The following is a 53,879-nucleotide window of genomic DNA, read 5'->3' on the forward strand; positions in this document are numbered from 1 at the left end:
TTGCGGCTGATGGCGGGGGGCAGGTTGAGGTACTGCACGGTCTGGTTCAGGCCCGTGACGGGAATGCTGCCGCGCAGGGCCTTGCCGTCCAGCGCGACCTCGTAGGTCACCGGGGTGGTCTTGCCCAGCACCACCCGCCCCGGCACCACGTACTCGCCCGCCGCGCCGACCGGCGTGAGGCGCTCGGCGGGCAGCCGCACGTTCTCGCCCACCTCGCTGGGAAAGCGCACCGTGACCTCGCCTGCCCGCGCCCCGCTGAGCCGCAGCACGAAGGCGTCGCCCATCCGCACGCTGGCCGGGGCCGTCACCGAGACACCTTCCAACCGGGTCACGCGGGTCAGGGGGGGCGTGGCCGGGGCCGGGGGCGTGGCGACGGGAGGCGTGGCGGGCACCTGGGGCGGCAGCGGCGGCTCACCGGGCAGGCGCAGCGTCTGGCCGATCTCGATGGTGGTGTCCGCCAGCGCGTTGAGGCGCTGCAATTCCGCCACGGTCGTGCCGTACTTGCGGGCGATGGAGTACAGCGTGTCACCCTTCACGACGGTGTGCGCCGCGCCCGCCGTCCCCAGCAGGAGCGCGGCGGCACAGAGGAGCGGCCAGGCCGGACGAACTGCAACGCTGCGGGGGTTCATGCCCGGCAGGATAGCCGCCGGGCGCGGGGGGCCGGATGAACCGTCAAGGCTGGGCGGTGTCCAGCACCAGCGTGACCGGGCCGTCGTTGGTCAGGTCGAGGCTCATGTGTGCCCCGAAGACCCCCTCCCCCACCGGCAGGCCACAGGCCCGCAGCGCCGCATTGAACTCGGCGTACAGGGCGCGGGCCTGTTCGGGCGGCGCGGCGCTGGAGAACCCCGGCCGGTTGCCCCGCCGCGTGTCCGCGAACAGGGTGAACTGACTGACGCTCAGGACCCCGCCGCCGATGTCCTGCACACTGAGGTTCATCTTCCCCGCCCCGTCCGCGAACAGACGCAGCCGGGCGATCTTGGCGGCGAGGACCTGCGCGGTCTCGGGGGTGTCTTCCGGCGCGACGCCCAGCAGCACGAGGAGGCCCGGCCCCGTCTCGCCCGTGACTCGCCCCTCCACCGTACAGGTCGCGCGGGTCACGCGCTGCAACACGGCCCGCACGCTAGTTGCCCCCTACCCTAGTTACCCAGCCGCGCCCGCAGGCTGCCGATGGCGTCCGTGAGCAGCTCGGCCTCCGTGAAGTCGAGGTTGCCGCGCGTCTTCTCGGCCAGCATGGTGAGCAGCCGCAGGGAACGCTCGGCGGTCTGGCGAGCACGGTCCTCGGTCAAGAGGCCGTCGCGGGCGGCGCTGGCGGTCGCGGCGTTCAGGTCGCCGAGCGCGGCTTCAGCGGTCGCCTGAAGGGTGCTCACGAGTCCGACGAATTCGGGGTTGGGCATGGGGGGCAGTCTACAAAGAGGGCTGCCCGGCGGGAGGGGTCAGCCCTGCGCCGGAGTACCCGCCGGGGCCGCGCCCAACTTGGGGCGGTGGCTGCGGGCCTCGCGCCGGGTCTTGGGGTCTAGCCCGACGAGCAGGAAGAAGTTCTCCAGCGCATTCTCGCGGCCCTTGATCTCGGCGTGCTCCTGCTCGGGCGTGCCCGTCACGAAGGGCAGAGCGCGGTAGAGGGAGAGCGCGTAGTCGATGACCTCGTCGCTGGCGTGCCCCTCGGCGTACTGCCCGAGTTCAACGTACACCGCCCGGCGGCTCTCGGCGTGCTGCAAAAAGGCGTCCGGATGCGGGGTTTCCGGCGCCCGCAGCATGTCCTGCCGGGCGATGCGGCGGTAGTGCTTGAGCCCCTGCAAGAGCTGTTCGGTCGTCATGGGTTCCTTCATCGGTCCTCCAGCCGGAGCGGCCCCCGGCCCACTGTGGGCTGAAGTATAGGCTTCCCCGGCCACCGGAACTGCCTCCATGAGGACCCAGCTTCACCCCAGGTAGGCCAACCGCATGGGTGAGAAACATGAGATTTGTACTTCGACCAAGACAGGAGGAAAACCTCGTTCCTACCGCAATAACTTCGGCGTTTAAAGAAATGAGTCAGAATCTGAGAAGCTTGAATCTGATCGGTGTTTTTTCCTCATTCCATCGGGATCGTGACCGTATAGAGGCCGCATAGGCGCATAAAAAACCCGGTTTCGCCCGAGGATTAAGGAAAAAAGAATAAAGGGCCGCTAAACTCACCAGGTCGATGAAAGCGCTCCGAACCCTCCTGATCGCCGCTGCCCTGGGCAGTGCGCCCGCCCTCGCCGCCACCTACACTGTCAAGGCCGGGGACACGCTCTCCAAGATCGCCAGCGTGTACCGGATGGAACCCGCGCAGATCATGCGGCTCAACGGCCTGCGGTCCACGACCATCGAGATCGGGCAGAAGCTGAACCTCGGCAATGTGGCCGCGCCCGCGACCACCGCCCGCACGGCGGCTCCGGCGGCGCCCCGTGGCGGCGCGTACGTGCGCTCCACGGCCTCGCGCTTCCTGGGCATCCGCTACGCGCTGGGCGGCACGGGGGGCCGGGGCATCGACTGCTCGGGCTACACCTCGCTGGTGTTCAAGCAGCTCGGCATCACCCTGCCGCGCACGGCGGCGGCGCAGTGGCGCACCGGCTACGCGGTGAGCAGCCGCAACCTGATGCCCGGCGACCTCGTGTTTTTCAACACCACTGGCCGCGTCGCCAGCCACGTGGGGATCTACGTCGGGGACGGCCTGATGGCGAACGCCAACAGCTACCAGGGCCGCACCGTGATCGAGCCCCTCTTCGGCAACCCCTACTGGGCGCAGCGCTACATCGGCGCCCGCCGCGTCCTGAGCTGACCCTCCCCGCCCCTTTCATCGACCGAGTGCCCCCGCCCGCGTGGTGGGGGCGCTGCGTTTTGGGGGCCGTTCGCGCTCAGCAGGCCGCAAAAAGGCCCCAGCAGGAGCTGGAGCCTGAAGGAGGTGCGGAGGCCCTTGCTTACTGCCGGATCACCTGCGCGTTCTTGGGCAGGGTCTTGAGGCCCGCCACGGTCAGGCCGCTGTTGACACGGTAGTTGGAAACGTTCAGGTCGGCCAAGACGCGGTTGCCACTGCCCAGGAACTGGATGCGGGTGGGGCGCCAGCCCGCTTCGGTAATCCAGACGCGGGCCTTGTCGCCGCTGTTCTTGGGAGTGGCTTCAAGCTGATACACCTTGTTGCCGCCGGAGGTCGCGGTGCCCACCAGGCGCACGGCGTAGTCGTCCAGCAGGTCCGAGACGTTGCTCAGCCGGGTGAAATCCAGCCCGCCGAGGCCCGCCTGAGCGGTGGCCTTCTTGATGGGCGTGACGGTGATCTGGTTGGTCAGGAAGAGGTACTGGCGCACTTCATTGCGGTCGGCCACCACGATGTTGTCGGCCAGCGCGTCGGGGGCGTTGAACTGGATGCGGGCCACGCCCTGCGCGGGGATGGAGCGCACGGTCAGGTCGATCTTCTGGGCCTGGGACTCCAGCGAGGCGCTCCCGGTCAGGCGGAAGGACACGTCCTTGGCCGACTTCTGGGCGCTGTCCACCCGCTTGAGGATGTCCTGCGCGGTCTGGGCGCCCGCCGTGGACACCAGGGCGGCGAGGGTCAGGAGGGGGAAGAAGTGCTTCACGTGCAGAGTCTTTCATCCCCACCCATGAGAAGGCGGGGCACAGCCTGACCGGGCATTCACGCCGCCCAGAGACGGTGGGAACGGCTACTCGCCGCTGTCCTCGTCGCCTCCCAACGGGAAGCGGTAGGTTGCCCGGACACCGAAACCCCCGCTGCCGCCCCGCACGTCGGTGGTCAGGGTGCCGGGACCGAGGGGCACTTCCACTTCCGCCCCAGCCCGCAGCCCGGCGGCGGCGCGGCGCCACGGTTCATAGGCGAGGTAGAGGCGGGTGGCACTCTCCTCCCCCAGCAGGCCGGGCACCTCCAAGCTCCCCACCGCTCCCCAGCTCCCCGGCCCGGCGAGGGCGTCCAGCGAGGCGGTGAGGCCCGACTCGGCCGTGTAGGTCGCCCCGCCCGTGACCCCAAGCACGTCCGCGCCCGCCCGTGCGCCCAACCGCAGGGTGACGCTGCCCGTGCGCTCGGTGAGGGGTTCGGCGTCGGGGTCGTCGCCCTCCTCCGGCGGGAGGGTGCGGGTGAGGTCGCGCCGCCACTCGGCCCCCAGCAGGGCGTGGGGCTGCACCCCGAACTCGCCCCCGGCGACGGCGACGAGGGTGCGGCTGACCCGGTAGCGGGCCGTCACGTCGGCCGCCCAGCCCCGCGTCCGCAGGTCGGTGGGCGTCAGAGCCCACGCGGCGAGAGGGTCGATGTCGGTCGCGGCGGCGGTGAAAAAGCTCCCGCCCACGTTCAGGGCCACCGGCCCCAGCGTGCCGCTCGCGCGGGTGTCCAGCCGCACGCCGCCCCGGTAGGTCACGGCAGCGCCGCCCGTCAGCGAGACGGCCCCGGCGGGGGGCAGGCTCAGCCCGCCCGACACCCGCGCCTCCAGCGCCCGCGTGCTCGCCGCCGCGTCCAGCCGCACCCGGCCGAGGTCCACGTCCGTGATGCCCACGCGGGGCAGCAGACCCCCCGGCGCCGCGTAAGACACACCGAATTCCAGTTCCGCCGCGTCCGCCACGCCCCCCAGCAGGGCACCGACCATCAGCGCCCGCCGCACCGCCTCCCAGCCCTGGCCTGTCATGGGGGCAGGGTACTCCGGTCAGGCAAGGCGCAGGCGGTCGGGATAGCGTGGGGGGCGTGAAGCGGCTCTCTTCCCTCCTCGCCGCGCCCCTGCTGGCGCTGTCCGTGTCCGGCTGTGCGCCGCTGGCCTCGCTGCCGTCGGTGGTGCAGGTGCCCACCTTCGAGCTTCAGAGCGTGCGCCTCACCGGGCTGAGCCTGCCGGGGGGCGGCAATCCGGCGGTCGCCTCGGTCACGGTGGGGTTGCGAGTGGGCAATCCTAATCCGCTGCCGGTGCGCCTCGCGCGGGTGGACGCCCGGCTCGTCATTGACGGGGAGGACGTGGGGGCCGTCACCCTGCCCGGCGTGAACCTCCCGGCGCGGGGCGAGGGGCCGCTGGTGGCCGAGGTGCGGCTGCCCGTCACCCTGACGACCGCCGGGGCCTTCCTGCGGGTGGCGCGGGGGCAGGAGGTGGCCTTCCGGGTGGACGGCAGCTTTACCGCCGACTTCGGGCGGCTGGGGCAGCCCACCTTCGGGCCATTCACGCTGGCGCAGGGGGTGTGGCAGCAACCGGCGATTCTGCCGTTTTGAGGGCTGCTACCTTGCCACTGTGACCGTGCCCTCCGACCCCTCCCCCACTCCCGACCCCCAGCGGGTTTGGGCCTACCGCCCGGCCTCTCCCTTGCTCGGCAACCCGGACGGGCCGCTGGCGGGGCTGACCTTCAGCGTTAAGGACCTGTTTGGTGTCCCCGGCTGGCCGCTGGCGGCGAGCACGCGGGCGCCCGTGCCAGAGGTCGCGGAGAGCGTGCTGGTGCGGCGACTGCTGGACCTGGGCGCGTCGGCGGTGGGCAAGACCCACCTGCACGAGGTCGCGCTGGGCATCACGGGGATGAATGGCTTTGGAGGCACCGAGCATCCCTTCATGCCGGGGCACGCTCCGGGCGGCAGCAGCAGCGGGGCGGCCGCGAGCGTGGCGCTGGGGCAGGTGAACTTCGCGCTGGGGACGGACACGGGCGGCTCCATCCGGGTTCCGGCGGCGTGGTGCGGGGTGGTGGGCTACAAGCCGACGAAGGGGCATCCGGCCTGGAGCACCGACGGCGTGCTGCCCCTCTCGCCCACCTGCGACCACGCGGGGCCGCTCGCCCGCGACGTGGGAGCGGTGGTGCGCGTTCACGAGGCCCTGACGGGGACGGCAGTCCCGGCGCGAGACTGGGCCGGGGTGCGGGTAGGCCTGTGGCTGCCCCAGGGGTGGGTCACGAACGAGGTGCAGGCAGCGGTGGAAGCGTTCGCCTCTGAACTGGAGGCGCGGGGGGCCATCCTCCCGTCGGTGAACTTGCCCGAGATGCTGGACGCCTACACGCCCATCGTGCTGAGCGAGGCGGCGCAGGTGCACCGGGAGGCGTTGCGGCTTCCCGAGCCGGGCTTCCTGCCCTTCACCCTGGCTTCGCTGCGGCAGGGGGAGGCCCTCAGCGCGGAGGAGGTCACCGCTGCCCACGCTCGCCGGGAGGTGTACCGGGCCGAGGTGGACGCCTTGTTGGAGACATGCGACGTGCTTCTCGCGCCCGCCGTTCCTACGCCCCCACCCCTTCTGGGGACGGACGAGGTGGACCTGCCGGGGGGCCGCGTCCCGCTGCGCCGCGCCATGCTGCGCCTGACCGTGCCCTTCAGCCTGCTGGGGCTGCCCAGCGTGGCCCTGCCGACAGGAATGCCCTTCGTGGGCGTCCAACTCGTCGGGCCGCGTGGCGAGGATGGGTGGGTGCTGGGGCTGGCCCAGTCGTTGGACGCGCTGGGTGAACCGCTCCCCTAGAATGCCCCCCATGAAGACCGATCCCGTGGACCTGACCCTCTTTCTGGCGCAGAGCGTGGTGGACCAGCCCTCGCTGGTGCGGGCCTCGCGGCGCGGGCCGACCGTGATCGTGCGGGTTGGCCCCGGCGAGGAAGGACGACTGATCGGGCGGCAGGGCCGGGTCATCCAGGCGATTCGCACCCTGGTGCGGGCCGCGACCGACCCCGCCGACCGCATCAACGTGGACCTCGACGCGCCCCGGAAGGGCTGAGGGTGGGCGCATGAATCCGCCGGACGACACCACCCGGCTGGGGCACTTCCTGGGACCGCACGGCGTCTCGGGCGGCGTGAAGGTCTACGTGCTGGGCGACCCCGCGCAACTGCTGGAGCTGCCGCGCGTGTGGGTGGAAGGCCGAGGTTGGCTGCGGGTGCGCCGCGCCGACCCCCTCGCGCCGGGGGTGGCCCTGCACCTCGCCGGAATTATCACGCGCGAGGGGGCCGAGGCCCTGCGTGGCGCGAACGTTTACGCCGCTGACGCCGACCTCCCCCCGCTAGAGGAAGGCGAGTACTACTACCACGAGTTGCGCGGCCTGCCCGTGTACGGCGCGGCGGGTGAGCGGCTGGGCGAGGTCGCCGATGTGCAGGACGCCGGGCATCAGGATCTCTTGGTGGTCACGCACGCGGCGGGCGAGGGCTTTCTGCCCCTGCAAGCGCCCTACGTGGAGGTCCGCCTGAATGCCCAGGGCCGCCCCGAGGCCGTCGCCCTGACCGACGAGGCCCCCGCCGGGCTGCTGGGTGAGGAGGAAGGGGAAGCGTGAGGCTCAGGTGCTGACCTTCTCCTTCCTGACCCTTTTCCCCGAGTTGCTCGCGCCCTTCGCCTCCGAGGCGATTCTGGGCAAGGCGGCGGCGCGGGGGCTGATCGGCGTGAACCTCGTCAATATGCGCGACTTCGCGGACAACAAGCACGCGAAGGTGGACGACACCCCCTACGGCGGGGGCGCGGGCATGGTGATCCGGGTGGACGTGGCCGAGCGGGCGCTCGCCAGCCTGCCGCCCGCCGACGAGGTGATCCTGTTCACGCCCGCCGGGGAACGGTTCACCCAGCGCACGGCGGAGGAGCTGTCCGAGCGTGAGCACCTCGCCTTCCTGTGCGGGCGCTATGAGGGGTTTGACGCTCGGGTGGAAACGCTGGTGACGCGCGAACTCAGCCTTGGGGACTTCGTGATGATGGGCGGCGAGGCGGCGGCGGCCTGCGTGCTGGAAGCCGTCGCGCGGCTGCGCCCCGGCGTGCTGGGCGACGAAGCCTCGCACCGGGACGACTCCTTTTCCAGCGGGCTGCTGGACTACCCGGAGTACACCCGTCCCCCCGAGTGGCGTAGACTGGCGGTTCCTGACGTGCTGAAGGGAGGCAACCACGGCGCTATCGCCCGCTGGCGGCGCGAGCAGGCGCTGGCCCGCACCCTGGCGCGGCGGCCCGACCTGCTGCCGGGCGCGGGCCTCACGCCCCAGGACAGCGCGGCGCTGCTGGCGCTGGGGGCAACTCTGGAAGACCTCGCCACGTGGGGTGCTCCGCCTCCCCCCGCGCCCAGGCGAAAGCGATCACGCACCCCGAAACCTGGGCCGGGTCTGTAGTCCCGGCTGACGTTCCCCCGCGCCCGAAGGCGCAGCATAGCCGCAGAGATATGTCGCTGCCGCTCTTTCCCCTCCCGAATACCGTCCTCTTTCCGGGGCAGGTGCTGCCGCTCTACGTCTTTGAACCACGCTACCGCGAACTGCTGGCGCGGGTGCAGGCGAGTGGAGAGCCCTTCGGCGTGGTGCGGATGCAGTCCCGGATGGAGGGGGGCACGACCCTGCTCGACCGCATCGGCCGGGTGGGCACCCTGGCGCACCTGCTGGAGGCCGAGACGCACGAGGACGGCACGAGTTCCATTCTGGTGGTGGGCGGCGAGCGCTTCCGGGTGCGCGAGTTCGACCCCACCCACGCCTACCTCAGCGCCGAGGTGGACCTCTGGCCGCTGGACCCCGACCCGCTGGGCACCCCCGCCGAGGAGGCCACCGCCCGGCGGCTCCTGAGCGATCTGCTGCGCCTGCACCCCACCGAGGCCGAGCAGCTCCGCACCCACGCCCCCGAAACGCCCCTGCTGCTGGCGAGCTACGCCGCTGCCCTCTTGCCGCTGGACGCCGCAGAGCGCGAGGAAGCGCTGCGGGCACCCACCCTGCTCGACCGCCTCGACGTGCTGCGGGCGGGGGTGCCGCTGGAGGCACGGGAGCTGAACTAGCCGCCGAGCCCGTGGGGACGCCCCACGCCCTAGAACACCACCGTCTTGTTGCCCTCCACCAGCACCCGGTGGTCGGCGTGGGCCTTGACCGCGCGGGCGAGCACCTGCCGCTCCACGTCGCGGCCGAGGCGGACCAGGGACTCGGGCGTTTCGCGGTGGGTGACCGGAATCACGTCCTGCGCGATGATCGGCCCGGCGTCGAGGTCTTCGGTGACGTAGTGGCTGGTCGCCCCGATCAGTTTCACGCCGCGCTCGAAGGCGGCCCGGTAGGGGTTGGCCCCCACGAAGGCGGGCAGAAACGAGTGGTGGATGTTGATGACCGGGCACCCCACCTCGCGCAGAAAGTCGCCCGAGAGAATCTGCATGTAGCGGGCCAGCACCACGAAGTCGGCCCCGGCCTCCCGCAGCCGCCGCACCTGCTCGGCCTCGGCCTCCGGCTTGTTCTCGCGGGTCACGGGAATGACGTGAAAGGGCACCCCGAAGGTCTCCGCGTCGCCCCGCAGGTCCTCGTGGTTGCTCAGGACGAGGGGCACCTCGGCGTTCAGGTCGCCCCGCCGCACCCGCCACAGCAGGTCGAGCAGGCAGTGGTCGTAGCGGCTGACCATCAGCGCCATTCGCCCCGGCCGCGCGGCGTCGCTGAGGCGCCACTCCATGCCGAACGGCTCGGCCACCACACTCTGAAAGGCCCGCCGCAACGGCTCGAGCGCGAGGTCGAGGCCCGCGAGCGAGAACTCCATCCGCATGAAAAAGGTACCCCCCGCCAGCCCGCTGGAATGCTGGTCGGAGTGGATGATGTTCGCCCCATGGTTGAACAGAAACTGCGACACCGCCGCCACGATGCCCCCCCGGTCGGGGCAGGTCACGGTGAGCACGGCCGTGTCCGAGGGGCCGGGGGCGGGGGCGGAACCGGAGGGGGACAGGGGCGCCGTCATGTGCCGGGCAGCATAGCGGGGCAAGCGGCGGCCCGATGCTCTACCCTCGGGCCGTGCCCACCCCTGAGTCCTTCCCGGCCCTGAGCTACGATCCCGCCGCGCACGCCGCGCTGCTGGCGGACTACTGCCTGTCGGCGGCGCCCGGCGAGCGCCTGCTGGTCGCGGGCGGCGTGTCCGGCACGCCCCTGGTGCGGGCAGTGACCCGCGCCCTGCTGACGCGCGGCGCCCGCCCCGTCGTGCGGCTGGACTATCCCGGTCAGGACGACGACTGGACCGAACTTGCCGCCGACACCGTACTGGACGAGGCGCACTCCGCCGACCTCGCGGACGTGGAGGCGCTCGACGGCAGCCTCCGCATTCTGACCCCCGAACCCGGCACCCCCGGCGACGCCGCCCGCCGCGCCCGCCTGACGGCCTCCCGCGCCCCGGTCGCCGCGATCCGGGCGCGGAAGAAGTGGAGCCTGACCCTCTACCCCACCGCGCACGCGGCGGCGCAGGCGGGCATGAGCGAGGCCGAGTTCGGCGCCTTCGTGATGCGGGCGATGTTCCTCGACCGCGCCGACCCGGTCGCCGCTTGGGGCGAGGTGCGCGAGATGCAGGCGCGGCTGATTGACCGCCTGACGCGGGCCGACACGGTGCGGATCGAGGCGCCGGGCACCGACCTCACCCTGCGGGTGGGGGGCCGCACCTGGGCCAACAGCGACGGCAAGCGCAACATGCCCAGCGGCGAGGTCTTCACCGGTCCGCTTGAAGACAGCGCCGAGGGCGTGGTCACCTTCACCGTACCCGCGAGCTACGGCGGCGTGGTGGTGCGCGGCGCGAGACTGGTCTTCCGGGCGGGCGAGGTCGTGGAGGCGACCGCCGAGGAAGGCGAGGACGTGCTGCGGGCGGCCCTGGCGACCGACCCAGGAGCCCGGCGGCTGGGCGAACTGGGCATCGGCACCAATTTCGGCATTCAGACGCCGACCGGGAACATCCTCTTCGACGAGAAGATCGGCGGCACCGTTCACCTCGCCCTGGGCCGCTCGTACCCGGAGACCGGGGGCACCAACGCCAGCGCGATTCACTGGGACCTCATCACCGACCTGCGCGGGCAGGGCCGCCTGACGCTGGACGGGGAGCTGGTGCAGGAGGGGGGGCGTTTCCTGGAATGACTCACCGGAGCGCGGTTCTTCTCGCAGCGACGGGCGGCTTCCTCGCCGCCTGTCTGCTCTGGGCCGTGCTAATCGCCCCCAGAGCGCAGATGGTCGCCCGCTGGGACGCGCCGGATGGCCTCCACCACGCCCTGATTCTGGACGACGGCCCCGACCTCACCTCGCTGTTCGGGTCCGTGCGCCGCTGGCGGCTGTACCTGGGACGCGAGGCCGAGAGCCCCTCCTACGGCCATTTCGTCCCCCTGCCCGACCTGCCCGGCGTGGACAGGACGAACTGGCAGCAAAGCCGCGTCGTCTGGTTCCCCGCTGGAGTGCGCTTCACCTTCCCGACCGGGCACGAGCTGTATGTCCCCGCGCGGGCCTACCAGGGAGGGCGGTAGGGTGCACCCGCCTCACGCACCCGGCCCAGTCTGGGTCATCAGTGGAAGCCCCGGCGCGGGCAAGAGTACGGTGGCCCGTGCCCTGCTGGGGCACTTTTCGCTCGGCCTGCACCTGCCGGTGGACGACCTGCGCGACTTCGTGGTTTCGGGCATCGCGCACCCCAGCCTGGAAGAGAACCCGGAGACGGCCCGGCAGTTCCGGCTGGCCCGCACCGCCGCCGCGCAGACCGCCCGCCTGTACGCGGGGGCGGGGTTCACGGTCGTGGTGGACGACGTGCTGTGGCCCGCCGACCTCGCGCTGTTCACGCCGCACTGGGCGGAGCTGGACGTGCGCCCGGTGCTCCTCGCGCCGGGGCTGGAGGTCGCGCAGGGGCGCAATGCTGGCCGCATAGGCAAGCCCTTCGCCCCTGACCTCCTCGCCCCGCTCATTACTGCCCTTGCCCCCGCCCTGCGCCCCGACGAGTTCCGGGCCGCCGGGTGGCAGATCGTGGAGAACGGCGAACAAAGCGTCGCGGAGACGGTGGAAGCGGTGCTGGCGCTGCGCTGGACGTGACCGGGCATGGACGCCGCATGTGCAGCCCCTGACCGATCAGGAACGTGGTAAGAGTGCGGGGTGGACGACAGCCTCACCGTGCGCCTGCTCTATCTCCTCGCCCTTCCGCTGGTCACGCTGGGGCATGAGCTGGGGCACGCCGCCGTACCGCTGTTGAGGACGCGGGAACCCGTCACGGTGGACGTGGGGCCGGACTTCAGCCGACCGCTCTTTCAGGTGCGTGCCGGAAGGCTGACGGTGGTCATGCGGCGGCTCTTTTTCTGGGGCGGTCTGTGCATCTGGGAGGGCCGCCTGACGCCCCACCAGCACTTCTGGGCCACGGCGGGTGGCCCGCTCGCCTCGCTGCTGATGCTGGGGTTGGGAGCGGTGGCGCTCGTCGGTATTCGCACGGAGACGGTCTGGCTGGTCGCGCAGATTTTCATGATTCTGAGCTTCGGCCAACTCGTGATTACCCTCTGGCCGATGAGATATCCCACCTGGCTGCTGGGGTACGCCCACCGGGAGAGCGACGGTGCCTGGCTCCTCCGTCTCTGGCCCCGGCGGAGACCGGCCTGAATTGGTCGGGCGTGTCTCTTCCGCCCCCTCCATTCCCCGATCAGTCTGACGGCACCGGCTCGGCAACCTCCACCCCGTCCTCCAGGGGGGCGAACAGCCGCTCCAGATCGCCGGTCGTGAGTTGCGTGGCGCTGGTCAGGCCGCCGTCCAGCACGCCCCTTGCCAGCGCGGACTTGCGCCCCTGGAGGTCGAGAATCCGCTCCTCCACGCTGCCCGCCGCGATCAGCTTGTAGACGAAGACGGGCTTGTCCTGCCCGATGCGGTAGGCGCGGTCGGTGGCCTGATTCTCGGCGGCGGGGTTCCACCAGGGGTCGAGGTGAATCACCGTGTCGGCGGCGGTGAGATTCAGGCCCACGCCCCCCGCCTTGAGGCTGATCAGGAAAACGGGCACCTCGCCTCCCTGGAAGCGCCCAATCTGCGCCGCCCGGTTCTTGGTCTGCCCGGTCAGCTTGGCGTACCCGATGCCCAGTTCCGCCAGTGTCTCCTCCAGCAGCCCCAGCAGCGTGGCGAACTGCGAGAAGATCAGGACGCGGCGGCCTTCTTCCACCATCTGGGGAAGGTTCTGCGTCAGCCAGTCGAGCTTGGCGCTGCCCGCCACCTTGCGGGCGGCCTCCAGCCTCACGAGGCGCGGGTCGGTGACGGCCTGACGCAATTTCAGCAGCGCGTCGAGTATGGCAACCGTCGAGCGGGCCAACCCCCGCGCGTCGAGTTCCTCGCGCACCCGCTCCAGCATGGTGACGCGCACCGTCTCGTAGAGGTCACGCTGGTCGCCGTCGAGGGTCACGCGCACGGGAATCTCGGTCTTGGGCGGCAGTTCGGAGGCCACGTCGCGTTTCTCGCGCCGGAGGATGAAGGGTTTGACGCGGGCGGCGAGGGCGGCCTGGCGAGCCCGGTCCCCCTGCTTCTCGATGGGCGTGCGGTACAGCTCTCGGAAGGTCCGCTCGTCGTACAGCAGCCCCGGCGCCAGGAAGTTGAACTGCGACCACAGCTCGCCCAGGTGGTTTTCCAGTGGCGTGCCGGTCAGGGCCAGGCGGTGGCGGGCCTTGAGGGCTCCGGCAGCCTTCGCGGCGGCGCTCCGGGGATTCTTGATGTTCTGCGCCTCGTCCAGCACCAGGAGGTGGAACTCGTGTTCGCGCAGGGCGTCTACGTCACGCGGCAGCAACGGATAGGTGGACAGCACCAGGTCGTGCTCTGGAATGCGCCCGAACTCCGCCTTGCGCCCCGGCCCGTGCAGGGTCAGGACCCTCAGGCCCGGCGTGAAGCGGGCCGCCTCCGCACGCCAGTTGCCGAGGACGCTGGTAGGGGCGATGACGAGGCTGGGGCGGTCGGCACGTCCTGCCTCCTTCTCGGTCTGGAGGTGGGCGAGGGTCTGGAGGGTTTTGCCTAACCCCATGTCGTCCGCCAGAATCCCGCCCAGGTCGTACTCGCGCAGGAATTGCAACCACGACAACCCCTGGCGCTGATAGGGGCGCAGCTCGGCGTTCAGGCCCTGCGGCGGCGCCACATCCGCCACCCCCCGGAAGGAGCGCAGGCGGCGGCCCAGCTCCAGCAGGCGCTCGGCGCCCAGCCAGCGGGCGTGCAGGGCCTCGTCGAGTGCGGCGAGGCGGGCGGCGTCCAGCAGCGGCAGCCGCAGCGGGCCTTCCGGCAGCTCGCGCAGGTGCAGCTCGACGAGCACGCTGAGCATCGCCCGCACCCGCCCGGCAGGCAGCGCGAGGCGGCGGCCATCGGGCAGGCGGGCCGTGATCACGTCGTCGTCTTTCAGGGCCGCGAGGGCTTCGGGCGTGAAGAGTTCAGGGCGCCCGGCGATCAGGGACACCAGAATCGGGATCAGGCTCAGGCGCTCGCCGTCCACCACGACCCCGAGTTCGAGGGTGAACCAGCCGCCCTCCTCCTCGGCCTCGCCGTACCAGTCCTCGACCTCGGCGTAGTGGTAGGGAAAGCTGGGATCGACCTTGACCCGGAAGCCTCTGGCCTCCAGCTTCGGCACCGCGTCGGTCAGGAAGGTGCGCCAGCGGCCCTCGTCGGCGTAGGCGTAGAGCCTCTCCGCGTCCGGGTGACGGACATGATCGCCGCGCGGCTGGAGGCTCTGGAGCCGTTTCAGGCCAGTGCGGGTGAGCTGCCCGGCGGCCCGCTTCTCGGCGGCGGGGTCGCGGGTGGCGAGGTGCAGCACGCCGTTCTCGTACCTCTGGCGGTCCACGTCCAGCGGCTGGCCGCCGTAGTGGTGGGCCAGCACCGCGACCCCCAGGTGCTCGTCGCCCAGGCTGCGGCGCCCGGCCCGGCGGCGGGTGACTGGCACCCGCTCCTCGCGCAGGGTCAGTACCGGCTGGTAGGGCAGCGTCTCGCGGCGCACCGGGATGGGCCGGGGGGCAGGCAGGTCCAGGCCCGGAAACCCGTCGCGCAGGGCGCGGGCGAAGCTGGCTGCCTGCGCGGGCGGCACCGGGGGAAGCTGGCGCAGCGCGTCCTCCAGGGCGGGTGGCAGCGGGGAGGTCACCCGGCCCAGGGTGCCGTCTGCCTCGTTCAGGTACCAGCGCGGGGTGGTCGGCAACACGCGCACGCCCGGCGGCAGCGTCAGCCGGGGCCGCTGCACCCCGCCCGCGTCCAGGTCCCAGGCCAGGGTGACGGGGAGGTCAGGGCTGGGAGTCAGCGGGGTCGGCCCGCCCGCCCAGTGCAGTCGCCCGCTTCCCAGCAGCCGCGCGAGCAGGGGCTCGGTCAGCGGATGGGCGCCCTCCAGCAGCCAGGTTTCCTCGCCGCCGCGCATCCGGCTGTGGCCCGCCAGCGCCAGCAGATGCAGCAGGTCGTGGTCCGGGCGGGCGTAGGGGGGCAGCAGCCGGGAATCGGGCAGGCCCCCGGCCAGCCAGCGCAGATGCGGGGGCAGGGCAAAAGGTTGGGTCTGCTGCCACTCGCCCCGCACCTCCGCGCCGCGCCAGACCCGCAGCGCCAGCGTCTCCCCCGCGCCGCGCCGGGGCGCCAGCAGCGAGAGGTCGTAGCGCAGGCCGGAGCGCCCCGCCCCGCCCGGTCCACCCTCCGCCTCCGGCACCAGCTCGGAAGCCCGCGCCAGCCACTGCCGCAGCGGGGTCGCCAGCGGGAGGGCCTCGTCGTTCCCAGCTCTCCCGTCCGGCTCGGCGTCCGGCGTGGGCTCTGCGGGAAGGGGAACCGGGGTCGGGTCGGGGCGCGGCGCCTCCCCCGTTCCGCTGGCCTCCAGTGCCCGTTCCAGCGCGGGACTGAGCAGCGCCCGCGCGAGATGCACGCAGCCCTTGCGCCCGCAGCCGCACTCGCCCCCGGTGTAGATGCCCTCCGCGTTCAGCAGGAAGGTTTGCCGGTAGAGCTGCCCGCCCTCCCGGACCTCTGAGCGGCCCGTGAAGCCGTGCGGGGTGCGGGTCAGCTCCACCCCGGTGACGGCGCGGACATTCATCCCCAGCGCCGCGCTGACGGTGGTGAGGGCGAAGAAAGCCGGGGGAACGCGTTCGAGCCGCATCCCTAGACTCGCGTCAGGTCCTTCGGCAGCGGTAGAAATTCAATTTCCGGGTGCTGTTCGGCGGTGTATTCCAGGTCGTACTTGGAGCGGAACAGCATCACCGGGCGGCCCTGGTCGTCCTCGACGTGGCGGGCGAAACGGGCCACGTTGCTGGGATCACCTGCCAACCAGCGCACCAGCCCATAGGACGTGACATGCAGTTCCACGTCCACCCCGTATTCCTCCGCGAGACGGGCCTGGAAGACCTCAAACTGGAGGGGGCCGACCGCGCCGAGGTAGGGGTCACGCGCCCCGTCCGTCGGGTAGAAGACCTGCACGACGCCTTCCTCCGCGAGCTGGGTCAGGCCCTTCATAAAGGCCTTGCGCTTGCCCACGTCCTTCAGGGAGATGGTGGCAAAGGTTTCCGGCGTGAAGCGCGGAAAGCTCGGCAGCGTGACCTTGGCATCCACGCTCACCACGTCCCCGATCTGGAAGACGCCGGGGTTGACCAGCCCGACGATGTCGCCGGGATACGCCTCCTCGACCTTCTCGCGGTCCTGGGCAAACAGGGTGTGCGCCTGCGAGAGCCGCAGCTTGCGGCCGGTGCGGGTGTGGGTCACGTCCATGCCGCGCTCGAAGTGTCCGCTCATGACGCGCATAAAGGCGGTGCGGTCGCGGTGCTGCTTGCTCATGTTGGCCTGCAACTTGAAGATGAAGCCCGCGAAGCCCGCCTCTGGTTCGCGTTCGCCCAAGTTCGTCTCCACCGGGCCGGGCGGCGGCGCGAGGTCCACGAAGTTCCGCAGGAAGTGCTCCACGCCGAAGTTGTTCATCGCGGAGCCGAAGAAGACCGGGGTGAGTTCGCCCGACAGGAAGGCGGCGGGGTCGAACTCGGGCATCGCCCCCTGAATCAGCTCCACGTCCTCGCGCAGCTTGGCGGCGAGGTCAGCGCCCACGAGCGCGTCAAGCTGGGGATCGTCCAGGCCCGCCGTCTGCACCGGCGCCCGGTGCTTGCCGCCGGAGGTGCGCTCGAAGGCAAGGACCTGCCCGGTCTGGAGGTCATAGACCCCCTTGAAGTCGGGGCCGTCCCCGATAGGCCACGTCAGCGGCACCGCCGTGATCTTCAGCGTCCCCTCCACCTGCGCGATCAGTTCGAAGGGGTCCTGGGCGGGGCGGTCCATCTTGTTCACGAAGGTCAGGATCGGGATTCCCCGGTTGCGGCACACCGCGAACAGCTTCTCGGTCTGGGCCTGCACGCCACGGGCCGCGTCCAGCACCATCAGCGCGGAGTCGGCGGCGGTCAGGGTACGGTAGGTGTCCTCCGAGAAGTCCTGGTGTCCCGGCGTGTCGAGCAGGTTGATGTGCCGCCCGCCGTACTCGAAGGTCAGCGCCGAGGAGGAAATCGAGATGCCGCGCTGCTGCTCGATGCTCATCCAGTCGGACTTGGTGTGCGAGCGGCCTTCCTTGGCGGTGACCGATCCGGCCTCCTGAATGGCGCCGCCGTACAGCAGCAGCTTTTCGGTGATGGTGGTCTTGCCCGCGTCGGGGTGGGAGATGATGGCGAAGGTGCGGCGGCGGGCGATCTCGTGCTCCAGTTGAGCGGTGGGGGTGGTCATGGCAGGGCTCCTGCGGGCGGCGGCGGGCACACCCGGTCTAGGGTTTTGGACGAAACGCTCACCTGCGACTCGCGCTCACGGGGGCGGGAGGAGGTGGGTCATCCCAACATGATAGCGCCCCCAGGGAGCTGGAAGGCCGCGAGTGCCGCGTCCAGGGTGCCCAGCCGTGCCGCGATCAGCCTCTCCGGGTCGCGGTTATATCCACCGGCCATCACGGTCACCAGCGGCATCCGGGTGCGGGCCGCCCAGCGAAAGACCCGGTCGTCGCGCTCCCGCACCCCCTCCAGCGTGAGGGCCAGCTTGCCGAGCTGATCCCCCTCCAGCACGTCCGCCCCCGCGAGGTAGAAGGCGAAGTCGGGCCGGAAGGCGGCGACGGCGGGCGCCACCCGTTCGTCCAGCGCGGCGAGGTAAGCCGCGTCCCCGGTGTCGTCGGGGAGGGGCACGTCAAGGTCACTGGTGGCCTTCCGAAAGGGGTAGTTGTTCGCCCCATGCACGCTGACGGTCAGCACGCGGGGCTCATCCGCGAACAGGGCCGCCGTCCCGTTGCCCTGATGCACGTCCAGATCAAGGACCAGCACCCGCCGCGCGTGCCCGCCGTCCAGCAGCCAGCGGGCGCTGATCGCCACGTCGTTCAGGAAGGAAAACCCCTCCGCCCGGTCGCGCGAGGCATGGTGGGTTCCCCCGCCGAGGTTGATCCCCAGGCCGTGCACAAGGGCGTCGTGCGTGGCCGCCAGGGTCGCGCCGCTGCTCCCCAGGCCGCGCTCCACAACTGCCGGAGTCCAGGGAAAGCCCAGCGCCCGTTCCTCCTCCCGCGTGACCTCGCCCCGGCGCCAGCGGGCCAGGTACGCCGGGGCGTGGACCCGCTCGGCGTCGGCCCACGCCAGCGGCGGCGCGTCCAGCAGGGGCAGGCGCTCGGCGGCCCCCGTGAGCAGATGGTCCAGAAACTCGCGGGGCGGGAACTGACGCCGTGGCGGCGGGGACGCGGCATAGGCGGCCCGGCGAAAGGCGGTCCAGGCGCGGGGCCAGCCGGGGGGGAGGGGCGGGGTCACAGGTTCAGGGTACGGGGCGGGCGCCTACCCTGGGGGAATGAACGAGCTGATGCGGCGCTTGGGGCTGCGCGTCCCTGTCATTCAGGCCCCGATGGCGGGCGGCATCAGCACCCCCGAACTGGTCGCGGCGGTGTCGGAGGCGGGCGGGCTGGGAAGCCTGGGCGCCGCGTACCTCAGCCCCGCGCAGATCGTGGAGGCGGGCGCGGCGGTGCGGGCGCGAACGGAGCGGCCCTTCGCGGTGAACCTGTTCGTGCCGCACCCCCTGCCCACGGTAACCCCCGAGGAAGTCGCGGCAGCGACGGCGGAACTCGCCCCCCTGCACGCGGAACTGGGACTGCCCGCGCCGACCTTACCGGAGCGGGTGCAGGAGGACTTCGCCGCGCAGTTCCAAGCGGTGCTGGAGGTGCGGCCCGCCGCGTTCTCCTTCGCGTTCGGGCGACTGGGGACAACGGAGCGGGCGGCCCTGCGGGAGAGCGACATCCTGACGGTCGGGACGGCGACCAGTCTGGCAGAAGCCAAGGCACTCGCGGCCGACGGGGTGAATGCGGTCGTGGTGCAGGGCGGTGCGGCAGGTGGGCACCGGGGAGGCTGGATGCAGGACGACCTCGCGGACACGCTGGCCCTGACGAGGGCGGTTGCGGCGGCGGTAAACCTCCCCGTCATCGCAGCGGGCGGCTTGATGGACGCGGCGGACGTGCGGGCGGCGCTGAACGCGGGCGCCAGTCTGGTGCAGTGCGGCACGGCCTTTCTGCGGGCCAAGGAAGCCGGAACCTCTGCCCCCTACCGGGCCGCCCTCGCCGCCGCCGATCCGGGGCAGACGGTCCTCACCCGCGCTTTCTCGGGCCGACCGGCGCGGGGCCTCGCCAACCGGGTCACGGCGGAGGTGGCAATCCCCCTTCCCTCCCCGCTCCAGAACGCGCTGACCCGCGACCTGCGGACGACGGCGGCCCGGACCGGACGCGCCGAGTTCCTGAGCCTCTGGGCCGGGGAGGGCCACGCGCGGGGACGGGAGGGCACGGCGGCGGAAGTGCTGCGAACCCTCTGGCCGGAGGGAGAACAGTAGGCTATCTACTCCTATCTATTGCTATTTAGCATTATATGCTGCAAGATACCGTCAGCTTCAAGGAGGTGGAGCAGCGGCATGGACGAGGTGCTGACGTTGGAGGAGCTGGCGGCCTATCTCAAGGTCAGCGAGACGACGGCTTACGCGCTGGTGCGGAGCGGGGACATTCCGGGGCGCAAGGTGGGGCGCGAGTGGCGCTTCTTGAAAGCGCGAGTGGTGGAGTGGCTGATGCAGGCCGGAGGAGACGACATGGAACAGCAACAGGGTGTGGTACAGCGCGACGAGCACGGCGGCGAGTACAAGGTGGAAGGCGGGCGCGAGTACGTGGCGATGTGGCTGCCCCTGACCCGCGAGGAAAAGGCCGCGCAACTGGACAAGGCCGCCCGCGAGGGGGTCAACGTCAGCGAACTGGTCGCGGACTACCTGAAGCGCTGGGCGCAGGCGTAAGCGAACCTGTCATTCCAGAGGCTCCCCAGGCGGGGGCCTTTTTTCGTGCCCTTGATTGCCGGGGTCAGTTCAGCGCCCCACTCCCCGGCCCTGCCGTCTCCGCATAGACGGCGGTGAGGTCACGCAGCATCCGGCGGGCCAGGGCGATCAGGGCGTCCTCGCCCATGTCCTCCAGCCGGAAACTCAGGCCCTGGCCGTACTCGCCCACGAAGGCCCCACCCTCCCGGCGCACCCGCACCAGCACCTCGCACAACCCCAGGCGAAACCAGGCGGCGTGCCACCCCCCCGGCGGCGGTGGGCGCAGGGTCGCGGCGGGGTCAGGCACGAGGTCGAGGGAGACGTTGTTCAGGGGCAGACCCGGCCCGCTGGCCGTCCGCAGGGCGTGGTAGAGGGCATTGAGCAACGCCTCGCACGCCCGCGCCTCGGCCTGCCGCTCACTCGCCCGGCGGCGGATGGCGGCTTGTAGGGCGTCGAAGTCGGACACGGACGTATTCGTATCACGCCAGCGAATCGGGGAGGGCAGCCCCCGCGCCGCGCCGCTATCCTGCCCCGCGTGCCCTCCTCCCCCGCCCGGCCCCTCCTGCTGCTCTCCAACGGCACCGCCGAGGACCTGATCGGGGCGCGGCTGTTGCGGGAAGTGGGGCGGCCCGCGTGGGTGCTGCCGCTGGTGGGCGAAGGGCGGGCGTATGCGGGGGTGCCGGGTGCCGTGCGCGTCGGTCCCACGCTGACCCTCCCCAGTGGGGGCTTTCCCTTCGGCAGCGTGGCGAACCTGCGGGCGGACCTGCGGGCGGGGCTCATCGGCACCACGCTGGGGCAGGTGCGGGCGGCGCGGGCGGCGGGACGAGAGGCTGGGGCCGTGGTCGTGGTGGGCGACGCACACGCGCTTACCCTGGGGTCACTGGCGGCGCAGGCGGGGCGTGTGCAGCTGGTGCATGTGCAGCCCCTCCTCAGCGCCCACTATGCCGAGGGGCTGGGGCTGCGGGGGGCACTGCGCGAGCTGAACGCGCTGGGCGCCAATCTCCCGCTGCCCTCCGAACTTGCCCTCTCGCGGCGGGCGCACGCCGTCTACCTGCGGGACGCGGCCACCGCCCGGCTGTACGCGGCGCGGGGGGTGCGTGCCCGCTGGGCGGGGAGTTTTGCGATGGACACGCTTCCGGCGCCCGAGCGGGACCTCTCCGCCCTGATTGGAGGTCGCCCGGTCCTCGCCCTCCTGCCGGGATCGCGGGAGGACCACCGGGAGAGCCTGCCCCTGATGCTGCGGGCCGCCGCCCGGTTGCCGGAGGTGACCCCCCTCGTCGCGTGGGCGCACGGGTGGGACGCCGTAACCCTGCCGCCGGGCTGGGCGCTGCGGGCACAGGACAACCGGACGGCCTGGGCGCACGGCGAGGGCACGCGGGTTGCCCTGCTGCGCGGCGCGTTCGGGGCCGTGGCGCGGGCGGCGGACGTGGCCGTCGGCACGGCGGGCACCGCCAACGAGCAGCTCGCCGGGCTGGGGGTGCCCGTGGTCGCCTTTCCCACGCGGGGGCCGCAGTTCACCCCCGGCTTCCTGCGGCGACAGGGGCGCTTGCTGGCAGAGGCGCTGCGGCCCGTCCCGTCCGACCCGGATGCGGTCGCGGCGGAGGTGCGGGCGCTGCTGGGAGACGGCCGGGCGCGGGCGCGGGCGGCCCTCGCCGGAATGACGCGGGTGGGGCCGGGCGGGGCGCTGCCCGTCATCGCGGCAGACCTGCGGGCACTGCTGGATCAGCGGCCGTAACTCGCCGCGAGGCGCCGCCACCCCTCTCGCCACCCGATGTGACGCGGCGGCAGATCGCGCAGGAGGACGGGCTGAAGGTCCTGCCCGGCCAATCCCACGAGCAGCGCGTCCAGCAGGGCCGGGGTCACCGTTGGCCCGTCGTGCAGCAGGATCACGCTGCCGGGCCGGACGCGGTCGAGGACGCCCGCAGCGAGGCTCGCCGCGTCCTCCCCCGCCCAGTCGCGGCCCTCCACGTCCCAGAGGGCCACCTCGCGCCCGGCGAGGCGGGCCAGCAGGCGGGTCAGCGGGCCGTGCCCCCCGTAAGGCGGGCGGTAGAGGTGCGGCCCCGGCTCCCCCGCGCGGGGATGCCAGCGCACCTGTGCCCACTCGCGCCACGGGGGCAGCAGCAGGGCGTGGACATGCCAGCGCCCGTGCGCTTCCAGCCCATGCCCGGCGGTGCGAAGGGCGGTCAGATGCCCCGGCCAGCCCCCAGCGGCGGGCGCGGTCACGAAGAAAGTCGCGGCGGCCGCGTGTCGGGCCAGCACCGCCAGCAGCTCGGGGGTCCGTTCGCTAGGGCCATCATCAAAGGTGAGGGCCACCCTCGGACGGGCGCGGTCTCCCGGTCCCAGCGCCCCCCACCCGGCGGCGCGTCCCCCCACCTCGGCGGCGAGGACGGCGCCCATCCCGGCGAGGGCCGCCCACCTCCACCCTCTCATGAGCCCGGCTCGCCTGCTACCCTGGCGCGGTGCCAGAGGTCACCGGGCCGGAGTTCACGGTCGTCATTCCCGCACGCAACGAGGCGGCTTCCTTGCCGCTGACCCTGCGTGCCCTGCACCGCCAGACGCTGGCCCCACGGGAGATCATCGTGGTGGACCACGCCAGTCAGGACGGCACGGCGGCGGTCGCGCGGGCCTGGGGAGCGCGGGTGGTGACGTGCCGCGAGCCCGGTATCGGCCGCGTTCGGCAGACGGGACTGGACGCCGCCCAGACCGAGTGGGTCGCCACCACCGACGCCGACTCGCTGCCCGTGCCAGGCTGGCTGGCCGCGCTCGCGGGGGCCGCGCCGGGCCGGGTGGCCCTCTACGGCCCGCTGCGCTTCTGCGGGGTTTCGCCCGCGCTCGCGGCGGCGTCGGAGGTAGGGTACACGGCTTTCCTGCGGGCCTGCGACCTCGCCGGGCGGCCCAACCTCGCCGGGGCGAACATGGCGTACTCGCGGGGGGCGGCGCTGCTGGCCGGGGGCTACCCGGACGTGGAAGCGCTGGAGGACGTGCGGCTCGGCCTCGCGCTGGCCCGGCTGGGCGAGGTGGCCTACGTGCCCGGCGCCGGGGTGGAGACGAGTGCCCGGCGCCTCTCGGGGGGCGTCGGCCCCTTTCTGTGGCGGCACCTCCTCAACCTCAGCGGTCATACACGAGGGTATTTCGGACCGTGAGGGGGGACGCCGCCTCCGCGAACGCCACCTCCTGCGGCATGCCCAGCACGCCGGAATACACGTCCAGCACCCGCTCGGCCACGCCCCCCGGCGTCCAGGTGGCCCCGTGCCGCCGCGCCCCGCGCGAGAGCCGCGCCCACAGCGCCGGGTCCCCCAGGATCGCCGCCGCGTGCCGGGTCAGGGCCTCCACGTCTCCCGGCGCCACGAGGTACCCGCTGCGACCCGCCGCCACCCCGCTCAGCGTGCCGCGTGCGCCCACCGCCACGACGGGCACGCCCATCAGTTGGGCCTCCTGCAACACCAGCCCCTGCGTCTCGGTGTCGCTGGCAAAGAGGAACAGCTCGGCCAGCCGGTAGTACGCCCCGATCTCGGTCCAGGGCCGCACCCCCAGGAAGCTCACCCGGTCGGCCACCCCCCGGCGTTCCGCGTGCTCCTCCAGCCGCCCGCGTTCCGGCCCCTCTCCCAGCACCACGAGGTGCGCGTCGGGCAGCCCGGCCAGCGCTTCCAGCACGAGGTCAAAGCGCTTCTCGCGGGCCAGTCGCCCCACGGTGAGGAGCCGACGCCGTCCGGCGGGCCAGGGATTCCGGGTGGGCGGGGCGCCCCGCAACACCTCCGGGTCCACGGCGGTCGGGATAACGACCGGGTTGCGGACCCCCATCTCACGGGTCACGTCCAGCATTCCGGCGGTCGGCATGATGACCGCGTCGGCGCGGCGGTAATAGCGGCCCATCACGCGGGTCACCACGCGGGTCTGGCGTTGCAGGGCGGTCAGGCCCGGCACGTAATGGGTATAGGCCTCGACGTGGGTGTGGTACGTCGCCACGTGCGGCACCCCCCACTTGCGGGCCAGCCGCGCTCCGGCCAGCCCCAGGGTCAGGGGCGTGTGCGTGTGCACGAGGTCATAGCACTGGGAGAAGTCGCGCCGGGTGGGCCACGCCAGCCGGTAGGTCGGCAGGAAGAGGTAGCGCACACTGGCCGCCCGCCGCACATCTGGGCGGGTGTCCTGGGCTTCCGGGAAGAAGGGGGCCACCACCTCCACGTGATGCCCCCGCGCCCGCAGCTCGTCGCTGAGCAGCCCCACGCTCGTCACGATGCCGTTCTGGTCAGGAAGGAAGGTGTCGGTAAACAGCCCGATGCGCAGCGGTCTCATACGCCGCACCCGCGGACCCGTTGGCTGAGGAGAGGCTGAAGCATCGCTGAACGAGAGCATACGACGCCGCGGATGAGAGGTGCGTGGGGTCTGCACGCTACAGTCGGAAGATGCGCCCTTCGCCCTCGCCCCTACGACGCGCCCTGCTGCGGGCCGGGGCCGGGGGAGCGCTGGCGGGCGGCGACCCCGGTGCGCCCCACCTCGGGCTGGTCGTGCCTGTGCGGACGCCGGACGAGTTGGCAGCAGTGGTGGACACGGGCATCCGGGTCACCCTGCTGATTTCCCCCGCTCTGGCCCGCCTCGCTCCCGAAGTCGTCCGCGCCGCCGCCAAGCTGGGGCACGAGATCGCTGGCTTGGGCGCACCGGAGGGCATCGCCGCGCTGGAGGTCGCCGCCGGGCGGCCGGTCACCCTCTGGAGCGCCAAGGCGCCGCCCGCCTCACCCGCCCGACTTGCTGCGCTCGGTTTGACGCCCCTCCCCCTTCCCCTCCCCACCCCGGAACCCGGCGGCACGTGGCAGCTTCCCCCCGCCGACCTCGCGGCCGAGGTGCCCCGGTTGCGGGCGCTGGGGTACCGGCCCGGTCCGGTGGGCGAGCTACCGGGGCTGCGGCGGGCGCGGGGACGGGACCTGGGGCTGCACCTCTACCGCCGGGCGGTGGACGACCGCTTCGCGCGGGCGCACCGGGTCCGGGCACTGACCGAGCGGGCCGACGGGGTGCTGCGCGTGAGCCGCCAGCCCGCCCCGCCCGAGTTGGGGTGGCCGACCGGCGCGGCAGTGGCCGAGCTGCACGTCCATTCGCCGCGCCTCGTGGGGCTGAGTGCCCGCAGTCCGCTGACCGCCTACCGCGCCTTTGCCCGCTCGCTGCGTGACGTGGCGGCGGTGCTGCGCGACGATCCCGAGTTTTCAGAAGTCGCCGGGGTCGTCGCCGTCACCCTCTTTCACGAGCCGCTGGCGGCCCAGGGCTTCCAGACCCAGCGCCTCCCCCCGCTGCGGGCGCGGCTCTACGGCCTGGGCTTCCGGCTGATGCGCCGGGTGTACGGCACGGCGGTTCCCACCTCCGAACCGGAGCCGAGGCTCGCGTGGATGGAGCGAGCGGCGTTTCTGGCGCGGCACGGGTGAGGTGAAAGGGATCGGGAGACAGCCATGACGATTGTGACGACCGCCGACCATCCCCACCTGCACACTCAGGCCGGGGAAGCTTTCCGGGAACGGTGGCCCGAGTTCATCTTCCATGACCCCGTTCCGGCCCGCCTCATGCCCCAGGTCCACAGCTCCTTCCCCGACTACAACGTCCTGCTCTTGGAGGGCGAGCGGGCACTTGCGGGGGGCTGGGGCGTGACCTTCGCCTGGGACGGGACCTTTGCCGACCTTCCAGACGGGTACGGCGGGGCACTCGTGCGGGCCGTGACCGGTCGCGAGACGGGGACGCGGCCCAATACCCTGTGTTTCATGGCGGCCTCGGTCGCGGTGGGGGCCGACAGGCGTGGGCTGGCGGCGGAGGTGCTGGGGGCGCTGACGGGGCGGGCGCGGGCGGCAGGGTTAACCCACGTCGTGGCTCCCCTGCGGCCTACCTGGAAACACCGCTATCCCCAGGTGCCGATGGCCGAGTATGCCCGCTGGCAGCGCGGGGACGGCCTCTCCATTGACCCCTGGATTCGGACGCATCAACGGTTGGGCGCCACCATCCTCGGCCCGGCGCCCCGCTCCATGGTCATAGAAGGCCGCGTGGCCGACTGGGAAGCCTGGACAGAGATGGTGTTTCCCGTGACGGGGCTCTACTTCGTGCCGGACGCGCTGGGGTGGGTCCACATCGACCGCGAGGAGGACCGGGGCCTTTACGTGGAGGAAAACCTCTGGGTGCAGCATCCCGCCCTGACGGGTCCGGCCCGCTGAGCCGGGCGCCGTCCCCCTACCCCGGCAGCGCGAACACCACCGCTGTCCCCCGCCCCGGCTCGCTCTCCAGCTCCAGCTCGCCCCCGGCCAGCGCCACCCGTTCCCGCAGCCCGATCAGGCCGAGGTGACCCGCCTGGGCGCGGGCCTGGGCCTGGTCGGGGGTGAAGCCCTGGCCGTCGTCGCGGACAGTCACGCGCACCCCGTCGGGGGCATAGGCCACCCGGATGGCCGCGCTGCGGGCACCCGCGTGCTTGTCCACGTTGGCGAGGGCTTCTTGCACCAGCCGGAACACGGTGAGTTCCACGGCGGGCGCGAGGCGGCGCTCCTGGCCGCTGACCTCCAACCGGGTATCCGTCCCAGCCTGTCCCGCCAGCCACTCCAGCGCGGGCAGCAGCCCGAGGTCGTCGAGCACGCTGGGGCGCAGGTTCCGGGCAAAGCGCCGCACGCTTTCAATCGCCGCGTCCAGGTCCCCCAGGATGTCCTGCGCCCGCTCGCGCCCCGGTCCCTCCAGGCTGCGGGCGAGGCGGGCCACCCGGCGCGAGGTGGCGATCAGGACCTGCGCGGTGTCGTCGTGCAGCTCGCGGCTGATGCGGCGGCGTTCTTCCTCCTGCGCCTGGGTAAATAGGGTGAGATAGGTTCGCAGTTCGGTCTGGCGGCTGGTCGCGGCTTCCAGCGCCCGGCCCCGGCGCTGAATCTCGGCGGCGAGGGTCTGGAGTTCGGAGAGGTCGCGGGCGACCGCGAGCATTCCCCCGGCTGGCCCGCTTACCGCGCTGAGGCGCACCTCCAGGCGGTACGGCCCCACCTCGATCTCGGCACGGCCCCCGGCGGGGTGGCGCCGCGCCGCCTCCCAGGCCGCGTGCAGGGCGGGGCGGGTCCCCGGCGTGGGCAGGGTCAGCAGGCTCGCGCCGACCAGCGGCCCCAGCAACCGCACGGCGGCGGGGTTGGCGTAGGTCACGAGCCCGGCCCCATCTGCGCTCAGGATCAGGTCGTGGGCGCCCTCCGCGAGCTGGCGGTAGCGGGCTTCCTCCCGCGCGAGCGCCGAGAGTAACCGTTCGCGGGTCAGCGTCAGCGCCATCTGGTCGGCCACGCTGCGCGATAGGGCCAGCACCCGGTCGCTCGGCGGCTCGGTGCCGGGATCGTCGGCGTAGAGAAAGCCCAGCACCTCCTCGCCCTCGCCGCCCCCCCGCAGCGGCACGATCAGGGCACTTCCGGCCACGGGGAGGGCGTGGCGCCGGGTCAGCGGGCGCGGTCCCCGGCCGAGTTGCCCCGCGAGCGAGGCGAGTTCGGCTCCCCCCGGCGCGTGCAGGTTGTAGGTCGCGCAGCGGATCACCGCGCCGTCCTCGCCCGTCAGCGCGATCAGCCCCCGGCCCGCCCCCAGCGCCAGGGTCGCCAGCCGCGCGGCTTCCGCGAGAGCGCGGTCGCTCTGGTCCTCGCCCAGCAACCGGCCCACGTTGAGCAGGACGGCGGCCTCGCGCTCGCGCCGCAACTCTTCCTCATACAGCCGGGCATTCTCGATGGCGAGGGACGCCTGCCCGGCGAACACCTCCGCGAGCGCGAGGTCGTCGGCGTCCAGCGGCAGCGGCGCCGTCCAGTACAGGGTCAGCACCCCGAACACGCCCGAGCGGGTGCCCAGCGGCAGGCTCACCACCCCCCGGTAAGGGTACTCGCCCCGCGCGAGCAGCGCCCGGGTGTAGCGGCTGCTCCCCCCGTACCCCTCGGCGGTGAGGTCCCGCGCCGCCACCATCTCCCGCCGCTGCGCCGCCCGCCCGGTGACCCCGCCCCCCACCTTGGCCCGCACCCGCAGCACGTATTCGCCCGGTAGCCCCAGCGCCCCCCGGATAGAAAGGGTCCGCCCGTCGGGTTGCAGCTCGTACACGCCCGCCGCGTCTGCCCCGAACAGGGCGGTGGCCCGCTCCAGCACCCTGGACAGGGTGTCGGACAGATGCAGGCTTCCGGCCAGCGCCGCGCCCGCTTCACGCAGGGCCTCGGCCGCCTCACGCTTGCGGGTCTCGGTGCCGTAGAGCCGGGCGTTGTCGATGGCGAGACTGGCCTGCTCTGCTAGCGCGAGCACCAGCCAGGTGTCGTCCTCCGAGACGCGCACCCCTGGCGAGCGGCTGTCCACATACAGCAGCCCCAGCGGCCGCCCCCGTGCCCTCAGCGGGGCGATCAGGGCGACCTCCGGGTCGAGTTCGGCCAGCCCCGCCGCCATGGGCGAGGCCCCGTCGCGGCTGCGGTCGTACAGAATCACCTCGCCGCGCTCCACCAGCCGCCCGAAGGAGACCGGCCCCACCCCCACCCCCCCGGTGAAGGCTGAGTCGAAGCCGTAGGAGAAGACCTCGCCGGTCCGCGCCCGCCCGCCCTGCACCTCGCTGAACAGGGCCACGAACGCCCGCCCGAAGCCCAGCGCGAGGGCCGCGCTCTCGGCGGTCGCCGTGAGCACCTCCGCGAGGTCGAGGCTGCCGCCCAGCCGCCGCACGAGCTGCTCGACCGTCTCCGAGACCCGGCCCCGACCCCGGCGCGTCTCGCGGGCCTGCACGCCCTCCAGCGCGAGCGTGAGCAGCGGCAGCAACCCGGCCAGCGCCCCGACCCCGCTGCCCTCGGCGCCCACGAACTCCAGCACGCCGCCCCCGAAAGGCAGCGCGACGAGCATCCCCTCCTCCTGCCGCTCCCCCGACGCCAGTGCCCGCGCCGCCAGCGTGCCGTCGCTGAGGCCCAGGCCCCGCCCCTCCTCGCCCACGACCACGAGTGCCCCGCCCGTCACCGCCCAGACCTGCACCCCATGCGCCCGCACGGTCTGACAGGCAAAGCGGGCCAGGGCCGCTCCAAACACCTGCACCGTCGGCGCGGCGGCGAGGTCCGGGGGAAAGGGGGGGAGGGTCATGGAAGGTCGCTTTCGGGATCAGGGGTGGGGAGAGGAGCGGGAGCCGCACGCCCCCTGCACTTCAACACTCCCTCACAGCGTCTTCGGATCGATCCACCCCCGCTTGATGCCGTACAGCACCGCCTCGGTGCGGCTGCCCACATCCAGCTTGGAAAAGATGTTGGCGAGGTGCACCTGCACCGTGCGCGGGCTGATGTCGAGGTCGCGGGCGATTTCCTTGTTCGTTCGCCCGGTGGCGGCCACCCGCAACACCTCCAGTTCGCGGGGACTGAGCGCATCCTCCGGTGGGGTGGGCGTCTGCTGGGTGCTGAAGCGCTCCAGCACCTTGCGGGCGACCGAGGGGTGCAGCGCACTCTCTCCCGCTGCGACCGCCCGCACCGCGCCGAGGAGGTCATCTTCAGAGGTGTTTTTCAGCAGATATCCGGCCGCCCCTGCTTCCAGCAGCGCGAAGACGTAGGCGTCGTCGTCGTAACTCGTCAGGACGAGGACTCCCACGCCGGGCAAGAAGGCCTTGATGGCGCGGGTGGCCTCGATGCCGTTCATGCCGGGCATGGACACGTCCATCAGGATCACGTCGGGGCGCAGTTCGCGGGCCTTGTGCACCGCGTCCTCGCCGCTGTCGGCCTCGCCCACGACGTGCAGGTCGGCTTCTCCCTCCAGCAGTTCGCGGGTGCCCTTGCGCACGACCGGGTGGTCGTCGACCAGCAGCAGGGTGATGGGCCGCGCGGGGGCGGCGGGAGAGTCGGCGTCGTGCATGGGGGCAGCATACGCGCCGGAGCACGCCGCAAGCCAACGGAAACCGCCCTCCACGTGGGAGGGCGACTAGCGGTACAGGAGCGGCTCAGTTCTTGCTGAGGTTCTTCCAGTACGTTCCGGCGCGGGCAAAGGCCAGCATCGGGTTGTAGGCTTCCTCGCTGATGCCCTGGATGTTGTCGCGGTAGGCCAGGATGCCGGGGTTGCTGGGCATCAGGACGTAGTAGGCCTGGTCGCGGGCACGCTCGGCCACCTGGGTGTAGAGCGTGTCGCGCTGCTCGGCGTCGCTGGTGGCGCGGGCCTCGTCGATCCAGGTGTCGATCTGGTCGTCTTTGAAGTTCAGCCGGGGCTGGTAGTAGCCCTCACTGTGGTAGAAGGTGTGCACGAAGTTGTCCGGGTCGGCGTAGTCGGGCGCCCAGCCGGTGATGATCATGATTTCCTCGCCCCGGTTGCCGTCTTCCAGAATCTCGCTCCACTGCTTGGACTGGAGGTTGACCCGGAACTTGGGGTTCAGCGACTCGATGTTGCGCTTGAGCAGTTCCATCCCGGTCTGGGCCGCCACGCTGCCCGCGCGGTAGGTAGCGTTGATCACGAAACCGTTTTCCCAGACCTGACCGCCCCAGGCCTGCTCAAAGGCCTCGCGGGCCGCCTCAAGGTCAAACCCTGGGGCCTCCACCTCGGAGTTGTAGCCGGGGAAGGTCTCGGGCAGCAGGAAATTGCGGGGCTGGCCCACGCCGTTCTGGACCTCGTCGATATAGGTCTGCACGTCGAAGGCGGCCAGGAAGCCCCGGCGCACGTTCACGTCGCTGAAGAAGTTGGCGGGGATGCCCTCGCCGTCAAGCTCGCCGCTGCCCAGCAGGTCCGTGCCCTTGATGTCCTGGTTCATCGAGATGCCAAAGGCGCTGATGTCCGGCAGGTTGTCCAGCACCGCCACGCCGGGCTTGCCCCGGAGCTGCTCTTCGATGATGGCGCGGCCCCCGGTCTCGACCATGTCGGCGTCGCCGCGGAGGAAGGCCTGGAGGCGGGCGGCCTGCTCGGGCACGATCTGGATCAGCACGTTCTGGATGCTGGCCTTGTCGCCCCAGTAATTCTCAAAGGCCTCGGCGCGGAAGGCGGTCGCGTCCTTGCTCACGAACTTGTAGGCCCCGGTGCCGCTGGGCTGCTGCGAGAGCGGGCTGTTGGTCAGGTCCTTGCCCACAGCCTCGCGCCAGGTGGCCTCGGTGCCGTCCCATTCGCCAATTTCCTTGGCGTGCGCTGAGTCCACGATGCTCTGGCCGGTATAGGCCAGCTTGGACAGGAACGCGGGGTCCGTGCGGGGCAGCGTGAAGACCAGGGTCTCGCCGTCGCAGCGCACGGCCGTGCTGATCTTGTCCCAGGTGATCGAGTCGTCGTCGTTGGCGTTGGACCCGGTGCCCAGCAGACTCTCCGAGAGGAACCAGTTGCCGCTGTCGCTGGTGTTGGTCACCAGGTTGCGGCGGAAGGTGTACTCGGCGTCGGCGCAGGTGAACTCGTTCCCGGTGTGGAACTGCACGCCGTCGCGCAGGGTGAAGCGGTACTCGGTGCCCCCGTTGGCCACATTCCATTCGGTCGCCAGCAGCGGCGCGAGTTCGGTCAGGCTGCTGCCCTGGTAGGTGACCAGCGTCTCGTAGAGGTTCTCCACGGCCTGCCCACTGCCCGTGTCGTAGGTGGTGCCGGGGTCCAGCGTGGGGATGTCGGCGCTTTCCTGCACCACCAGCACGTCGCGGTTGCCGCCCGAGGAGGTGCCGCCAGTCCCGGTGGAGGCAGTCTCGCCGGAGCCCTCCGTGCCGCTGCCTTCGGTGGTGGCGGTCGTGCCGCTCTCGGTGGCGGTGTTGGTCTCGGTGTTGTCGTCGCAGGCCGCGAGGGTCAGCGCCAGGGTGGTCAGGGCGATCAGCCCCAGGGGGCGGCGGAAACGGGAATCGGCGTTGGTCATGGGGACTCCTGTGTGTGAGGGGGTGGCAGGGCCAGAGTGTAGTGAACCGGACAGACAACCCGCCAAGCTTGCTGGCGCCTCCGGTACTGCGGGGCAGGATAGCAGCCTAGCGCCAGCCGATGAGGAGTCTCACTGATCCGATTAAGTGTGATCCACCTGTGACCGTGCCCGGATTGAAACGCCTCGCACATCGGGCTTGAGTCCCCTCATGTAAGGTTTCGTGATGACTTCCGAGGCGTATACAGCATCGTTCGTGCTGCGCGGTACGGCGGCGGGGGGCACCCTGCGGCTGGTCGGCATTGACGCGACGCAACTGGTGGAGGAGGCGCGGGTGCGCCATAGCCTGAGCAAGACCGCGACTGCCGCGCTGGGGCGCACGCTGGCAGCTTCTGCGCTGCTGGCGGTGGTGCTGGGCAAGAAGCCCGACAGCCGGGTGACCGTGCGGGTGCAGGGGGGCGGTCCGGTGGGCTGGATCGTGGCCGAGGGCAGCGCGGACGGCCGGGTGCGTGGCTACGTGCGCGAGCCGAGCGCGGACCTGCCCCTGCGTGAGTCCGACGGCAAGCTGGACGTGCGCGGCATCGTGGGTGTAGACGGCGAACTGGCCGTGACCCGGCTCCTGGACAACGGCGAGCCGTACACGGGCAGCGCCCAGCTGGTCAGCGGCGAGATTGCCGAGGACGTGAGCGCGTACCTGTGCGTCTCCGAGCAGATTCCCAACGCGGTGCTGCTGGGCGTGTACGAGGAAGGCGGGCGGGTCTACCGCGCGGGCGGGCTGCTGGTGCAGGCGATGCCTGGCGTGACCGACGAGACGCTGGCACGGCTGGAGGCCAACATCCGCGGAATGGGCCAGCTTACCGATCACCTGCGCCGGGGCAGCCTGCTGGAAACCATGCAGACGGCGGCAGGGGGCCTTGACCTCGTGCTGGCGGCGGCGGCGCAGCCTGCCCGCTTCCAGTGCCGCTGCTCGCGGGACAAGGCGCTCGACAGCCTGAAGTTCTTTGCGCCGGGCGAGCGCCAGGAGATGCGCGACGAGGGCGGGCAGGAGGTCGTGTGCCACTGGTGCGGCGAGCACTACCAGATCACCCCCGGCGAGATCGCCAGCCTCGACGCGGAGACGGCGCGGGCGCAGGCCTGAGTCCAGGGCCAGGGGCCTGACGGGAGAGGGTCATCCTATGGGGTGGCCCTTTTTCTTTGTTCTGGGGTGGGGTTCCCTGGGCAGGAGTCCGGACGAACTACCGGGGCTGGCCCAGGGGGACTCCGCTGTACTGCCAGGGCCGGGCCTCTGGAGCTTCGCCCCCCTGCACGGTCAGGACGAAGCGGTCCTGGGCCGGGGCGCTGGCCGTGACCGTCACCGTGTTCCAGCCCCGGCGAAGCTGAAGGTGAATGGAAGAAGTCTGGGTCCATTCCGGCTGCACGCCGTACCAGTGCGACCCCACGCAGTCCTTGCGGCCACGCAGCCGCACGTCGCGGTCGGCGTAGACCAGCAGGGTCCTGTCCTCACCCTGAGTCCGCCAGAGTTGTGGGGTCGGCGGCACGGGCGAAAGCTGCGGTTGCAGGCCCTGACCGGGAACCGGAACCGGCCCCAGGTCCAGCGCGTCCAGCCCGGAGACCCGCGCGGCCGGGTCCGAGGCGGTCACGGTGTTCATCCGGCACCTCCGCTCCTGTCCAGCCAGGGGAACGGGCCGCAGCAGGGTCTCCTGCGGGACGGAGAGCGTCGACGGGCGCCGGTCCGTGGAAACCGTGAGCAGACCCTGTGCCGAGACACGCCCGATCGGCTGCCCCTCCAGCCGGACCTCGGCCACCTGGCCCGCGGGCCAGTTCTCGACCGGGGCGGTCAACGTCAGGGTCTCGCCCAGGGCCGCCTCGCGCAGCAGCGGCAGCTCCTCGGGCCGGGGCTGCTGCTGGCACGCCGCCAGCACCAGGGCGAGGAGGATGAGGGGCAGGCCAGTTCGGCGTCGCATGGGTCTACCCTAGGGCCAACCGAGCATGAACGGGGGCAGAAGTGCGGCCCCTGTGCTCTCCGGCCGAACCTGGGATAATTCCCCCATGAAAAACCGCCTCCCCGCCGTCTTGCTGGTGCTCGTGGGCCTGGGTCTGGGGGCCACCCTGCTGCGCGATCAGGTGCCGGTGTCCGGCGCCCAGCCACCCGCCGCCGAGGAGTCTGCCCCAGCGGCCGAAGCGGGCGCCCGGCTCCAGAACGAGCGCAACACCATGGACATCGTGCGGCGGTACGAGCCGGGGCTGGTCTACATCAACACCGCGCAGGAGGTCGTGCAGGATTTCGGCTGGCTGTTCGGCACCCAGACGCAGGTGCAGCAGGGCGTGGGCAGCGGCTTTTTCGTGAACGACTCGGGCGACATCCTGACCAACTACCACGTGATCGCGGGCGAGGGGGCGCGGGGCACCGCCGACCGCATCACCGTCCGGGTGATGAACGGCGAGGAAGCCGTGCCCGCCGAGGTGATCGGCACCGCCCCGCAGTACGACCTCGCGCTGATCCGGGCGCCTGGGCTGGCCCGTGACCTGATCCGCCCCATTCCGCTGGGCGACAGCGACGCGCTGGCGGTCGGGCAAAAGGCTGTGGCCATGGGGGCGCCCTTCGGGCTGGAATTCAGCGTGACTGAGGGCATCGTGAGCAGCAACGATCGCCAGATTCCCATCGGCTTTTCCGGCACGGGCACCGGGCAGGGGATCACCCAGCGGGCGATTCAGACCGACGCGGCGATCAACCCCGGCAACTCGGGTGGCCCGCTGCTGGATTCCTCCGGGCGGGTGATCGGCATCAACACCCAGATTGCCACCGGGGGCAGCCAGCAAAGCGCCGGGGTGGGCTTCGCCATTCCGGTGAATGCCGCCAAGGCCCTGCTGCCCCGGCTGCAACAGGCGGGCGGCGGCGAGGTCAGGGCTCCCCGGCTGGGGATCACGGCGGGGCTGATCGTGCAGGTGCCCGGTCAGGCGATCCCCGTCGGGTTGAGTGCCCTGACCGAGGAGGGACGGCAGCAGCTCGGCCTGCCTGGGCGCGGGCTGGTGGTGGGCCAGGTTGAGCCCGGCTCCCCGGCGGCGCGGGCGGGCCTGCGCGGCGGCGAGCGCGAACAGGAGTTTCCCGGCGGCGCGGTGCTGCTGGGCGGGGACGTGATCGTGGCCGCCGAGGGAGAGCCGGTCGACGCCATAGAAGACCTGCAAGCCGCCCTGCTGGACGAGAACGAGGGCGATACCGTCACCCTGCGCGTCTGGCGCGGCGGCCAGGAACGCGACCTGAACGTCACCCTCGACGCCTCCGCCTTCGAGTGACCGCCCCATGACCGCCTCCCCCATGGCCCTGGGTGCCCAGGTCTGGGACCGCCTGCGCCCCGACGACCGCGAGTGGCTGTGCTCGCTTGCGCGGGAGGCGGGGCCGGGAGCGCGGGTCGCCCTGGTGGGCGGGGCGGTGCGCGACGCGCTGCTGGGCGGCACTCCCCTCGACCTCGACGTGGCGGTGGAGGGGAGGGCCGCGGGCGCTCTCGCGGCGGCGAGTGGTCTGCCCGCCGTCGTTCATCCCGCCTTCGGCAACGCGGCGGTGACCCTGCCAGACGGCCGACACGCCGACCTCGTGCGGGCGCGGCGTGAGACGTACCCGGTGCCCGGCGCGAACCCGTTGCCCCTGCCCGGCACCCTGGAAGACGACCTCGCCCGGCGCGACTTCGGGCTGAACGCGCTGGGGCTGGAGGTGCCTCCGGAGGGAGCGCCCCGCCTGCTCGACGTGACGGGCGGCCTGGATGACCTGCGGACGCGGGTGCTGCGGCCCCTGCACCCCCGTTCGCTGTACGAGGATGCCAGCCGCCTGGTCCGAGGGGCACGGCTGGCGGGGCGGCTGGAGTTGGAGGCGCACCCCGAGTTGCGGCGGCAGGTGCCCGAAGCGCTCGACATGTCCGGGCAGACGCCCCGCCTGTGGGCCGAGCTGCGGCTCTTACTTCAGGAACCCAAGCCAGGAAAGGCCGCCCGCGCACTGACGGCGTGGGGAGCTGGAGAATTGCTGCCCGCTGGAGCCGCCGAGCGGCTGGAAGCCCTGGACGCCCGGCGGGACGCGGGAGACGACCTCTCCCCCACCGCCTACGCGGCGGCCCTGCTCTCGGCGGCGCCGGATCCGGCGGCGTGGGCTGGGCGGCTGGGCCTGGGCGAGAAACCGGGGGCCTTGCTGGCGCGGGCGCTGGGAGACACTCCAGCCTCCCCCGGCAGCCCGGAGGCCACCCTGCGGGCCCTACTGCGCCCGGAAGCGTACGCGGGCCTGAGTGGGCGGGACGTGGTGGCGCGGGGGGTCGTGCCTGGCCCGGCGGTGGGAGCAGCCCTCGCGCATCTGGCCGCGCTGCGCCGGGCGGGGAAGGTGCACTCGCGGTCGGAGGAGGAAGCCGCGCTGACCGCCTATCTCGGGGAGCCGGGCCCCACTCCGTCACCGGGCTGACGGCGCCCGCTCCCCCTGGCCCCATAGAATGCCCGCCTATGGGCCTCCTGAATCTCCTGACCGACAGTCCACTCGCGTTTGTGATTATCGCTGCCGCGCTCGCGCTGTCACTGACCGTTCACGAGTTCGCCCACGCCTGGACCGCCGACCGGCTGGGCGACCCCACCCCGAGGCGCTTCGGGCGGGTCACCCTCAACCCGGTCAAGCATCTGGACCCCTTCGGCACGCTGCTGCTGCTGATCGCCGGATTCGGGTTCGCCCGGCCCGTGCCCATCAACCCGAACAACCTGGGGCGTTGGGGCACCCTGTGGGCGACCGCCGCCGGACCCCTCAGCAACCTCCTGATCGCGCTGCTGTGCGTGGTGCTGCTCGCGGTGCTGCCCAGCAGCGGCGTGCTGGGGGTCATCCTGCTGACGGTCCTGAGCGTCAATATCGTGCTGGCGATCTTCAACCTGATCCCGATTCCGCTGCTGGACGGCAGCCGCATCCTGGGGGCGCTGGTGCCCTCGCTGGGGCGCAGCCTCGCGCAGTTCGAGGCCCAGCCCTTCTCGTTCCTGATCGTGATGCTGTTTATTTTCCTGGCCCGTGAACCCATCGGGCAGATCATCGGGACGGTGCAGCGCTGGGTGCTGGGGTTTGTCGGCTTCTGAGCACTCCCAATGGATGAGGCCCCAACCGCCGAAGCTGGGGCCTATTTTTTTGTTCGCTTCAGCGCAGGTGGAACATCATCGCCACATGCGCCCCGGTGCCGCCCAGCACAAACAGGTGCCAGATCTCGTGGAAGCCGAAGACGCCGGGGCGGGGATTCCAGCGCTTGGTCCCGTAAATCACCGCGCCGATCGAGTACAGCACGCCCCCCGCCGCCAGCCAGAAGAGGGCCGCGCCGGGCAGGGAAAGGGCGAGTTGCGGCAAAAACAGCAGCGCCAGCCAGCCCATCCCCACGTACAGCAGCGTGCTGACCCAGCGCGGCAGCCGCATGGTAAGCAGCTTGAGCAACACCCCCGCCCCCGCGATGCCCCACACCAGCCACAGCACGGCGTCCCGCCACACGCCCTCCAGCCCGAAGTAGGCGACCGGGGTGTAGCTTCCGGCGATCAACAGGAAGATGCCCGCGTGGTCGAGCTTGCGCAGCCACAGCAGCCCGCGCTCGCCGGGGCGAAACGAGTGGTAGCTGGCCGAGGCCGCGTACAGCGCCACCATGCTCAGCCCGAACACCACGAAAGGCCACCGCGCCAGCCCCCGCGCCTGCGCCCACCCCAGCAGCGGCCCAAGCAGCAGCAGCGCACCGATCACGCCGGCCCAGTGGGTCAGGGCGTTGACCGGCTCGCGTGGGGCAGTGAGCAGGCGCTTCATCTGCGCGGCATTATGGCAAACTCCGGGTGCAGTCCGCCGGGCCACGCGGGGCGGAAGTGCAGCAGATTCCGCAACCGCCACACAATCGGTCCCGGCCAGCCTCTAGGCTGAGCGCCATGCCTTCTGCCAGAAACAGTCGTGGCCCCGAGCGCGGCGCTTCCGGGTCCTCCAAGCGCGAGTGGTTCAGCGAGATTATCGGGCGGACCCGCTTCGTCGTCTTGATCGCGGTGATCGCCGTGTTGCTCGTGTCGTTCAGTCTCTTTCTTCAGGGCACGCTGCTCGCGCTGAACACCATCTACGAGACCTGGCGCGACATGTTCACCCAGGGCGTCGCGAGTCAGTCGGGCACGCTGGCGGTCGAGTTTCTGGAGGTCGTGGGCACCATGCTCAAGGCGGTCGTGTTCTACCTGATCGGGATCGGGCTGTACTCGCTCTTCATCCGGCCCCTGAACCTCACCTCCGCGCTCGGAGTCGAGAGTCTGGCCGACCTCGAGCAGAAGGTGGTGTCGGTGGTGATCGTGATCCTGGGCGTGACTTTCCTGGAGCATTTCATCCGCTGGGAAAAGCCGCTCGACACGCTGTATTTCGCGGGTGCTCTGGCGCTGGCTGGCGGCGCGCTGGTGCTGTTTCAGCAGGTGCACAAGGGCAGCGGCGGCGACTTGCAGCAGCCGCAGGCCAAGCTGCGCGCGCGGCGCGAACTGTTCGAGCACGACCACGAGCAGCGCGAGATCAAGGAGCAGGACGTGCAGCGGGCCGAGCGCGCCACCGAAGCCAAGGCCGAGGGCCGCGTTCCTATCGACAGCGGCGGCGAGTAGGCGGGGGCGACGAGGCAAACCGGCTCTTCGTCGCCCCCGCCGGATGCCGCTTTCAGCGTCCGCCGTAGTTCGGGGCTTCTTTGGTGATTGTCACGCCGTGCGGATGGCTCTCGACGAGGCTCGCGCCGGTGATCCGCACGAACTGCGCACTGTCGCGCAGCGTCTGGAGATCGGGCGCGCCGCAGTAGCCCATCGAGCTTTTCAGGCCGCCGACGAACTGGTAGAGCACCTCGCCCGCCGTGCCCTTGTACGCGACGATGCCCTCGATGCCTTCGGGCACGAACTTGCGGCTGCCGCCCTGGAAATAGCGGTCGGCGCTGCCCTGGTCCATGGCGCCCAGGCTGCCCATGCCCCGGTAGGACTTGTAGCGCCGCCCGTCACGCAAGATCGTCTCGCCGGGGGCCTCGTCGGTTCCGGCGAGCATCGAACCCATCATCACCGCGCCCGCGCCCGCCGCGATGGCCTTGGGCACGTCGCCCGTCTGCTTGATGCCCCCGTCGGCGATCACCGGAATGCCCGCCTCCATTGCCGCCGCCGACGCCTCGAAAATGGCGGTGATCTGCGGGACCCCGACGCCTGTGACGACGCGGGTGGTGCAGATGCTGCCCGGCCCGATTCCGACCTTCACCGCGTCGGCCCCCGCCGCGATCAGGTCCCGCGCTCCGGTGCGGGTCGCCACGTTTCCCGCGATCACGTCCACATCGTAATTTTCCTTGACCCGCGTCAGTGCGTTCAGGATGCCCTGGCTGTGGCCGTGGGCGCTGTCGAGCACAAGGACGTCGGCGCCCGCCGCGACGAGTGCCCCCGCGCGGTCCATCAGGTCGGCGCCCACCCCGATGGCCGCGCCCACCCGCAGCCGCCCGAGGTCGTCTTTCGCCGCGCGCGGGTACTTCACCCGCTTGGTGAGGTCCTTGATGGTGATCAGGCCCTTCAAGAAGCCCTCCGGGTCGGTGACCAGCAGCTTCTCGATGCGGTGGCGCTTGAAGATCTCCTGAGCCTGCTCCAGCGTGGTGCCCACCGGCACGGTGACGAGGTCCCCGCGGGTCATCACGTCCGCGACGGGCAGGCTCAGGTCTTCGACAAAGCGCATGTCGCGGTTGGTGATGATGCCTAGCAGCTTGCCCGCCGGATCGGTGATCGGCACGCCGCTGATCTTGTATTCCGCCATCAGGCGGTCGGCGTCGGCCACGCTCGCCGAGGGCGGCAGGGTGATGGGGTCCACGATCATGCCGCTCTCACTGCGCTTGACCTTGCGGACCATCTCGGCCTGGGCGTCGATGCCCATATTCTTGTGGAGGATGCCCAGGCCGCCCTCACGCGCCATCGCCACGGCCATCGCCGTCTCGGTCACGGTGTCCATCGCCGCCGACACGAAGGGAATGTTCAGCCGCACCCGCCGGGTGAGCTGCGTCTCCACGCTGACCTCGTGCGGCAAGACGGTGGAGTGCCGGGGCTGGAGCAGCACGTCGTCGAAGGTGATGCCTTCCTGGCCGAACTTGTAGGCGTAGCGGTCCTCGTGGGCGGCCGGGGACGGCTGGGTGGGCATGAGGGGGGCACTCATGCACCGGAGTGTACCCGCGCCCGGTGAGACTGCCGCCGCGGCTGTCCCGCACCCCTGACCGCCCACACCCCTTGCACGCCTCCAGGGAGCGTGCTAGATTCTGCCTCGCCCTTGAAAAAGGGCTGAAATCCAAGTGTGGGGTCGTAGCTCAGCTGGGAGAGCGCGTCGTTCGCAATGACGAGGTCAGGGGTTCGATCCCCCTCGACTCCACCACCAAGAAAGTCCGCCATGTGCGGGCTTTTTGCGTTGAGGTCGGACTGGCCCAGGACGTGAGAGAAGGCCCCGCCCTGGCGAGCGGGGTCTGGAATCGTCCTTCTGTGCCGAGGCTCGCGTCAGCGCCGCACCACGGCCGGGTATTCGGGTTCGTCGCGCAGCGGGGCCAGGGCCGCGACATTCAGCGGCAAGGGCAGCAGGCGCTCGCCCTGGCGCAACTGGAGCCCGTTCGCCCGGCCCGCCAGCTCGACCCGGACACCCGGCAGGCTCTTCAGGGCCGAGAGGGGCACGTAAGCTGCGCGGTTCACGAACTGCACCGGGAGGGTGTGGGGCGTGGCCCCAGCCTGCGGCAATCCGAGTGTCACCGTGCGCGGCGTGAGCACCTGCACCCGTACCCCCAGCGCCGCCATGAGGTCGGCCAGGGGGAGGACCACCTGCCCGCCCACGACCCGTGCCCCGCGTCCGGCGGCCTCGGCGGCGGCCTGCGGCGTGCGGGTGGGAGCGGGTGGGGGCGTCACCGGGCGAACGGGGGCGGGAGGCTGGGTCGCTGCCGGAGCAGTCGGCGCGGGCTTGGCAGGAGTGGGGACAGGCGCGGCCGTCGTCGGCCGGGACACCGGCAGCGCGGCGAGGGCCGCCCGCTTGGAGGCGGTGCGGGCGGCGGCCTCCTGCGGGGTCAACACGCGGCCCCACCCGGCAGGCACGCTGCGGAAACTCGTCCACGGGCCGTCGGCGAGCGGGGCCTGACGCTCCACGGCGCTCAGGCCACCGCCCTCTGTCGAGAAGTACAGCACGCCCCGGTCACTCACGGCGACGGGAGTGTCGATCTTCTTGCCCGTCTTGACCGTCCAGCGGGCCTGTCCGTTCGGGCCGATGGCGTGCACCGTGCCCATCAGGTCCGGCACGACCACGCTGCCGTCTGCAAGCTGCACCGCCGACGCCGCCACCGGGGCGCCCGCCGGGTACACCCACTCGTCCTCGCCCGTCGTGTTCACGGCGTAGACCTTACCGTCGTAGCTCCCCACGACGACCAGATCGTCGCCCGTCACGATGGGGCTGGCATTCACGAACAGGTCGGTCTGCCGGGTCCAGCGCAGTTTTCCGGCGGGGTCAAGGGCGTACAGCTTGCGGTCGCTGGAGCCGAAGTACACGTTGCCCTGGCGGTCGATGGCAGGGCTGCTGAAGACCAGCGACCCGGCCCCGAAGGTCCATTTCAGTTTGCCGCCCGGCGTCAGCGCATGCAGGCGGTTGTTCTGTGCACCAAAGTAGATCGTTCCGTCCTGCGCCACCGCCGGACTGCTAAAGACGGGCGCCCCCACCTTGAAGGTCCACAGCACCTGCCCCCCCGGCCCCAGCGCGTACACCGTGCCGCCCGCCGTCGCCGCGATCAGGCTGCCGTCGGCCCGCAGCGCGGGGCTGGCGAAGATGTCTCCGTCCAGCCGGGTGCGCCAGAGCTGCTTGCCGGAGGCGTCCACCGCGTAGATATGGTCGTCGTACGAGGCCGCAATCACCGTGCCCTGCGGCGTGATCAACGGGCTGGCCCGTCCGATGTCCCCCACGGGGAGATTCCAACGCTCCACGCCCCGCGCGTCGGTGCGGTGCAGGCGGTTGTCCGAGCCGACGAAATAGAGGTCGCCATCATCGGCCACGGCGACGGTGGACAGCACCTTGAGGTCTTTGAACCATGTGACGGTAGGTGATGCAGAGGTGGACGAGGCTTGAGCGAGAGCAGGCGGCGAGAGCAGAGCAAGTGAGAGAATCAGCGCTTTTCTCATGTGAAGGTAAGCTCCTTTACACTCCCTTTACAGGGTGGTTTGGCGAATGGACGCTCGCCAAGCTAGCGTCTTAAGATGCTCTCGCTATGAAAAAGATTCTCATGCTGACCGCGTTCGCCCTGGCGGGACTGGCCGCCGCCCAGGACACCACCACGCCCCCCACCGACACCAGCACCGAGACCCAGCAGACCGAGACGCAGCAGACCGAGACCACCGAAACGACCACCGATACCACCCAGACGGACGCGGCGACCACGGCCTCGCCCGCGACCCTCAGCGCCGCCGAGAACTTCGCCCGCGCCCAGGAGTTCGCCGTGCAGGCCGACGTGGCCTACCCGCTGCCCTTCTACGACCGCACCCTGTGGAAGACTGCCGTGGACCACGCCTTCTACGCCGCGCAGCAGGAAGCTGGCAACCGCAACTACCAGGCTTACCTCGCGCAGCTTTACACCAAGACCCAGTGGTGGATCAACGCCTACAACACCTGGAGCCGCCTCGGTGAACTGAACGACACCGAGCGCCAGCTTGCCAGCCTGAGCGCGGCCAAGCTCGCCTACATCGCCCTGCAGCGAGGCGACCGCGCTGCCGCCCGCACCTACGTGGACCAGGGCCTGAGCTGGGCCGACAGCGCCAGCCTCCGCGCCATCCAGAGCCGCCTGTAAGCCTTCAGCGGTTTCACTGCGCCCTCCATATGGGGGCGCAGTTTTTTGTTGCCGTCCCTAAACTGCCCCCATGCGCGTCCTCGCCTTGTCCGACACCCACGGCCTGCTGCGCCCGGAAGTTCTGCCCCTCACCGCGCAGGCCGACGCCGTGCTGCACGCGGGTGACGTGGGAAAGATGGAAATATTGGAGGCGCTGCGGGCCGTCTCCCCCGGCCCGGTTCACGCCGTGCGCGGCAACGTGGACCGCTCGCCGCCGCTGTCCGACTTGCCGGAGACGGCGCTGCTGGAGCTGGGGGGTATCTGGATTTATATGCTGCACGACCTCTCGGCCCTCGACCTCTCCCCCGTCGCGGCCGGGGTGCAAGTCGTCCTCTCGGGCCATACCCACCAGCCCCGCGCCGAGGAACAGGACGGCGTGCTGTACCTGAATCCGGGGTCGGTGGGGCCGCGCCGCTTCCGGTTGCCGGTGGCCTGCGCGTGGCTGCATCTGAAGGGGGGCGGCGTGCGGGCCGAACCCGTCGTCCTGGCCCCCTGAGCGGCCCCGAGTGGGTGCTAGCCTGCCTGCCATGACCGCTCTTCCCGCTCCCGTGCGCGTCCAAGGCACCCTGCACGCCCTTCAGGTGCCGATCCCCTACCCGATGAAGACGGTCACCGTGCTGATCGACACAGGCGGCCCGGTCACGCTGATCGACACGGCGCTCGACACGCCGGAGGCGCGGACGGCCATCGAGGACGGCTTGGCTGCACTCGGCCTGCACTGGCCGGATGTGGAGCGGGTCATCATCACCCACCACCACCCCGACCACTACGGGCTGGCAGGCGTGGTCGAGGAGCGCGGCGGGGCGACCGTGCAGATGCTGGACGTGGAGATCGGGCGCGGCGAGCGGTACTGGCACCTCTGGGAAGAGTGGCTGCCCGGGCACATCAAGCACATGGCGGACCACGGCCTCCCGCCGGGGCTGCTGGAGAGCCTGGAGCGCGACAGCCGCCGCACCCGCGACCGCGTGCAGCCTGCCAGCCGGGTTCAGCCGCTGCGCGAGGGCCAGCAGGTGCCGCTGGCCGGAACCGACTGGGAGGTGCTGTGGCTGCCCGGCCACGCGGACGGGCACCTAGGCCTCTGGAACGAGGAAGAAAGCCTGCTGATCGCCGGAGACGCGATCCTGCCGCGCATCAGCCCCAATATCGGCCTGTACGCCTATACCCGGCCCGATCCTCTGGGAGACTACCTCCAGACCCTTGGCAAGCTGGAGGCCCTGAACCCGCGCCGCGCCGTCGTGGGGCATCACGGCCCCGTCATGGAGGGCGTGCAGGCCCGCGCCCGCGAGCTGCGCTCGCACCACCACGAGCGGCTCGACTTCGTGCAGGCCGAGGCCGCGCGGGAGGCCCGCAGCGCCTACGAGCTGAGCTTGGTGATGTTTCCGCGCGACCTGAATGTCGCTGGGCGCCGCTTCGCCCTCGCGGAGACGCTGGCACACGCCGAGCACCTCCGGCTGCTGGGGGCGCTGGCCCGCACGTGGCAGGACGGGGCGTGGGTGTACCACGCCTGAGGGCGGCTCCCCACGCCGCCACGGTTGGTCCCCAGGCCCCGCTCTATACTCGCGCCCATGACGGCCCCGGAACTTCAGCGCATCATGCGGGCACTCTCGGAGAGCGGGCTTAAGGTCGAGGCGGTCGAGGACGGCGCCCTGGTACGCCACGGCGAGAGCCGGGTGGCCCTGTTCGCAGAGCCTGACCCGCAGAGCGGCGTGATTGTGCGGCTGCACCTCGACCTCGACCTGTACGTCGAGGAAGACTCGCTGCCCGACATCCTGATGGGCATGAACCTGATGAACCAGGGCCTCGACTACGGCGCCCTCAATCTCGATCCGGTCGAGGAGGAAGACACCCCGGAGGACGCCCCCCTCACCTTCGCCGTGCTGGGCCGCGCCGTGCTGTGGCTGCGCGACCTCGGTCCCGAGGAACTGGGGCGCCTGCGCGAGCACCTGCGCCGCTTCGAGGCCGAGGTGACGGAGGCAGTGGAGCGCACCCTGCACGGCGGCAAGGGCCTGAGCGCGTAGGCGCGGGGGGCGTGAGGCAGCGGGCAGGGCCTCCCACCCTGGCCTAATCTGCGCGGCGTACGCTCAGGGCCACTGCTTCCTTGCTGGTGCCGCGTCTGGAGGTTCATCCACTAAACCGGGCTGCCCTGCCCGCGCCGCTGGAGGAAGCCTATGCCTGCCCGTTCTCAGCTGTCGCGCCGACCTGCTCCCGCGCACTTCACCCTGCTCAGCCGCAACCGCGTGTACGGCGTCTTCACCTCGCTGGAAGACCTGCGGCACTGCACGGACCTGCTGCTGACCCTGGGGCTGAGGGACCAGGCTGTGCAGATCATTATGGGAGACGAGGGTCACCGCACCCTGAACACCGAGGGCCACGGCCTGTGGGGGCGCTTTCTGCGCCTGATGCAGGGCCTCACCGACGAGCGCTCGCACATTGAGCAGTACGCCCACGCCCTGGGACGCGGCGACATCGTGCTGAGCGTGGACCTATCCGGCACGCGGACAGGGGTCGCGGAGGTGGCCCAGGCGTTTCGTGACAGCCACGCCCGCTTCGTGAACCACTACGGCCCCTGGGTGGTCGAGCCGCTGGAAGCCTGAAGGCGCTCCGCAAAGCAGGGGCCGGAACCCCACGGGTCCCGGCCTCCGCCGCCTTCTCAGTGTTACTGGCGCTCTTGCAGCGGCACGTACTTCTGGTCGCGCTCGCCCGTGTACACCGCGTCGGGGCGCAGCAGGCGGTTGTCGCGGGTGTACTCGATCACGCTGGCGCACCAGCCGCTGATGCGGGCGAGCGCGAAGATCGGCGTGAAGTATTCCTTGCGGATGCCGAGGTCGGAGTAAACGGTCCCGGAGTAGAAGTCCACGTTGGGGTAGATGCCCTTGGAGCCGATGCGGTCCACCACCGTTTTCTCGATGGTCTCGAGAATCTGGTAGTAGTTGCTCTTGCCTTCCTTGTTGGCGACGACCTCGGCGTAGTCGCGCAGCACGCGCGAGCGGGGGTCGAAGTACTTGTAGACGCGGTGACCGACGCCCATGATCTTTTCCTTGCGGTCGAGCTTCCCGGTGATGTAGGCCTCGGCCTTGTCAGGGGTGCCGACCTCGTCGAGCATGTCCATCACGGCCTCGTTCGCGCCGCCGTGCAGCGGCCCCTTGAGCGCCCCGACCGCCGAGGTGATGCAGGAGTACATGTCGCTGAGGGTGCTCGCGGTGGCAATCGCCGTGAAGGTGCTGGCGTTCATGCCGTGGTCGGCGTGCAGCACGAGGGCGATGTCGAACAGCCGGGCCTGCTCCTCGGTCGGCTCCTTGCCCGTCAGCATGTACAGGAAGTTCCCGGCGTGGGTCAGGTCCATGCGCGGGGCGACGATGTCGTGGCCCTCCTGGGCGCGGTTGATGGCCGCGATGATCGTCGAGAACTGCGCGATCATCCGCACCGAGATGGCGCGGCGGGCGTCTTCGGTGGTCTGCTCGGCCTGGGGGTCCAGCAGCCCGAGGTAGGAGACGGCGGTGCGCAGCGCCTGCATGGGGTGAACCCCGCGCGGCATGTGGCGAATGATCTCGACGAGCGCCTCGGGAACGGCGCGGTTGGCCTTGAGTTCGGCGTCGAAGGCGGCGAGTTCAGCGGCGGTGGGCAGCTTGCCGTTCAGCAGGGCCAGCGAGAGTTCCTCGAAGGTGCTGTGCTCGGCCCAGTCCTGAATCGGGATGCCGAGGTGGGTCAGGATGCCCTCGGTTCCGTTGATAAAGGTCAGCTTGCTCTCGGTGAAGAGCACACCTTCCAGCCCCTTGGCGACGTTGGCGGTGTTGGTCATGGTGGGCTCACCATAGCACCGCCCCCGCCCGGACCGTGCGCCCCACACGGTTCCCGCTCCGGTGACAAGGACGGTGCCCAGGCCCCCTACAATGCCCGCCATGCCAGCGTCCGCTGCCCCCCACCCCGTCACCCTGGCCCTTGATACCGCCACCCCCTTCCTGACCCTGGCCCTGGCCTGGCCCGGCGGCGAGCGGTCCTGGCGCGAGGAGGTCGGGCGGGCGCACGCCGAACGGTTGGCAGGGACGGTACGCGACCTCTTCACGGACGCGGGCCTCCCCTTTCACGCCGGCACGGTCGTGATTGGCACCGGGCCAGGGTCCTACACCGGGGTGCGCGTGGGCGCGAGCTACGCGCTGGGCCTGGGCCGGGTGTGGGGAGCGCGGGTGCTGGGCGTACCGACCCTGGAAGGGCTGGTGGGCGGCCTGGAGGGGGAAGTGGCCGTCTCGCTGGACGCGCGGCGGGAGAACGTCTACGGCGCGGTGTATGAGGTGCGGGGCGGGGTGGTGGGCCGAGTGATTCACCCCCCGCACAAGGACAGTCTGGACGCCTTCGAGACGCTCGCCGCCGGACGCCCGCACCACCGTGACCCACCCCCCGACGGCCTCGCGCTGCTGCGGGCCGGTCTGGACCACGGGAGTGAGGAGTGGGCGCTGGCGTACCTGTAGGGCGGGAAAAGGGACCCCTCACCCCGCTGCTTCGCAGCGCCCCTCTCCCCCTGATAGAGGGGTCAAACAACCCTCTCCGAGAGGAGAGGGCCTCGCGCAGCGAGGGGTGAGGGGTCTTTCCGCCGCGTCCCGCTACCCCCGCGCCCGCAACCCCAGCACCAGCCCCGCCGCATACGCCCCCGCGAAGGGCAGATTTGCCGTAAGCACCCGCCCCAGCCACGCCGCCCCAGCTTCCCCACCCTGACGCAGCAGGGGGTCGGCCAATGCCTGCACGCGCAGCCAGTTCACGCTGAGGATGTCCCAGAAGGCCAGGAGTTGCACCGTCACGAACAGCAGCCCCAGCAGGGTCAGGGCGAGGCGACTCACCTTCCGCAGCGCGAGCCCGGTGGCAAAGCCCAGCAGCGCCCCCACGCTGAGGTCGGGCAGCACGGAGCGCAGCGCCTCGGAGAGGGAAGCGTCGGGAGTGGGGGCGGGGGGCAAAGAGGCCAAGGGCTGGGGGGCATCGTAGCGCCCCGCCCCACGCACGCGCCAAAAGGCGGACGCGCCGGGGGGCCGGGCGGGGTATGGTGGGCAGCGACGTGACGCCCGAGCCTGATGTCCTCCCCCCCGAGTTGCTGGACCGCCTCAGCCGGGGGGACGAGGCGGCGTGGTACGACTTCGTGTCGGCCCACGAGGGCCGCATGTACGCCTACCTTTACCGGCTGGAGGGCAACGCCGAAGACGCGCTCGACCTCACCCAGGAGGTCTTTTACCGGGCGTGGCGCTCGATTCGCACCTTTCGGCCCGGCGAGCGGGTGCTGCCGTGGCTGTATCAGGTCGCCCGCAACACCCAGATCGAGTCTCACCGCCGCAAGCAGCTTCAGCGTTTCAGTCTGGAAGAAGCGCGGGAGGACGTGGGCTTCGAGGTCACCAGTGCGGCCCGCTCGCCCGTGCAGGCCGCCGAGAGCGCTGACGCGCAGGGCCGCGTGCAGCGGGCGCTGATGGAACTGGCTCCCGAATACCGTGAGGCCGTCGTGCTGCGCTTTGTCGAGGACCTGCCCTACGACGAGATCGCCCGCATTCAGGGGGTGGCGGTGGGCACGGCCAAGAGCCGCGTCTTCCGGGCCAAGGAGCAACTCGCAGGGCTGCTGGCCGACGCGGCGGACGTGCATTAGTCGCCGGTCGCCAGTGATCAGTCGCTGGCAGCACACAGTCCCAGCCGGGACGGAGGCTGGTTGTCCTGGCGACCGGCGACTGGGTCCTGGCGACTTTCTCTCCCCTCCCCAACCCGCTAGCGTGAACTGGTGAAGCAAGGGGCATGGATGAGGAGCGGCCTGCTGGCGGGCGTGGCGGTGCTGGGGGCGTGCGCGGCGCAGCCGGTAACGTTCCGGGTGAATTTCTCGATGAGCGAGACGCGACGGGCGCCGCTGACCGTGGCCTTCCGGGCGCAGGCCTCAGCCGACCACCGCGTGGTGTGGGACTTCGGGGACGGGCAGGGGGGCCAGGGGAGCGCCACGGCGCACACGTACTACCAGCCGGGGACCTACACGGTGCGGGCACAACTGCTCGACAACCGTGGGCGGGTGCGCTCGACCGCCACGGGCGATGTGAAGGTGGAAAGCAGCGGCCCCGAACGCGCCGAACTCGTCGTGCTGCTGGGGCGGGACGAGGTGCGGCTCTCGGCGGCGGGCAGCGTGATCTACCGGCCTGCCACGCCACGCTTCTCGCTGGACGGCCGTCCGGTCGACGCGGGGCCGATCCCGCTGGAAACCGGGGAGTACCGGGCGGGGGTGCGGCTCCCCGGCGAAGGCGGCGTGCTCACGCAGGGGGTCACCTTCCGGATGGCCCCGTTCTCCCGCAGCGTCCCCTTCGAGACGGAAGTGCTGCGCCTGACCAACCAGGCGCGGGCGCGGGGCTGGAACTGCGCGGCCCTGCGGGAGGGAGGCCAGAGCCTGCCGCCCCTCAAGCGCCACCCGGAGCTGGAGGTCGCCGCGCTGGCGCAGTCGGCGGGGATGGCCCTGCACGGCTACTTCGACCACCGCAGCACCCTGGACGGCAGCACGCCCGCCACGCGGGTGCAGGCGACGGGCCTGCGGGTGGGGGCCAGTGCCGAAAACATCGCCGGGGGGCAGACCACCCCGCAGGCGGTAGTGGACGCGTGGCTGCGCAGTCCCGGCCACTGCCGCAACATCATGGGCGACTTCACGCACCTCGGCGTGGCCCATGTGGAGCGGCCCGGCACCCGCTACCGCCACTTCTGGACCCAGGTGTTCGGCACGCCGCTGGTGGAGTAAGCGACCGCTTCCCCCTCGGGGCGCGGGGCTCCTGTGCCTACGAGGCCTGATGCACAACTGAAAGATCAGCGGTGCAAACGGGCTTTTTCTCGCTCCCTCCTCCTGGGGGACTTAGAGAGCTGCGTGGGCACAGGGCCGGGGACGGCAAAGCTGCGCAGCAGAAGGGGGGAGCGGGCGAAGTTCGCCCTTGGCCTAGACGGCGCAAACGGTCCTGCTCGTTCAACCCGCAAGGCGCACTCAGGGTCCGTAGGCGAGGGATTGCACCCCTTAACCCGGCACTGCGCCCACCGGTGGAGGCGCCAGAAGTCTCAGCGCCGCTCATCCACCAGCGGGGGCTCGCCCAGCCGCACCCTCGCCAGGGTGCCCCCGCCCGGCGCGTCTTCCAGGGTCACGTCGCCGCCGTGGGCGCGGGCGTAGCGGCGCACCAGGGACAGGCCCAGCCCCTGTCCCGGCGCCACGCTCAGGGGACCGCGCTCGTAGGGCAAGAACATCTGGGCCCGGCGCTCCGGCGGGATGCCGGGGCCGTGGTCGCGCACGGTGAGCTCAGGCTGCCCGCCCACCACCGCGAGCGCCACCTCGACCGGGCCGGAGGTGTACTTCAGGGCGTTTTCGACCAGGTTTTCCAGCATCTGGGTCACGCGGTCGGGATCGGCCGACCACACGACCGGCTCCTCCGGCACCCGCGCCGCGACGCGCCCCCCTGCGGCCCGCTGCACCATCAGGCGCAAGTCGGTGGGCGCCACCCGCAGGGTCACGTCGAGGTACAGGTCGTCGAGCCGGGTGAGGTCGGCGCGGCTGGCGAGCTGCCGGGCACTGTCCTCAATCAGGCCCAGCAGACGCTGCTGGGCCTCGGGGGTGTCGGAGTGCCGCAGCAGGTCGCTGGCGAGCAGCAGGTTCTGGAGGGGACGGCGCAGCTCATGGCTGGCAAAACTGAGGGCCTCGCGCTGCCGGGCCTCGCGCCGGGCACGGCGTTCGCGCTCCGAGCGCCACAGCCGCAGCGCCCGCAGGATCAGGGCCATGCTCAGCAGCCCGGTCGCCAGGGCCGTCCACAGCAGCACCTGGCGGAGCTGGCGAAACTCGCTGGCGTAGTCCTGCCCCTGCTGGTTCGACAGCGCCTCGGCCTGGGCGCTGAGCTGCACGGCCTGCCGCCCCGCTTCGGCGAGGGCCTGCGGGGTACCTTCCTCCAGCAGCGTGCGAATCCGGTTCAGCCGGGCTTCACCCAGGGCTTCGACCTCGGCCAGATGGTCGAACTGCCCCGGCGTCAGCAGGCTCGACCGCACCTGATCGCGGATCTGCTCGCGTTCCTCCCGGGACACCGCCGGGTCGAGGCGGGCGGCACGGTACTGCAGCACGTCCTTGGCGAGACCGTGGTAGCTGTAGATGGACCAGCCGTCGCCCCGGTCCAGCAGCGAGCGGTAGGCGGGTTGCAGCGCGAGGAGCAGGAGCACCCCCGTCACCACGGTGGGCAGCAGCGCGAGCAGACCTTCCCGCGCCCGCACGCCCAGGGGGACCCGGTGGGCGGGCGCGGCCCCCGCAGCGCCCGTTGTCACGTCTTCGGTGGCGCGGGCGCTCACGGGGCGGGGGAAACGCGCTCGACGAACCACACCCACGCCGAGCCGTACTGGCTGCGCGGAAACCGCCGCTCGTCGGGCGGGAGGACCACCGTCAGCGGCCCCTTTTCCAGGGTGGAAATTGGTTTGCCGTTCGCCGTGTGCGCGAGCATGATGGGCGCGGCCCCGTAGTCCCGCGCCGAGATGGTGGTCACGTAGCCGTTGCTGGCGTGCAGCCGCATGTCCTGATCGGCGAAGCCCCCCAGCCGGGCGAGGTCGCGCAGCGGCACCCCCTCGTAGGTGAAGGTGCGCCCCAACTGCGCGTGCCGGGTGGCGTAGCGCACCGTGGGCAGCGCGAGCAGCTGGCTGCGGGTCAGGGTCAGCGTCTGGGCCTTGCCCTCCAGCCGCAGCAGCGGACGCTCGCCGGGCTTGGCGGCAGGAACAGGCCGCGCGGTGCGCAGATAGCTGAAGGGCGTACTCGCCGCCTGTCCCCAGCCACCGGGAAATATGCCGACGACCACCGCCGAGCCGAGCGCCAAGGCCATCAACAAAACGCGCTTTGTGGGGAACACGGCCCCAATCTAGAGTCCTTCCGGCGTGGGCCTCAAGGGGGCAACAGATGAAAAAGGCGTGAAAGGACCAGCCCCCAGCCCTACCCTGAGCGTCAGCCCGGCGTCATGCGTCCAGGGGACAGTAGGCCCATGCGTCCTTCTTTCCTCCTGCTCGTGACCCCGCTGCTGGGAGCCCTCTCGCTGGGGACCGCCGGGGCCGCTCCGGTGCTCAGTGCCCAGAGCATCATCGTCAACCCGGTCCAGACCAGCCTGAGTGTCCGGGTGTGGACCGACCGGGGCAGCGGCACGCAGGCGCCCGCCTACGCGGTGGGCGAACGCATCCGGCTGTATGCCATTGTCAACCAGGACGCCTACGTCTACCTCTTCAACGTGGACCCGCAGGGTCAGGTAGACCTGGTGCTGCCCAACCAGTACCAGAGCGGCGGCAACTTCGTGAAGGCGAACACCACCCGCACCTTCCCGGCGGCGGGCGATCCCTTCACCTTCGACATCGCGGGGCCGTTGGGACTGAACAAGGTGCTGGTCCTGGCGAGCTTAAAACCGCTAGACCTGGGGCAGATCGCCACCTTCAAGAGCCAGCAGAGCCGCTTCGCCACCGTGAGCGTGCAGGGGCAGGGGCAGCTCGCACAGGCGCTGAGCATCGTGGTCAACCCACTGCCGCAGGCGAGTTGGGTGTCGGACACGGCCTTCTACACCGTCGCCACGCGGAAGGAACAGGCCGCGCCTCTCCAGACCCCTGCTCCGGCGCCCACTGCGGCCACTCCTCCCCGTGGCACCCCGATCCAGCCGCCGCCCCGCACCGCTCAGGCCCTCTCGATCACGGTTCAGCCCCTGCCGAACGTGCGCGAGTGGAAGGCCGCAGTTCAGGGCCGCAGCCTCCAGGCCGTCTACGACGAGTACGCCGCCCGCCTGAAGGCCGAAGGCTTCACCCAGGCCAGCACCCGCAAGACCGGCAACCATATCCGGGGCGAGTTCCGCAAGGGGAGCGCCCGCGCCGAGCTGGAGGTCAAGCAGAAGGGCAAGAAGGCCGACTACGAGGTCAAGATCGAGCGCCGCTGAGCCGCACTGCACCTCGCCGGGCCTCCCTGATGCGGAGGCCCGGCGGCTGTCCTGCCGATCTCAGCGGGCGGGGTGGGTCGCTTTCCAGGACAGGGCCAGTTCCTCGTAGTAGGCGCGGACATTGTTCGTCAGGGTGCGGACCAGCCCCTCGGCGTCGGCGGCGCGGCCATAGCCCGAGGTGGACCACAGTTCCAGGGCCTTGACCGTGAACTGGCGGCTGCCCAGCGTGACCCGCGCGTCAGGGCGCAGTTGCACGCTGAGGTCAAGCGCATAGAGAAAGTCGCCGTCCTCGGTCTCGAAGGCGTCGACCGAGAAGATCTGCTGCACGGTGCAGGTCTTGGGATCGCCGGAGGGCACCCCGTACAGGGTGGCGTAGCGCATCAGTTGCTCGTCGAGCGCGACGCCGAGATCTTCCGATTCCTCGTCGTCGACATACACGTAGGCGACGGGCGGGCAGAGGTCGGCAGCCAGGAGGGGGCGCAGGTTGTCCTGCTGGTGATCGGCCCCCGCCGGGGGAGTCAGGAAGGCCAGGGCTGTCAGCGCCAGCAGGGCTTTTCTCATGGCCCAGTGTACGCCTGAGCCGCGCCGCGCCGCGCGGGCCGGGAGGCATCTGCTACGCTGCGGCTACAGCTTTTCTTCACGCTGCGGCCCCCCGCCGCTTCCCCGCCATGCCGACGCCCCTGCCCCGCCTGTTCCCCTGCCTGCCGCTCCCCACGTGCGGGCGGCCCCCGGCGCGGCTGCTGAACCAGCGCCGGGCACCCTGACGGCCCTCCCCGGCCCACCTCGCTTCCCCTGTGGATGCTGGAGGTGGGCCGCCCGGCCTGTCCCCGCCGCCCTCCCCCACTCCCCGAGGTGTCCGATGACCCGAACCCGTTCCTCCCGCAAGGCGGCCGCTCCGCCCGCCGAAGCTGTGCCTCACGCCATGACGGACGACATGGTGCAACTGCTGACCCCCAGCGGCGAGGTGACCGACGCCGCCCGGCTGCCCGACCCGGACACGCAGCGCCATCTCTACCGCCTGATGCGCCGCGCCCGGCACTTCGACGAGCGGGCCTGGGTGCTGTACCGCACCGGGCGCATGGGCGTCTTTCCGCCCTACGGCGGCATGGAGGCCAGTCAGGTCGGCACCGCCGCCGCGCTGACCCACGAGGACTGGCTGTTCCCGACCTACCGCGACACGGGCGCGGCGCTGACCTACGGCCTGCCCATCCCACAGACCATTGCCTACTGGCGCACCAGCCCCCACGGCTGGGCGATGCCGGAAAACCTCAAGGTGCTGCCCTTTTACATCCCCATCGCCACCCAGTACCCGCATGCGGTCGGGGCGGCGCTCGCCGAGGCGCGGCGCGGCACGTCCAACGTGGCGATGGCCTTTATCGGGGACGGGGGCAGCTCGGAGGGCGATTTCCACGAGGCGCTGAACTTCGCGGGG

At 71.3% G+C, this 53,879-nt stretch carries 57 protein-coding genes and 1 tRNA gene (2 of these 58 cut by a window edge); 33 read left to right on the plus strand and 25 right to left on the minus strand.

All coding sequences use genetic code 11. From position 1 onward, the window contains the following. The 4 genes in view from F8S09_RS05200 to F8S09_RS05215 are tightly spaced (at most 43 nt apart) and all read right to left on the minus strand, a layout consistent with a single transcriptional unit that may run on beyond the window. Positions 1 to 629, minus strand: the 5' portion of a protein-coding gene (locus tag F8S09_RS05200; protein WP_152869480.1) for a LysM peptidoglycan-binding domain-containing M23 family metallopeptidase. It extends 484 nt beyond the left edge of the window; the window shows 629 of its 1,113 coding nt (coding positions 1–629); it begins with the start codon at positions 627 to 629; its stop codon lies beyond the left edge, outside the window. Between the two features lie 43 nt (positions 630 to 672). Then, positions 673 to 1,119 carry a D-aminoacyl-tRNA deacylase gene (gene dtd / locus F8S09_RS05205; protein ID WP_322618545.1) on the minus strand — a complete coding sequence of 149 codons (447 nt, stop codon included), beginning with the start codon at positions 1,117 to 1,119 and terminating at the stop codon, positions 673 to 675. A 17-nt stretch (positions 1,120 to 1,136) separates the two neighbouring features. Then, the gene (locus F8S09_RS05210; protein ID WP_104991031.1) at positions 1,137 to 1,394 is read right to left on the minus strand and encodes a DUF1844 domain-containing protein; all 258 of its coding nucleotides are present in this window, start codon (positions 1,392 to 1,394) and stop codon (positions 1,137 to 1,139) included. A 39-nt stretch (positions 1,395 to 1,433) separates the two neighbouring features. Beyond that, positions 1,434 to 1,826, minus strand: coding sequence for a hypothetical protein (locus tag F8S09_RS05215; protein ID WP_152869483.1), 393 nt, complete (start codon positions 1,824 to 1,826; stop codon positions 1,434 to 1,436). 353 nt (positions 1,827 to 2,179) lie between these two features. Between F8S09_RS05215 and F8S09_RS05220 the strand changes: the two genes are divergently transcribed. After that, a complete protein-coding gene (locus F8S09_RS05220; protein ID WP_152869485.1) occupies positions 2,180 to 2,800 on the plus strand; it encodes a C40 family peptidase in 621 nt (206 codons plus the stop codon). Positions 2,801 to 2,939: 139 nt separating this feature from the next. Here F8S09_RS05220 and F8S09_RS05225 read toward each other — a convergent pair whose 3' ends face one another. Further along, positions 2,940 to 3,593, minus strand: coding sequence for an outer membrane lipoprotein carrier protein LolA (locus tag F8S09_RS05225; RefSeq protein WP_322618546.1), 654 nt, complete (start codon positions 3,591 to 3,593; stop codon positions 2,940 to 2,942). Positions 3,594 to 3,677: 84 nt separating this feature from the next. Beyond that, entirely contained in the window at positions 3,678 to 4,646 is a 969-nt protein-coding gene (locus F8S09_RS05230) for a hypothetical protein (protein ID WP_227978449.1), read from the minus strand. Positions 4,647 to 4,702: 56 nt separating this feature from the next. On the opposite strand from F8S09_RS05230, the gene F8S09_RS05235 reads away from it, so the two are divergent. From F8S09_RS05235 to F8S09_RS05260, 6 genes are read left to right on the plus strand one after another with little or no spacing between them, the layout of a single operon-like run. Beyond that, positions 4,703 to 5,212 (plus strand): LEA type 2 family protein, encoded by a 510-nt coding sequence (locus tag F8S09_RS05235; RefSeq protein ID WP_322618547.1) that lies wholly within the window; start codon positions 4,703 to 4,705, stop codon positions 5,210 to 5,212. Positions 5,213 to 5,231: 19 nt separating this feature from the next. Beyond that, complete coding sequence (locus F8S09_RS05240) at positions 5,232 to 6,428, plus strand: amidase (RefSeq protein ID WP_322618548.1); 1,197 nt, start codon at positions 5,232 to 5,234, stop codon at positions 6,426 to 6,428. A gap of 10 nt (positions 6,429 to 6,438) precedes the next feature. Continuing rightward, a complete protein-coding gene (locus tag F8S09_RS05245; protein WP_194165216.1) occupies positions 6,439 to 6,678 on the plus strand; it encodes a KH domain-containing protein in 240 nt (79 codons plus the stop codon). Positions 6,679 to 6,688: 10 nt separating this feature from the next. Beyond that, on the plus strand, positions 6,689 to 7,225 hold the full coding sequence (rimM, locus tag F8S09_RS05250; protein WP_152869494.1) for a ribosome maturation factor RimM: 537 nt from the start codon (positions 6,689 to 6,691) through the stop codon (positions 7,223 to 7,225). Between the two features lie 7 nt (positions 7,226 to 7,232). After that, positions 7,233 to 8,039 (plus strand): tRNA (guanosine(37)-N1)-methyltransferase TrmD, encoded by an 807-nt coding sequence (gene trmD, locus F8S09_RS05255; protein WP_322618549.1) that lies wholly within the window; start codon positions 7,233 to 7,235, stop codon positions 8,037 to 8,039. Between the two features lie 50 nt (positions 8,040 to 8,089). After that, positions 8,090 to 8,686, plus strand: a complete 597-nt coding sequence (locus F8S09_RS05260; RefSeq protein WP_152869496.1) for an LON peptidase substrate-binding domain-containing protein — start codon at positions 8,090 to 8,092, stop codon at positions 8,684 to 8,686. Between the two features lie 29 nt (positions 8,687 to 8,715). On the opposite strand, the gene purU is transcribed toward F8S09_RS05260, so the two are convergent. Continuing rightward, on the minus strand, positions 8,716 to 9,618 hold the full coding sequence (gene purU / locus F8S09_RS05265; protein WP_152869498.1) for a formyltetrahydrofolate deformylase: 903 nt from the start codon (positions 9,616 to 9,618) through the stop codon (positions 8,716 to 8,718). Positions 9,619 to 9,671: 53 nt separating this feature from the next. Here purU and F8S09_RS05270 point away from each other — a divergent pair, with 53 nt between their 5' ends. From F8S09_RS05270 to F8S09_RS05285, 4 genes are read left to right on the plus strand one after another with little or no spacing between them, the layout of a single operon-like run. Then, entirely contained in the window at positions 9,672 to 10,772 is a 1,101-nt protein-coding gene (locus F8S09_RS05270) for an aminopeptidase (RefSeq protein WP_322618550.1), read from the plus strand. Next, positions 10,769 to 11,152, plus strand: a complete 384-nt coding sequence (locus F8S09_RS05275; protein WP_152869502.1) for a hypothetical protein — start codon at positions 10,769 to 10,771, stop codon at positions 11,150 to 11,152. The genes F8S09_RS05270 and F8S09_RS05275 overlap by 4 nt, the downstream gene beginning before the upstream one ends. A gap of 1 nt (position 11,153) precedes the next feature. After that, positions 11,154 to 11,705: an AAA family ATPase gene (locus tag F8S09_RS05280; protein ID WP_194165217.1), complete on the plus strand. Its 552-nt coding sequence runs from the start codon at positions 11,154 to 11,156 to the stop codon at positions 11,703 to 11,705. Positions 11,706 to 11,765: 60 nt separating this feature from the next. Next, a complete protein-coding gene (locus tag F8S09_RS05285) occupies positions 11,766 to 12,260 on the plus strand; it encodes a M50 family metallopeptidase (RefSeq protein WP_152869506.1) in 495 nt (164 codons plus the stop codon). A gap of 40 nt (positions 12,261 to 12,300) precedes the next feature. On the opposite strand, the gene F8S09_RS05290 is transcribed toward F8S09_RS05285, so the two are convergent. The 3 genes from F8S09_RS05290 to F8S09_RS05300 all read right to left on the minus strand — a co-directional run bounded on the left by F8S09_RS05290 (position 12,301) and on the right by F8S09_RS05300 (position 18,376). Continuing rightward, entirely contained in the window at positions 12,301 to 15,735 is a 3,435-nt protein-coding gene (locus F8S09_RS05290; RefSeq protein WP_152869508.1) for a DEAD/DEAH box helicase, read from the minus strand. Between the two features lie 2 nt (positions 15,736 to 15,737). Continuing rightward, positions 15,738 to 17,327 (minus strand): peptide chain release factor 3, encoded by a 1,590-nt coding sequence (locus tag F8S09_RS05295; protein WP_152869510.1) that lies wholly within the window; start codon positions 17,325 to 17,327, stop codon positions 15,738 to 15,740. 98 nt (positions 17,328 to 17,425) lie between these two features. Then, positions 17,426 to 18,376, minus strand: a complete 951-nt coding sequence (locus F8S09_RS05300) for a histone deacetylase family protein (RefSeq protein WP_322618551.1) — start codon at positions 18,374 to 18,376, stop codon at positions 17,426 to 17,428. Between the two features lie 37 nt (positions 18,377 to 18,413). Here F8S09_RS05300 and F8S09_RS05305 point away from each other — a divergent pair, with 37 nt between their 5' ends. Both F8S09_RS05305 and F8S09_RS05310 read left to right on the plus strand, forming a co-directional pair. Then, positions 18,414 to 19,439, plus strand: a complete 1,026-nt coding sequence (locus F8S09_RS05305; protein WP_152869512.1) for an NAD(P)H-dependent flavin oxidoreductase — start codon at positions 18,414 to 18,416, stop codon at positions 19,437 to 19,439. Positions 19,440 to 19,517: 78 nt separating this feature from the next. After that, the gene (locus F8S09_RS05310) at positions 19,518 to 19,886 is read left to right on the plus strand and encodes a helix-turn-helix domain-containing protein (RefSeq protein WP_152869514.1); all 369 of its coding nucleotides are present in this window, start codon (positions 19,518 to 19,520) and stop codon (positions 19,884 to 19,886) included. Positions 19,887 to 19,950: 64 nt separating this feature from the next. Here the strand turns inward: F8S09_RS05310 and F8S09_RS05315 are convergent, their stop codons facing one another. Further along, entirely contained in the window at positions 19,951 to 20,370 is a 420-nt protein-coding gene (locus F8S09_RS05315; RefSeq protein WP_322618552.1) for a hypothetical protein, read from the minus strand. 69 nt (positions 20,371 to 20,439) lie between these two features. Here F8S09_RS05315 and F8S09_RS05320 point away from each other — a divergent pair, with 69 nt between their 5' ends. Beyond that, the gene (locus F8S09_RS05320) at positions 20,440 to 21,639 is read left to right on the plus strand and encodes a lipid-A-disaccharide synthase-related protein (protein WP_322618553.1); all 1,200 of its coding nucleotides are present in this window, start codon (positions 20,440 to 20,442) and stop codon (positions 21,637 to 21,639) included. On the opposite strand, the gene F8S09_RS05325 is transcribed toward F8S09_RS05320, so the two are convergent. Next, entirely contained in the window at positions 21,627 to 22,334 is a 708-nt protein-coding gene (locus F8S09_RS05325; RefSeq protein ID WP_152869518.1) for a polysaccharide deacetylase family protein, read from the minus strand. The two genes, F8S09_RS05320 and F8S09_RS05325, sit on opposite strands and share 13 nt — an antisense overlap. A 29-nt stretch (positions 22,335 to 22,363) precedes the next feature. On the opposite strand from F8S09_RS05325, the gene F8S09_RS05330 reads away from it, so the two are divergent. Next, positions 22,364 to 23,047 (plus strand): glycosyltransferase, encoded by a 684-nt coding sequence (locus tag F8S09_RS05330; RefSeq protein ID WP_322618554.1) that lies wholly within the window; start codon positions 22,364 to 22,366, stop codon positions 23,045 to 23,047. Here the strand turns inward: F8S09_RS05330 and F8S09_RS05335 are convergent. Next, positions 23,013 to 24,197, minus strand: coding sequence for a glycosyltransferase family 4 protein (locus F8S09_RS05335; RefSeq protein ID WP_152869520.1), 1,185 nt, complete (start codon positions 24,195 to 24,197; stop codon positions 23,013 to 23,015). The genes F8S09_RS05330 and F8S09_RS05335 overlap by 35 nt on opposite strands. A gap of 110 nt (positions 24,198 to 24,307) precedes the next feature. Here F8S09_RS05335 and F8S09_RS05340 point away from each other — a divergent pair, with 110 nt between their 5' ends. Next, the gene (locus tag F8S09_RS05340) at positions 24,308 to 25,315 is read left to right on the plus strand and encodes a YkoP family protein (RefSeq protein ID WP_152869522.1); all 1,008 of its coding nucleotides are present in this window, start codon (positions 24,308 to 24,310) and stop codon (positions 25,313 to 25,315) included. Positions 25,316 to 25,339: 24 nt separating this feature from the next. Further along, on the plus strand, positions 25,340 to 26,089 hold the full coding sequence (locus F8S09_RS05345) for a hypothetical protein (RefSeq protein WP_152869524.1): 750 nt from the start codon (positions 25,340 to 25,342) through the stop codon (positions 26,087 to 26,089). A gap of 16 nt (positions 26,090 to 26,105) precedes the next feature. On the opposite strand, the gene F8S09_RS05350 is transcribed toward F8S09_RS05345, so the two are convergent. The 3 genes from F8S09_RS05350 to F8S09_RS05360 form a co-directional block, all read right to left on the minus strand. After that, positions 26,106 to 28,970, minus strand: a complete 2,865-nt coding sequence (locus tag F8S09_RS05350; RefSeq protein WP_152869526.1) for a GAF domain-containing sensor histidine kinase — start codon at positions 28,968 to 28,970, stop codon at positions 26,106 to 26,108. Positions 28,971 to 29,042: 72 nt separating this feature from the next. Next, on the minus strand, positions 29,043 to 29,726 hold the full coding sequence (locus F8S09_RS05355; protein WP_152869528.1) for a response regulator: 684 nt from the start codon (positions 29,724 to 29,726) through the stop codon (positions 29,043 to 29,045). Positions 29,727 to 29,811: 85 nt separating this feature from the next. Further along, the gene (locus tag F8S09_RS05360) at positions 29,812 to 31,674 is read right to left on the minus strand and encodes an ABC transporter substrate-binding protein (RefSeq protein WP_152869530.1); all 1,863 of its coding nucleotides are present in this window, start codon (positions 31,672 to 31,674) and stop codon (positions 29,812 to 29,814) included. A gap of 223 nt (positions 31,675 to 31,897) precedes the next feature. On the opposite strand from F8S09_RS05360, the gene hslO reads away from it, so the two are divergent. Further along, positions 31,898 to 32,809, plus strand: a complete 912-nt coding sequence (gene hslO / locus F8S09_RS05365) for an Hsp33 family molecular chaperone HslO (protein WP_152869532.1) — start codon at positions 31,898 to 31,900, stop codon at positions 32,807 to 32,809. Positions 32,810 to 32,906: 97 nt separating this feature from the next. On the opposite strand, the gene F8S09_RS05370 is transcribed toward hslO, so the two are convergent. After that, positions 32,907 to 33,635: a hypothetical protein gene (locus F8S09_RS05370; protein WP_152869534.1), complete on the minus strand. Its 729-nt coding sequence runs from the start codon at positions 33,633 to 33,635 to the stop codon at positions 32,907 to 32,909. A gap of 85 nt (positions 33,636 to 33,720) precedes the next feature. On the opposite strand from F8S09_RS05370, the gene F8S09_RS05375 reads away from it, so the two are divergent. The 3 genes from F8S09_RS05375 to F8S09_RS05385 are packed head-to-tail and all read left to right on the plus strand — an operon-like array spanning position 33,721 to position 36,762. Next, a complete protein-coding gene (locus tag F8S09_RS05375; protein WP_152869536.1) occupies positions 33,721 to 34,965 on the plus strand; it encodes a S1C family serine protease in 1,245 nt (414 codons plus the stop codon). Positions 34,966 to 34,972: 7 nt separating this feature from the next. Beyond that, positions 34,973 to 36,112: a CCA tRNA nucleotidyltransferase gene (locus F8S09_RS05380; protein WP_194165218.1), complete on the plus strand. Its 1,140-nt coding sequence runs from the start codon at positions 34,973 to 34,975 to the stop codon at positions 36,110 to 36,112. 38 nt (positions 36,113 to 36,150) lie between these two features. Then, a complete protein-coding gene (locus tag F8S09_RS05385; protein WP_152869538.1) occupies positions 36,151 to 36,762 on the plus strand; it encodes a site-2 protease family protein in 612 nt (203 codons plus the stop codon). Positions 36,763 to 36,820: 58 nt separating this feature from the next. Here F8S09_RS05385 and trhA read toward each other — a convergent pair whose 3' ends face one another. Next, complete coding sequence (gene trhA, locus F8S09_RS05390; protein WP_152869540.1) at positions 36,821 to 37,465, minus strand: PAQR family membrane homeostasis protein TrhA; 645 nt, start codon at positions 37,463 to 37,465, stop codon at positions 36,821 to 36,823. 116 nt (positions 37,466 to 37,581) lie between these two features. Here trhA and F8S09_RS05395 point away from each other — a divergent pair, with 116 nt between their 5' ends. Next, positions 37,582 to 38,280 carry a YqhA family protein gene (locus tag F8S09_RS05395; protein WP_152869542.1) on the plus strand — a complete coding sequence of 233 codons (699 nt, stop codon included), beginning with the start codon at positions 37,582 to 37,584 and terminating at the stop codon, positions 38,278 to 38,280. 52 nt (positions 38,281 to 38,332) lie between these two features. On the opposite strand, the gene guaB is transcribed toward F8S09_RS05395, so the two are convergent. Continuing rightward, a complete protein-coding gene (gene guaB, locus F8S09_RS05400) occupies positions 38,333 to 39,841 on the minus strand; it encodes an IMP dehydrogenase (protein ID WP_194165219.1) in 1,509 nt (502 codons plus the stop codon). A gap of 137 nt (positions 39,842 to 39,978) precedes the next feature. Between guaB and F8S09_RS05405 the strand changes: the two genes are divergently transcribed. After that, positions 39,979 to 40,054: transfer RNA gene (locus F8S09_RS05405), tRNA-Ala, on the plus strand. A gap of 119 nt (positions 40,055 to 40,173) precedes the next feature. Here F8S09_RS05405 and F8S09_RS05410 read toward each other — a convergent pair. Continuing rightward, entirely contained in the window at positions 40,174 to 41,826 is a 1,653-nt protein-coding gene (locus tag F8S09_RS05410) for an outer membrane protein assembly factor BamB family protein (RefSeq protein WP_152869544.1), read from the minus strand. Positions 41,827 to 41,912: 86 nt separating this feature from the next. Between F8S09_RS05410 and F8S09_RS05415 the strand changes: the two genes are divergently transcribed. The 5 genes from F8S09_RS05415 (at position 41,913) to F8S09_RS05435 (ending at position 45,121) form a co-directional block, all read left to right on the plus strand. Then, positions 41,913 to 42,488, plus strand: coding sequence for a hypothetical protein (locus F8S09_RS05415; RefSeq protein WP_152869546.1), 576 nt, complete (start codon positions 41,913 to 41,915; stop codon positions 42,486 to 42,488). A 70-nt stretch (positions 42,489 to 42,558) separates the two neighbouring features. Then, complete coding sequence (locus F8S09_RS05420) at positions 42,559 to 43,023, plus strand: metallophosphoesterase family protein (RefSeq protein WP_152869548.1); 465 nt, start codon at positions 42,559 to 42,561, stop codon at positions 43,021 to 43,023. 31 nt (positions 43,024 to 43,054) lie between these two features. Further along, complete coding sequence (locus tag F8S09_RS05425; RefSeq protein WP_152869550.1) at positions 43,055 to 44,035, plus strand: MBL fold metallo-hydrolase; 981 nt, start codon at positions 43,055 to 43,057, stop codon at positions 44,033 to 44,035. A 57-nt stretch (positions 44,036 to 44,092) separates the two neighbouring features. Beyond that, the gene (locus tag F8S09_RS05430; protein ID WP_152869552.1) at positions 44,093 to 44,545 is read left to right on the plus strand and encodes a hypothetical protein; all 453 of its coding nucleotides are present in this window, start codon (positions 44,093 to 44,095) and stop codon (positions 44,543 to 44,545) included. Positions 44,546 to 44,695: 150 nt separating this feature from the next. Next, positions 44,696 to 45,121, plus strand: coding sequence for a hypothetical protein (locus F8S09_RS05435; protein WP_152869554.1), 426 nt, complete (start codon positions 44,696 to 44,698; stop codon positions 45,119 to 45,121). A 62-nt stretch (positions 45,122 to 45,183) separates the two neighbouring features. Here F8S09_RS05435 and F8S09_RS05440 read toward each other — a convergent pair whose 3' ends face one another. Continuing rightward, positions 45,184 to 46,326 (minus strand): citrate/2-methylcitrate synthase, encoded by a 1,143-nt coding sequence (locus F8S09_RS05440; RefSeq protein ID WP_194165220.1) that lies wholly within the window; start codon positions 46,324 to 46,326, stop codon positions 45,184 to 45,186. Positions 46,327 to 46,417: 91 nt separating this feature from the next. On the opposite strand from F8S09_RS05440, the gene tsaB reads away from it, so the two are divergent. Then, entirely contained in the window at positions 46,418 to 46,993 is a 576-nt protein-coding gene (gene tsaB, locus F8S09_RS05445; RefSeq protein ID WP_152869558.1) for a tRNA (adenosine(37)-N6)-threonylcarbamoyltransferase complex dimerization subunit type 1 TsaB, read from the plus strand. Between the two features lie 132 nt (positions 46,994 to 47,125). Here the strand turns inward: tsaB and F8S09_RS05450 are convergent, their stop codons facing one another. Next, positions 47,126 to 47,482 (minus strand): FUN14 domain-containing protein, encoded by a 357-nt coding sequence (locus F8S09_RS05450; protein WP_152869560.1) that lies wholly within the window; start codon positions 47,480 to 47,482, stop codon positions 47,126 to 47,128. Between the two features lie 74 nt (positions 47,483 to 47,556). On the opposite strand from F8S09_RS05450, the gene F8S09_RS05455 reads away from it, so the two are divergent. Together F8S09_RS05455 and F8S09_RS05460 are read left to right on the plus strand one after the other, a co-directional pair. Continuing rightward, a complete protein-coding gene (locus F8S09_RS05455; RefSeq protein ID WP_152869562.1) occupies positions 47,557 to 48,147 on the plus strand; it encodes an RNA polymerase sigma factor in 591 nt (196 codons plus the stop codon). Between the two features lie 147 nt (positions 48,148 to 48,294). Beyond that, on the plus strand, positions 48,295 to 49,266 hold the full coding sequence (locus tag F8S09_RS05460; protein ID WP_152869564.1) for a CAP domain-containing protein: 972 nt from the start codon (positions 48,295 to 48,297) through the stop codon (positions 49,264 to 49,266). Between the two features lie 308 nt (positions 49,267 to 49,574). Here the strand turns inward: F8S09_RS05460 and F8S09_RS05465 are convergent, their stop codons facing one another. Both F8S09_RS05465 and F8S09_RS05470 read right to left on the minus strand, forming a co-directional pair. Continuing rightward, a complete protein-coding gene (locus F8S09_RS05465; RefSeq protein WP_322618555.1) occupies positions 49,575 to 50,840 on the minus strand; it encodes a sensor histidine kinase in 1,266 nt (421 codons plus the stop codon). Beyond that, positions 50,837 to 51,388 carry a hypothetical protein gene (locus tag F8S09_RS05470; protein WP_322618556.1) on the minus strand — a complete coding sequence of 184 codons (552 nt, stop codon included), beginning with the start codon at positions 51,386 to 51,388 and terminating at the stop codon, positions 50,837 to 50,839. Before F8S09_RS05470 ends, F8S09_RS05465 begins: the two co-directional genes overlap by 4 nt. Positions 51,389 to 51,517: 129 nt before the next feature. On the opposite strand from F8S09_RS05470, the gene F8S09_RS05475 reads away from it, so the two are divergent. Further along, a complete protein-coding gene (locus tag F8S09_RS05475; RefSeq protein WP_152869566.1) occupies positions 51,518 to 52,447 on the plus strand; it encodes a DUF4384 domain-containing protein in 930 nt (309 codons plus the stop codon). A gap of 60 nt (positions 52,448 to 52,507) precedes the next feature. On the opposite strand, the gene F8S09_RS05480 is transcribed toward F8S09_RS05475, so the two are convergent. Continuing rightward, complete coding sequence (locus tag F8S09_RS05480) at positions 52,508 to 53,008, minus strand: hypothetical protein (RefSeq protein ID WP_152869567.1); 501 nt, start codon at positions 53,006 to 53,008, stop codon at positions 52,508 to 52,510. A gap of 361 nt (positions 53,009 to 53,369) precedes the next feature. Here F8S09_RS05480 and pdhA point away from each other — a divergent pair, with 361 nt between their 5' ends. Next, positions 53,370 to 53,879, plus strand: partial view of a pyruvate dehydrogenase (acetyl-transferring) E1 component subunit alpha gene (pdhA, locus tag F8S09_RS05485; protein WP_227978527.1) — the beginning only. Its footprint extends 537 nt past the window's final position; the window shows 510 of its 1,047 coding nt (coding positions 1–510); it begins with the start codon at positions 53,370 to 53,372; its stop codon lies off the right edge, out of view.

The sequence above is a fragment of the Deinococcus terrestris genome (assembly GCF_009377345.1).
GTDB lineage: Bacteria > Deinococcota > Deinococci > Deinococcales > Deinococcaceae > Deinococcus > Deinococcus terrestris.

Bases quoted from the DNA above. Each gene is read 5' to 3' on its own strand.
- F8S09_RS05210 (WP_104991031.1), bottom strand. From the start codon at position 1,394: ATGCCCAACCCCGAATTCGTCGGACTCGTGAGCACCCTTCAGGCGACC.
- F8S09_RS05215 (WP_152869483.1), bottom strand. From the start codon at position 1,826: ATGAAGGAACCCATGACGACCGAACAGCTCTTGCAGGGGCTCAAGCAC.
- F8S09_RS05220 (WP_152869485.1), top strand. From the start codon at position 2,180: ATGAAAGCGCTCCGAACCCTCCTGATCGCCGCTGCCCTGGGCAGTGCG.
- F8S09_RS05230 (WP_227978449.1), bottom strand. From the start codon at position 4,646: ATGACAGGCCAGGGCTGGGAGGCGGTGCGGCGGGCGCTGATGGTCGGT.
- F8S09_RS05245 (WP_194165216.1), top strand. From the start codon at position 6,439: ATGAAGACCGATCCCGTGGACCTGACCCTCTTTCTGGCGCAGAGCGTG.
- rimM (WP_152869494.1), top strand. From the start codon at position 6,689: ATGAATCCGCCGGACGACACCACCCGGCTGGGGCACTTCCTGGGACCG.
- F8S09_RS05260 (WP_152869496.1), top strand. From the start codon at position 8,090: ATGTCGCTGCCGCTCTTTCCCCTCCCGAATACCGTCCTCTTTCCGGGG.
- purU (WP_152869498.1), bottom strand. From the start codon at position 9,618: ATGACGGCGCCCCTGTCCCCCTCCGGTTCCGCCCCCGCCCCCGGCCCC.
- F8S09_RS05275 (WP_152869502.1), top strand. From the start codon at position 10,769: ATGACTCACCGGAGCGCGGTTCTTCTCGCAGCGACGGGCGGCTTCCTC.
- F8S09_RS05290 (WP_152869508.1), bottom strand. From the start codon at position 15,735: ATGCGGCTCGAACGCGTTCCCCCGGCTTTCTTCGCCCTCACCACCGTC.
- F8S09_RS05295 (WP_152869510.1), bottom strand. From the start codon at position 17,327: ATGACCACCCCCACCGCTCAACTGGAGCACGAGATCGCCCGCCGCCGC.
- F8S09_RS05305 (WP_152869512.1), top strand. From the start codon at position 18,414: ATGAACGAGCTGATGCGGCGCTTGGGGCTGCGCGTCCCTGTCATTCAG.
- F8S09_RS05310 (WP_152869514.1), top strand. From the start codon at position 19,518: ATGGACGAGGTGCTGACGTTGGAGGAGCTGGCGGCCTATCTCAAGGTC.
- F8S09_RS05325 (WP_152869518.1), bottom strand. From the start codon at position 22,334: ATGAGAGGGTGGAGGTGGGCGGCCCTCGCCGGGATGGGCGCCGTCCTC.
- F8S09_RS05335 (WP_152869520.1), bottom strand. From the start codon at position 24,197: ATGAGACCGCTGCGCATCGGGCTGTTTACCGACACCTTCCTTCCTGAC.
- F8S09_RS05340 (WP_152869522.1), top strand. From the start codon at position 24,308: ATGCGCCCTTCGCCCTCGCCCCTACGACGCGCCCTGCTGCGGGCCGGG.
- F8S09_RS05345 (WP_152869524.1), top strand. From the start codon at position 25,340: ATGACGATTGTGACGACCGCCGACCATCCCCACCTGCACACTCAGGCC.
- F8S09_RS05350 (WP_152869526.1), bottom strand. From the start codon at position 28,970: ATGACCCTCCCCCCCTTTCCCCCGGACCTCGCCGCCGCGCCGACGGTG.
- F8S09_RS05355 (WP_152869528.1), bottom strand. From the start codon at position 29,726: ATGCACGACGCCGACTCTCCCGCCGCCCCCGCGCGGCCCATCACCCTG.
- F8S09_RS05360 (WP_152869530.1), bottom strand. From the start codon at position 31,674: ATGACCAACGCCGATTCCCGTTTCCGCCGCCCCCTGGGGCTGATCGCC.
- hslO (WP_152869532.1), top strand. From the start codon at position 31,898: ATGACTTCCGAGGCGTATACAGCATCGTTCGTGCTGCGCGGTACGGCG.
- F8S09_RS05370 (WP_152869534.1), bottom strand. From the start codon at position 33,635: ATGCGACGCCGAACTGGCCTGCCCCTCATCCTCCTCGCCCTGGTGCTG.
- F8S09_RS05375 (WP_152869536.1), top strand. From the start codon at position 33,721: ATGAAAAACCGCCTCCCCGCCGTCTTGCTGGTGCTCGTGGGCCTGGGT.
- F8S09_RS05380 (WP_194165218.1), top strand. From the start codon at position 34,973: ATGACCGCCTCCCCCATGGCCCTGGGTGCCCAGGTCTGGGACCGCCTG.
- F8S09_RS05385 (WP_152869538.1), top strand. From the start codon at position 36,151: ATGGGCCTCCTGAATCTCCTGACCGACAGTCCACTCGCGTTTGTGATT.
- trhA (WP_152869540.1), bottom strand. From the start codon at position 37,465: ATGAAGCGCCTGCTCACTGCCCCACGCGAGCCGGTCAACGCCCTGACC.
- F8S09_RS05395 (WP_152869542.1), top strand. From the start codon at position 37,582: ATGCCTTCTGCCAGAAACAGTCGTGGCCCCGAGCGCGGCGCTTCCGGG.
- guaB (WP_194165219.1), bottom strand. From the start codon at position 39,841: ATGAGTGCCCCCCTCATGCCCACCCAGCCGTCCCCGGCCGCCCACGAG.
- F8S09_RS05410 (WP_152869544.1), bottom strand. From the start codon at position 41,826: ATGAGAAAAGCGCTGATTCTCTCACTTGCTCTGCTCTCGCCGCCTGCT.
- F8S09_RS05415 (WP_152869546.1), top strand. From the start codon at position 41,913: ATGAAAAAGATTCTCATGCTGACCGCGTTCGCCCTGGCGGGACTGGCC.
- F8S09_RS05420 (WP_152869548.1), top strand. From the start codon at position 42,559: ATGCGCGTCCTCGCCTTGTCCGACACCCACGGCCTGCTGCGCCCGGAA.
- F8S09_RS05425 (WP_152869550.1), top strand. From the start codon at position 43,055: ATGACCGCTCTTCCCGCTCCCGTGCGCGTCCAAGGCACCCTGCACGCC.
- F8S09_RS05430 (WP_152869552.1), top strand. From the start codon at position 44,093: ATGACGGCCCCGGAACTTCAGCGCATCATGCGGGCACTCTCGGAGAGC.
- F8S09_RS05435 (WP_152869554.1), top strand. From the start codon at position 44,696: ATGCCTGCCCGTTCTCAGCTGTCGCGCCGACCTGCTCCCGCGCACTTC.
- F8S09_RS05440 (WP_194165220.1), bottom strand. From the start codon at position 46,326: ATGACCAACACCGCCAACGTCGCCAAGGGGCTGGAAGGTGTGCTCTTC.
- tsaB (WP_152869558.1), top strand. From the start codon at position 46,418: ATGCCCGCCATGCCAGCGTCCGCTGCCCCCCACCCCGTCACCCTGGCC.
- F8S09_RS05455 (WP_152869562.1), top strand. From the start codon at position 47,557: ATGGTGGGCAGCGACGTGACGCCCGAGCCTGATGTCCTCCCCCCCGAG.
- F8S09_RS05460 (WP_152869564.1), top strand. From the start codon at position 48,295: ATGAGGAGCGGCCTGCTGGCGGGCGTGGCGGTGCTGGGGGCGTGCGCG.
- F8S09_RS05475 (WP_152869566.1), top strand. From the start codon at position 51,518: ATGCGTCCTTCTTTCCTCCTGCTCGTGACCCCGCTGCTGGGAGCCCTC.
- F8S09_RS05480 (WP_152869567.1), bottom strand. From the start codon at position 53,008: ATGAGAAAAGCCCTGCTGGCGCTGACAGCCCTGGCCTTCCTGACTCCC.